Consider the following 53,341-nt stretch of genomic DNA (forward strand, 5'->3'; position numbering starts at 1 on the left):
GATCCGCGCGGCGCCCGCGGCCAGCACCACCGCGCCGTTGCCGCCGGCCGGCACGGTGAAGCTCAGCGAGCCGGCGTCGCGCGCCACGATCGCGGCGGCCTTGCCGCCGACGCTGACCGACTCGACCGCCGCCAGCCCTTCGCCGCTCACCGTCACCCGCGTGCCGACCGGTCCGCCGGTCGGGTCGAGCCGGCTCACCGTGACCGGCGCCACCAGCTCGAACGCCGTCGCGCTGGCGACTTCGCTGCCGTCGGCGGCGACCAGCACCAGCGGGCCCGAGCGCGCGCCGGCCGGCACCTGCACCGTCAGCCGGGTCGCACTGCGGCTGGCCGGGCTGGCGCTCGCGCCGCCGAAGCGCACGGCGGCGACCTGCTCCAGGCCGGCGCCGTCGATGGCGAGCGTGCTGCCGACCGCGCCGCGCGCCGGGCTGAAGCCGGCAAGGGTCAGCAGCGGCAGTATCGTCACCGGCTGCGGCCAGGTCAGGCTGCGGCCCTGGCCGTAATCGAGCGTGAGATAGCCGCTGGTCGCGTCGCCCGGCAGCAGCAGGCCGATCTCGCCCGTGCCGTGGCTGGCCGGCGACAGCAGGCGGCCGGCCAGGCGGACGCCGACCACGCGGTCGAGATTGCGGCCGCGCAGCGTCAGCAGCTGGCCCGGCCGCAGCTGCAGCGGCGCCAGCGATTCGATCGTCGGGGCGTCGAGCAGCCGCAGCGGCGTGGCGCTCTGCACCACCTGGCCGTCGCCGGTCGACAGCTCGATCGGCGCGCTGACCACCCCGGTCGGCACCACGAAGCTCAGCGCGCCGTCGGACAGGCGCTTGAAGTCCACCGCGATGCGGCCGAGCCGGACCGCGGTCACCGCCGCGAAGCCGCTGCCGTCCAGCGTGACCACGCTGCCGGGTTCGGCCTGGGCCGGGCTGAAACCGGCGATGCGCACGGTCGGCGCGGCCGGTGCGGCCAGGTCGGCCGGTGCGAGGGTGGAGGAAGAAGCGGCCGGCTTGGCGCCGTCTTCGCCGCCGCCGCAGGCGGCCAGGGCGAGGAGTGCCGCGAGCGCGAGCGGGCGCCGGAGGAAGGGGATGGGCATCGGGAAGATCCGCGGTGAAAACGAGGAGGCGCCGCGGACCCGGCAGGCACAGGCGGGGGAAGGTCGCCTTGCCCGCGCCGATCCGAACGGCGCCGGGGGCGGATTATGTTTATGTCATATGCCAATGTCAATTAAAGCGCAGCCCGTCGCGCCGGGCCGCAGTCCATGCCTCGGCGGCGAACTTTGCCCCGCGGCTCCGCACCAAGCCGGCACGCGCCATCCGCGCTATGCTCCAGCAGCCCCGATTCCAGGTTCTCCAGCAGCCCGGGATTCCGGCTCCATGCAACGCGGGCCCGATCCCGCCCTCCCCCGCCGACGACCGCCGACATGCCCGACACCGCTTCCCTCGATGGCGCCGCCATCCTCGCCGCCCGCAACCTGGCCAAGACGGTCGGGCTGGACCACGACACGCTGACCATCCTCGACGACGTCAGCTTCGAACTGCCGCCCGCCAGCACGCTGGCCATCGTCGGCGCCTCCGGCTCGGGCAAGTCGACGCTGCTGGGCCTCTTGGCTGGGCTCGACACGCCCTCGCGCGGCGAGGTGACGCTGGCCGGCCGCGCGCTGTCGACGCTCGACGAGGACGGCCGCGCCGGCCTGCGCGCCGAAGCGGTCGGCTTCGTGTTCCAGAGCTTCCAGCTGTTGCCGGCGCTGAGCGCGCTCGACAACGTGGCGCTGCCGCTCGAACTGGTCGGCCGCGGCGACGCGCGGCGCGAGGCGGCCGCCCTGCTCGAACGGGTCGGCCTCGGCCCGCGGCTGCGCCACCGGCCGCGCGAGCTGTCGGGCGGCGAGCAGCAGCGCGTGGCGCTGGCGCGCGCCTTCGTCACCCGGCCCAAGCTGCTGTTCGCCGACGAGCCGACCGGCAATCTCGACACCCAGACCGGCGAACGCATCATCGACCTCCTGTTCGCGCTCAACGCCGAATCCGGCACCACCCTGGTCCTGGTGACCCACGACGAGCGGCTGGCGGCGCGCTGCGGCCGCCGGCTGCGGCTCGGCGGCGGCCGGGTGATCGCGCGGGAGGGCGTATGAGCGGCCGCTTCAACGGCTGGCGCCTGGCCTGGCGCTGGCTCCGGCGCGACCTGGCCGCCGGCGAGCTGACCGTGATGGCGATCGCCCTGGTGGTCGCCATCGCCGCCATGACCAGCGTCGGCTTCTTCACCGACCGCGTGCGCCAGGTGCTGCAGACCGAGGCCGACCAGCTGCTGGCGGCCGACCTGGTGCTGAACGCCGACCAGCCGGTACCGGCCGCCTTCGTCGCCGAGGCCGACCGCCGCGGCCTGCTGCGCGGCGCCACCGCCACCTTCCCGAGCATGGCGCAGACCGCCGAGCGCGCCCAGCTGGTCACGGTCAAGGCGGTCTCGGCCAGCTACCCGCTGCGCGGCGAGGTGAAGCTGGCACGCGGCGGCCGCGAGGTGAAGGCCGCCGGCGCGCCCAGGCCGGGCACCGCCTGGGCCGACCAGCGGTTGTTCGACGCGCTCGGCCTCGCGCCCGGCGCCACGCTGCAGCTGGGCGAGCGGCAATTCGTGCTGGCCGACGTGCTGGCGCGCGAGCCCGACGGCGCGATGGACCTCTACAACTTCGTGCCGCGGCTGCTGTTCAACGACGCCGACCTGGCCTCGACCCAGCTGATCCAGCCGGGCAGCCGGGTGCGCTACCGCATGCTGCTGGCCGGCGAGCGGCGCCAGATCGACGCCATGCGCGACTGGCTCAAGCCGCAGCTCGCGCGCGGCCAGCGGCTCGAAGACGTGCGCGAGGCGCGGCCGGAGATCAACACCTCGCTCAACCGCGCCGAGCGCTTCCTGCGCCTGTCGGCGCTGATCAGCGTATTCATGGCCGCCGCCGCCATCGCGCTGGCGGCGCGCCGCTACGTCGAGCGCCATCTCGACGCGGTCGCGCTGCTGCGCACGCTGGGACTGACCCAGCGCGGCATCGTCGCGCTGTTCCTGCGCCAGTACGCGCTGATGGCGGCGATCGCCATCGGCGCCGGCGTGGCGTCCGGCTGGCTGGCGCAGTTCGCGCTGGCGCATGCGCTGGCCGGCCTGTTCGAGACCGCGCTGCCGCCGGCCGGCCCGCTGCCGGCGCTGGCCGGCGCGGCGGTCGGCCTCACCCTCCTGCTGGGTTTCTGCCTGCCGCCGCTGCTGCGGCTCAAGGGCGTCTCGCCGCTGCGGGTGATCCGCCGCGACGCCACCCCGCCCGGCAATGCGCCGCTGGTGTTCGCGCTCGGCGCAGGCGCCTTGGCCGGGCTGATCGCCTGGCAGGCCGGCGACGCCACGCTGGCCGCCATCGCGCTCGGCGGCCTCGGCGGCACCGTGGCGCTGGCCGCGCTGGCGGCCTGGGGGCTGGTCTGGATCACGCCGAAGCTGCCGCTGCCGGGCCAGCTCGGCTGGCGCTTCGGCCTGGCCAACGTGGCGCGCCGGCGCGGCCTCAGCGTGGCCCAGATCGTCTCGCTCAGCCTCGGGCTGATGGCACTGATGCTGCTGACCGTGGTGCGCAACGACCTGCTGGCCGCCTGGGACCGTTCGGTGCCGGCCGATGCGCCGAACCGCTTCGTCATCAATATCCAGCCCGAGCAGCGCGAGCCGATCGGCCGCGCCTTCACCGCCGCCGGCCTGCCGGCGCCGACCTTCGCGCCGATGGTGCGGGCGCGGCTGACCGGCCTGCGCGGCCAGCCGGTGAAGCGCGACCAGTTCGCCGACGAGCGCGCGCGCCGGCTGGCCGAGCGCGAATTCAACCTGTCGTGGGGCGAATCGCCGCGCGACGACAACCGGGTGGTCGCCGGCGTGGCGGCCAGCGACGCGACGCCGGGCTGGTCGATCGAGGAGGGACTGGCGCAGACGCTGGGCGTGCGGGTCGGCGACCGGATGACCTTCGAGATCGGCGGCACGCCGTTCGACGCGCCGGTGGTGAGCCTGCGCAAGGTCGACTGGGATTCGTTCCGGGTCAATTTCTTCGTGGTCGGCAACCGCGCGCTGCTCGAGGGCCAGCCGGCCAGCTACGTGACCAGCTTCCACCTGCCCGACGTGCGGGCGGGCTTCGCCAGCGCGCTGTCGCGCCAGTTCCCCAACCTCACGGTGATCGACGTCTCGGTGATCCTGCGCGAGGTGCGCGGCGTGCTCGACCGGGTGCTCGGCGCGGTCGAGGTGGTGTTCCTGTTCAGCCTGGTCGCCGGCGTGGCGGTGCTGTACGCGGCGACCCTGGCCACCCACGACGAGCGCAAGCGCGAGGCCGCCATCCTGCGCACGCTCGGCGCCACCGGACGGACGGTGCGCCAGGCCGCCAGCGCCGAACTACTCTTGGTGGGCGGGCTGGCCGGCCTCTTGGCCGCCGCGGCGGCGCTCGGGCTCGGCTACGCGGCGGCGCGGCAGCTGTTCGAACTGCCGGCCGAAGTCAGCTGGTGGCTGCTGCCGGCGGGCCTGGCGGCCGGCGCGCTGGCCGCGCGGCTGGCGGCGGCGCCGCTGCTGGCCCGGGTGCTGAAGACCCCGCCCTTGCGCGCGCTGCGCTGACATCCGATTCCAACCAGGGGGACGCGCCTGCCAGCGGGCCGGCCCCGAACCGGAGACGACCGATGCCGACCTTTCGCCACCGCCTGCCGCCGCTGCTGGCCGCCGCCTTGTTGGGCAGCGCCCTGGCCGCCGGTGGCGGCGCCGGCGGCAAGGAGACGAACTACGGCGGCGGCTCGCGCGGCGAAGGCCGGGCCGGCGCCGACTGGACCCGCTCGCTGGCCGACCGCGACTTCCGCGACGCGGTCCAGCTGTCCGACTTCGGCGAATACGCGCGCGCCGTTCCCTTGCTCGAGCGCTATGTGGCGCGCGTGCCCGGCGATCCCAACGGCGAGAGCCAGCTAGCCTACGCCTACCGCAAGAGCGGCCGGCTCGCCGACGCCTTCGCCCACTACGCGCGGGCGCTGGCGCTCGATCCGGCCCACCGCGGCGCCCGCGCCTATCTCGGCGAAGCCCATCTGCAGGTCGGCGATCTGACCGCGGCCGAGGCGCAGTTGGCCGAGCTGGGCCAGCTGTGCTGGCTGCCGTGCGAGCAGTACGACGAACTCCGGCAGGCGATCGCCGATTACCGGAACCAACAGGCCGCGCCGACGCCATGAAGCCGGCCGGCACCACCCCGACCGCCGGCCCGATCCGGCGGCACCACCCGAGGAGAGTCCCCATGCGCATTCCATTGGCCGCCCTGGTCGCGGCCCTGGCATTCGGCCAGGCCGGCGCCGTCACCACCATCCGCACCGCGGCGCAGACCGAATCGGAACCGAAATACCTGCCGGCCGAGGACGGCAAGGGCATCCGCGGCCTGTGCGTCGACCTCTACCGCGCGATCGAGCAGGCCGACCCGAACCTGCGCTTCGTCGGCGACCAGGCCGCGCTGCCGCTCAAGCGGCTCGAGACCATGGTCGAGCGCGGCGAGCTCGACGCCTTCTGCGGCCTGGTCCGCAATGCCGAGCGCGAGGCGCGCTTCGTCTACGCCGAGCCGGCGCTGTACAACGTCGCCTACCGGGTCGCGATCCGCGCCGACGACCGCGTCTCGGTCGCCGGCTGGGACGACGTGCGCAAGCTCGGCGCCGACGGCATCCTGCTGGTCAACCAGGGCAGCGGCGCGGTCAAGCGGCTGGAGGAATTCGGCGGGCTGAAGATCGACGCCGGCGGCCGCACCACCGGCGAGAACCTCAGCAAGCTGCTGGCCGGCCGCGGCCGCTTCTACTACTACCGCACGCCGGGCCTCAAGGGCGAAATCCGCCGCGCCGGCCTCGCCGACAAGATCCGCATCCTGCCGGCGACGCTCGACGTCACGCCGTTCTATCTGCTGTTCAACAAGGCGGTGCCGCGCGCCACCGTCGAGGCGGTCAACCGCGCGCTGGCGCAGTTGCAGGCGCGCGGAGAGCTGGCGCGGATACTCGATCGCTGGGACGACGAGTAGCCGGGCGGCACACGCCATCAGGTCAGACAAACCGGGGTCGCAGGAGCGGCTTCAGCCGCGAATCGCCGGCGAGGCCGCTGCGACCATTCGCGGCAGAAGCCGCTCATGCGGTGAGCTTTCGTAGGTCGGGCTTTACGCCCGACGCCGCCGCCGATAAAGATCGCGATCGGGCACAAAGCCCATACAGGCCGGCCCGATCTGTTCCACCCGATGAGCCGGCGGCTGCCGCCGCAACGGCCGCTGCCATCGCCCCGGCGGCACTACGGCCGCCGCGCCTCGTACCGCAACTCCGCCAGCCCATCCCGATCCACGCCCTCGCCGCAGAGGACGAAGCCGAGCCGCAGCAGCAGCGCGATCGACGCCGCATTGGCCGGATCGACGGTGGCCAGCACGCGCGCCAGCTCGCTCTCGCGCCAGGCCCAGTCCAGCATGCCGCGCACCAGCTCGGTCGCGTAGCCGCGGCCCCAGCGGTCGGGCGCCAGCGCATAGATGATCTCGGCCTCGTCCTCGCCCGGCGTGTCCTCGCTGCGGATCAGGCCGGCCCAGCCGATCGGCCGGCCGCCGGCGCGCTCGACCACCGCATGGGTGCCGAAACCCCAGCGCGCGATGTTCTGGTTGGCGCGCTCGATCCAGACCGCGGTGCGGGCGCGGTCGAGCACGCTACCGTCGCCGACCCAGCGCATCACCGCCGCATCGGCGGTCAACGCGGCGAAGTCGTCGAGGTCTTCCGCGCGCCAGGCGCGCAATTGCAACCGTTCAGTTCCCAGCCAGCTTGCCATTGTTAAGGTGGTCCGCGTGTTCCCGTAAGGCCGGGCGACCGGCCGATTTTCCGACAAGGAGTCGAACATGCCTACCTTCAGCAAAACGCTCGTTTCCAGCCTGGCCAGCGCCTCGCTGCTGGCCGGCCTGATGGCCCTGAGCCCGGCCGCGCTGGCCGACCGCGATCACGAGCGCGACCGCCACCACGAGCGCCACGACCGCCGCGACGATCGCCATGACCGCCACGACAACCGCTACGACCGCATGCACCGGCCGGATCGCGTGGTGGTGGTGAAGCGGCCGCCGCGCGGCCACCGGGTGGTCGAGTACCACGGCGACCGCTACTACTACGGCGGCGGCCGCTGGTACCGGCCGCAGGGTCCGGACTACGTGGTGGTGCGGCCGCCGATCGGCATCACCCTCTCCTTCCTGCCGACCGGCTACGTGCAGCGCAGCTGGCGCGGCACCCGCTACTACGTGCACGACAACGTCTACTACCGGCGTGCAGGCCGCAGCTACGTGGTGGTGGAGCGGCCCTGGTAAGCGGTCGCGCCGGAGCCCCTTCATGGCGGTAGGTCGGACTTCATTCCGACGGCGATCTCGCTCGGCGACGCCGTCGGCATGAAGTCCGACCTACGATCTACCGCAGCCGGTTGAGCAGCGCGGATGATCCCGTCCATGGATACTGGTGGTACGCGGCGGTTTACAGCCTTTTACATCTGCGCGGCAGCGGACAAAGCCGAGCAACGCCCCGGTGCTAGGCTGTGTCGGTAGCCAGCGCCGGGACCGACGGACGACTGGTGCCCCCTCCCCTTCCGGATCGACGTACACGACCATGCCTACCCTACCGCTTCGCCCCATCGGCCGGCTGCTGCTGGCCGTTTCGATCGCTACCGCGCTGGCCGCCTGCGCCACGCCGCGACGCCAGTACCGCATGACGCAGCCGCCGGCCGAACGGCCGGCGCCGGTGTCGAGCAAGGTCTACTTCTATCCGGAGCGCGGTCAGAGCGCCGAGCAGCAGGACCGCGACCGCTACGAATGCAATGCCTGGGCCGTGAAGGAAAGCGGTTTCGATCCGAGCCTGCCGCCGCGGCCGGGCATGCGCCGCCGCGTCGCGGTGGTACCGGCGCCGGAACCGGGCCGCGACACGGCGGTCGGTGCGGTGACCGGCGCCATGATCGGCGCGGTGGCGGCCGATCGCCACCATTCGGCCGAGGGTGCGGCGGTGGGCGCACTGGCCGGCGCGGTGCTCGGCGCGATCTCGGACCAGCAGCGGCAGGACGCCGCCGACGCGGCGCTCAGCGCGGCCGAGGCGCGGCAGCAGCGCAGCGAGGCGCTCGAACGGGGTAGCGTCGAATCATATCGGCGGGCGATGAGCGCCTGCCTCGGCGGCCGTGGCTACACGGTCCGCTAGCCGGGCGGCGATGCCGTCCTCCAAGGAGCAGTCATGAACACTGGATTACGCCGGGCCGTCCTGTTCGGCCTCGCATTGAGCACCTTCGGCCTCGCCGCTGCGCCTGCCCTGGCCGAGCCGACCGACGAGCATTTCCGCCGGAACCAGGACCGCTACGACCGCGCCAAGCCGGACCGGCCGCAGCCGACCCAGCCGGAGACGCGGCCGCCCGAACGGCCCAGCCAGCCGGAGCGGCCCGATCGTCCGACGCCGCCGGGCGGCAACACCCAACCGGTGCCGGGCCGGCCCCAGCCCTGGCGCGATCCGCCGGCGCAGCCGCGGCCGCCGCAGGTGATCAGCCCCGGCTACGATCCCGGCCGCCACTACTACCCCGGCCACCACTACCGTCCGCGCCCGCACTACGTGGTGCGGCCGAGCTTCGGCACGCGAATCACCATCCTGCCGCCCGGCTACCGCACGCTGTGGTACGGCGGCCTGACCTACTACGTGGTCGACGACATCTACTATCGGCGCGAGCCCAATGGCTACGTGGTGGTCGAGCGGCCCGACTACGACGACCGCGAAATGGCGGTGAGCGGCAGCCCGGACGAAGAAGAGCTGTTCGTCTACCCCAACCGCAACCAGGACGAGAAGCAGCAGGCACTGGACCGCTACGAATGCCATCGCTGGGCGGTGAAGCAGACCGGCTACGACCCGACCGAACCGATGGGCGGCGTCGAGGCATCCGAAGCCTGGCAGAAGCGCGCCGATTATCGGCGGGCGCAGGGGGCTTGCCTCGAGGGCGGGGGTATACGGTGCGCTGAGGCGCGGAGCCTGAATGTCCTCGATCGCCCCCTGCGAGATGACCGAGGAGGCGAGCTAGATCGCTCTCCGTAGAACCAGCCCTCACCCCCACCCCTCTCCCGCGCGCGGGAGAGGGGCTATTTACGCCAGCTCGATCGCCAATCCGCTGAGCAACGAATTAGCGGCGCTCCCTCACCCCAACCCCTCTCCCGGAGGGGAGGGGCTAAAACCGGTACCTTCACCAGCAGCATCGGCTCGTTGCTAGCTGACGCTCATCATCATGCGAACGAGCGTCAGCGAGGCTCCCTCGCGGCGGCGACTGCCGAAGTTCTTGGCGAGCTTGCGAGCCTAGAACTCGTGCGTGTCGGAACGACTGGCGGGGAGGCGGGGGAATCAGGGGTGAGCCGCTGCACGGGGCTCACCAAAGACCAACGCCCGGCTCCGCCGGGCGCTGCGCTACACATTCAGCCATCTCGGCAGCCCGCAAGCCGCACAAGGCTCACGATCACACGAACATCCCGCCCGAAGCCTCGATCCGCTGCGCATTGACCCAGCGATTGTCGTCCGACAGCAGCGCGGCCACCACGCCGCCGATGTCGTCCGGCAGGCCGACCCGGCCCAGCGCGGTCTGCGAGGCGATGAAGGCGTTGATCTCGGCGTTGTCGCGCACCGCGCCGCCGCCGAAGTCGGTCTCGATCGCGCCGGGCGCCACGGTGTTGACCGCGATGCCGCGCGGGCCGAGCTCCTTGGCCAGGTAGCGGGTCAGCACCTCGACCGCGCCCTTCATCGCCGCGTAGGCCGCATAGCCCGGCAGCGCGAAGCGGGTCAGCCCGGTCGAGACGTTGACGATGCGGCCGCCGTCGGCGATTAGCGGCAGCAGCGCCTGGGTCAGGAAGAACACGCCGCGGAAGTGGATGTTCACCAGTTGGTCGAACTGCGCCTCGCTGGTCTCGGCGAACGGCGCGTGCACGCCGACGCCGGCGTTGTTGACCAGGAAGTCGAAGCGCTCGCGCTGCCAGTGGGTATGCAGCGCCACCTTCACCGCCGCCGCGAACGGGCCGTGGCTGGTGGGATCGGAGAGGTCCAGCTGCAAGGCCAGCGCGCGGCCGCCGAGCTTTTCGATCTCGGCTACCACCGCGGCGGCCTCGTCCTTGCGGCTGCGGTAGCTGAGGATCACGTCGATGCCGCGGGCGGCGAGCTTGAGTGCGGCATTGCGGCCCAGGCCACGGCTGCCGCCGGTCACGATGGCGATCTGCTTGTTCATGTTCGGCTCCATTCAATCGGTCGGTTCGGAGGGATGCCCGAAACGTGAACGCAGCTTATTGCCGCCAGCAGAACCAATAAACCGGCCAAATCCGATTAGACTGTCTCAAGTTCGCGAACAGTCATCAGGGGAGACGAGGCATGGACCAGCTCGATGCGATGCAGATCTATGTGCGGGTGGCCGAGCTATCGAGCTTCACCCAGGCGGCCGAGAGCATGGGCCTGCCCAAGGCCAGCATCTCGTCGGCGGTGCAGCAGCTCGAAAGCCAGCTCGGCACCCGGCTCCTGCACCGCACCACCCGCAAGGTGCAGATGACGCAGGACGGCCAGGCCTTCTACGAGCGCAGCAAGGATCTGCTGGCCGACATGGACGAGCTGCAGACCATGTTCCTGGCCGGCCAGGCCGACCTGACCGGCCGGTTGCGCGTCGACATGCCCAACGGCATCGCCCAGCACATCGTGATGCCGCAGCTGCCGGCCTTCCTCGCCGCGCACCCCAAGCTCGAGGTCGAGCTCGGCAGCACCGACCGCCGGGTCGACCTGGTGCGCGAAGGCTTCGACTGCGTGCTGCGGGTCGGCACGCTGGCCGATTCGAGCCTGATCGCGCGGCCGCTCGGCCATTTCCGCCTGCTCAACTGCGCCAGCCGCGACTACCTGAGCCGACGCGGCACCCCCAGGCGGTTGGAGGACCTGGTGGCGCATTCGCTGATCCACTACGTCCCCGTCCTCGGCGCGCGCTCGGCCGGCTTCGAATACCTCGACCCGGCCAGCGGCGAGACGCGCTTCCTCGCCATGGCCGGCGCGGTCACCGTCAACAATTCCGACGCCTACATGGCCGGCTGCCTGGCCGGCCTGGGCCTGATCCAGGTGCCCGAGGTCGGCGTGGGCAAGCACCTGGCCAGCGGCCAACTGGTCGAGGTGCTGCCCGACTGGCGCGCCGCGCCGATGCCGGTCTCGCTGCTGTACGCCAACCGCCGCCAGCTGCCGCGCCGGGTCCAGGCCTTCATGGCCTGGATCGCCGAGGTGATGCAGCCGCACCTGGCCTGAGCGGACCGGCCCAAGCAAAACGGCCGGCATGCGCCGGCCGTTCCGTTCGTCGGTCGAAACCGGATCAGCTGCCGAGGTGCTTGGCGAAGAAGCGTTCCATCGCCTCGTAGGCGTCGAAGCGGTTCTCCTGGTTGGCGAAGCCGTGGCCCTCGTTCTCCTTGACGATGTACTCGACCTCGACGCCGCGCTTCTTCAGCGCATCGACGATCTGGTCGCTCTCGGCGATGTTCACGCGCGGATCCTTGGCACCCTGCAGCACCAACAGCGGCGCCTTGATCTTGTCGACGTGGAACACCGGCGAGGCCGCTTCCATCTGCGCCGTGTCCTTCTCCGGATTGCCGACCATCTCGTACATCATCTCGAGATAGGGCTTCCAGTACGGCGGGATGGTCTTCATGAAGGTGAACAGGTTGCTCACCCCGACGTAGTCGACGCCGCAGGCGTACAGCTCGGGCGAGAAGGTCAGGCCGGCCAGCGTGGCGTAGCCGCCGTAGCTGCCGCCGTAGATGCAGACGCGCTTGGCGTCGGCCACGCCATCCTTGACCAGTTGCTGCACGCCGTCGCTGACGTCGTCCTGCATGGTCTTGCCCCACTGCTTGAACGAAGCCTGCCAGAACTGCTTGCCGTAGCCGGTCGAGCCGCGGAAGTTCATCTGCAGCACCGCGTAGCCGCGGTTGGCGAGGAACTGCACCTCGGGGTTGAAGCCCCAGCTGTCGCGCGCCCACGGGCCGCCGTGCGGGTTGACGATCACCGGCAGGTTCTTGGCCTCCTTGCCGGCCGGCAGCGTCAGGTAGCCGTGGATGGTCAGACCGTCGCGGCTCTTGTATTCGATCGGCTTCATCGTCGCCATCTGCTGCTCGTTCAGCCAGGGCGAGACGTCGGCCAGCTTCTCCAGCTTGTCGGCCTTCGGGTCGTAGTAGTAGCGCGTGCCGCGGGTGCGGTCGTTCCAGGCCGCCACGATCCAGGCGTCCTCGTTGCGGTTGCCGGTCAGGTTCACCTCGTAGCCGGGCAGCTTGGCCTCGATCTTCTTCACCAGCGTTTCCATCTGCTTGTCGAAGAAGTGGCGCTCCGGCTTGCTGGTCTCGAAGGCGGCCAGCGTCAGCACCTTGCGCTTCTTCGAGTAGCGCAGGGTTTCGACGTCGACGTCGTCGCGCTGGTAGACCACCTTCAGTTCCTTGCCGCTGGCCGGGTCGAGCTCGACGATGGACTGCTTGTCGCGGCCGAGGTTGGAGGCCGCGTAGAGGCGCTTGTTGTCGAAGGTGAAGAACAGCGGCACCACCGAATCCTTGAAGCTGGTGGTCAGCACCGCCTTGAACGGCGAGGCCTCGTCCTTGCGGAACAGCAGCGAGGTGGTCACGCCGTCGGTGGCGGTCGCCACCCGGATGCGGCCGGCGTGGTCGGTCACCCAGCCGGTGATGTTGCCGGGGTTCTCGGCCACCAGCTTCATCTCGCCGGTCTTCACGTTGAGCCGGTAGGCATCGAAGATTTCGGGGTTGCGCTTGTTGAGGCCGACCAGCACGTCGGTCGGGTGGTCCTCGAGGTCGTCGATCAGCTCGACGCGCACCTTGTCGAACGGGGTCAGGTCGCGCGTGGCCTTGCCGTCGCGGTCGACCGCGAACAGGTGGAAGTTCTCGTCGCCGCCGTTGTCCTTGAGGAACAGCAGGTGGTCGTCGCCTTTCCAGAAGTACTGGCGGATGTCGCGGTCCTGCACCTCGGTCACCCGGCGGGCCTCGCCGCCGCGCGGCATCACGTGGATGTTGAGGCGGTTCTGGTAGCCCTGGGTGAAGGAGATGTACTTGCCGTTGGGCGAGAGCTGGAAATTGGTCTTGTCGGGATTCTTGAAGAAATCGCGCACCGGGATCTTGGGCACGGCGACGGCTTCGGCAAAGGCCGCGGCGGGAGCGGCGGCGAGCAGGCCGGCCATGCCGGCGACGAGGATACGTTTCATGGAGCCTCCAGAGATGGTCACCGGATGGGGTGATCGGGGGACTATAAACATACTAGTTGGTATGCTCAATTCCGGCGCGTAGCGCTGCGGCTTCGACGCGACAAAGATGTGAGGAGTAAGGCGTGAGGGGTGAGGTGTAACCCCATCCCCCTCCCAACCTCCCCCTTGAAGGGGAGGAGCAGGGTGCGCCAATTCGACTGGCAGTGATCGTCGAACGTGTCGCAATGCCGCTCCCTCCCCTTCAAGGGGAGGGCTGGGGTGGGGATGGGGTTACACCTCACGCCTAACCCCTCACCCCTCACACCTCACCCATCAGCTCTTCCCCAGGCATTCCGCCAGCGAAGCCTCGATCTCCGCCCGCAGCCACCCGCGCAGCGCCTCGATCGCCGGCTCGTGCCGGCGCGCGCGCGGGCAGGCGAACCAGTAGCGGTAGTCGGTCTTGATCAGGAGATCGGGAAACGGCGTGACCAGCCGGCCGTGGCGCAGGTCGTCGGCGATCAACAGCGGGTCGGCGATCGCTACGCCCAGGCCCTGCCCGGCCACGTTGGCCGCCATGTCGCTCAGTTCGAAGCTCGGCCCCGAGGCGAGCGCCGGGTGGCTCACCCCGGCCAGCGCCAGCCAGGCGCGCCAGTCGGCGTGGTCGGGGCTCAGGTGGATCAGCGCCTCGCCGGCAAGGTCGGCCGGCGTGCGCAGCCGCGCCGCCAGCGCCGGCGCGCAGGCCGGTGTCAGCTCCTCGTTGAACAGCAGCTCGGTATGGCAATCGGCCGGCTCCTGCGTGCCGGCCACGATGGCGGCGTCGAAATCCTCGCGCTCGAAATGGATCTGGCTGAACGAGGCAGTGCTCATGCGCACCTCGATCTCCGGATGGCGCGCCTGGAAATCGGGCAGCCGCGGCAGGAACCAGCGCAGGGCCAGCGTCGGCGGAAGCTTGAACTTGAGGTCGGTCGGCCGCTCGGCCAGCGCGTCGACCGCGCGGCGGATGCCGTCGAAGGCCTGCTCGACCGCCGGCAGCAGCCGCTGGCCGGCCACCGTCAGCTCGATGCCGCGTGCCTGCCGCACGAACAGCGCGGTGCCGAGGTGCTCCTCGAGCTGGCGCACCTGGCGGCTGACCGCGCTCTGGGTGACGAACAGCGTCTCGGCCGCGCGGCTCATATTGCGGGTGCGCGCCACCACGCTGAACACGTGCAGCGCATCGAGCGGGGGAAGGCGTTTCACGACGGCACTCCAGCCATGCTTTAAACGCATAGCTTACATGCCGAAAACTCGTTTGTGGCCACCTGGCCAGGCGCCTAGATTTGACGGCCGAAACCACTCGCCGCCGAGGACCCATGCCATGAACGCAATGCTGCTGCGCCTGCCGCCGAACGCCCGCGGCGTGCTGTGGGTCGTGCTCGGCATGTCGCTGTTCACGCTGGTCAACGCGCTGTTCAAGCAGCTCGGCGAGGGCCTGCCGCTGGCCAGCGTGATGTTCCTGCGCGCGCTGGCCATCCTGGCGCTGATCGCGCCGTTCGCGCTGCGCCGCCGCGGCGCCGCGATCCGCACCCGCAAGCCGGGCCTGCACCTGGGCCGCATGCTGTTCACCAGCATCTCGGCCGGCTGCGCGCTGTACGCGCTGACCCGGCTGTCGCTCGGCGAGGTCACCGTCTACGCGCTGACCACCTCGATCTGGATGATCCCGCTCGGCCTGCTCTTCCTCGGCGAGTCGGTAAGGCCCTTGCGCTGGCTCGGCGTGGCGATCGGCTTCGCCGGCGTCTGGCTGGTGGCGCGGCCCGAGCTCGGCGGCTGGAGCTGGGCGCTGGCGGCGGCGCTGGCCGGCGCGCTGGCCGACGGCGGCCTCGGCGTGCTGCTCAAGCGCGGCGCCGGCAGCGAGACGGCGCTGGCGATCCTGTGGTGGACCTACCTGGGCCAGCTGCTGGTGTTCGGCGGCCTGGCCGGCTTCGCACCGCCGGCGCTCGCCCTGGCGCAGGTCCTCGGCGTGCTGCTGATGGCCGCCGCCAGCATCGCCTGCATGCTGTGCTTCGTGCGCGGCTACCGCGTCGCCGAGGCTTCGCTGGCCGAGACCGGCTGCTTCAGCGGCCTGCTGGTCGGGCCGCTGCTGGGCTGGACGATGTTCGGCGAGACGCTGGACGCCCATTTCTGGCTCGGCGCGGCGCTGCTGACCGGCGGCATCCTGGTCGCCCTGTTCGAACCCGATCCGCGCAAGCTGTGGCGCCGCGCGCCCAGGCCGCTGGCCTGCGAGGGCTGACTTCCGCCCGGCCCGCGCAGCACGGATCGAATCGCCCCTTTACTCCTCGACGGATGCAGCAACACCCGTCGCATTCGGGCCGGCACTTGCCGGCCCTCTTCTTTGGCCGGCCGGAGCTTCCGTAGGTCGGGCTTTACGCCCGACCTACGGATGAACCGGGGCTGGGATCACCGCAGGAGCGGCTTCAGCCGCGAATGGCCGGGCAAGCGCGATGGCCATGCGCGGCCGAAGCCCAAGACGGGCCGGCCGCTCCTGCGCGATCCGGCCAAGGATCTCGCCTGACCGCGCCCTACCAGGTCACCCGCCCGCCGCTGTCGTGCACCAGCAGCCATACCGCGTTGGCCGCCACCTCGATCTGGTGCTGGTACAGCGCCTCGCCGGCATCGGGATCGGCGGTGTCGAGCACCCGCAGCCAGCGGCCCGGCCGCAGCGTGAACAGCACCGGGCCGGCCTCGGCGTTGATCAGCAGCAGGCAGCGCTTGCGCACGCCCTCGGGCCCGAGCTCGACCGACAGGCTGAAGGTGGCATGGCCGTCCCACTCGCCCGGCGTCATCGGCCGGCCCTCGGCATTGCGCCAGTCGACGTCGCGCCGCTCGTAGCCGCCGTGCGCCACCGCGCTGAACCAGTCGGCGTGGCGCAGCGCCGGGTAGTGGCGCCGCAGCGCGATCAGCCGGGCGACGAACTCGGCGTGGCGCATGTCGGCCGTGCTCCAGTCGATCCAGCTGATCCGGTTGTCCTGGCAATAGGCATTGTTGTTGCCGAACTGGCTGTGGCCGAGCTCGTCGCCGGCCAGCAGCATCGGCGTGCCCTGGCTGAACAGCAGCGTGGCCAGCAGCGCGCGCTGCATCGAGCCACGGATCGCATTCACGCCCGGGTCGTCGGTCGGCCCCTCGGCGCCGCAGTTCCAGCTGTGGTTGTTGCCGTGGCCGTCGCGGTTGTCCTCGCCGTTGGCCTCGTTGTGCTTGTGGCTGTAGCTGACCAGGTCGCGCAGCGTGAAGCCGTCGTGCGCGGTCAGGAAATTGATGCTGGTCGCCGGCCGCCGGCCGCGCCGCTCGAACAGGTCGCTCGAGGCGGTGAGCCGGCGCGCGTACTCGCCGCGGCTCGGGCCGTGGTGCAGCCAGAAGCTGCGCATGGTGTCGCGGTAACGGTCGTTCCACTCGGCCCAGCCGGGCGGGAAGCCGCCGACCCGGTAGCCGTCGAAGCCGACGTCCCACGGCTCGGCGATCAGCTTGAGCCGGCCCAGCAGCGGATCGGCCTGCACCGCGGCGAAGAAGGCCGACCAGGCCTCGAAGCTGCCGTCGGCGCCGCGCGCCAGGATGGTGGCGAGGTCGAAGCGGAAACCGTCGACATGGCATTCGCCGGCCCAGAAGCGCATCGCGTCGAGCACCAGTTGCAGGCAGCGCGGCTGCGCCAGGTTCAGCGTGTTGCCGGTGCCGGTCCAGTTCTCGCAATGGCCGTTCGGCGTCAGCCGGTAATAGGCGTGATTGTCGAGCCCCCGCAGATTGAGGGTGGGGCCGCCGATGCCGCCCTCGGCGGTGTGGTTGAACACGACGTCGAGCACCACCTCCAGGCCGGCGTGGTGCAACGTGCGCACCATCTCCTGGAATTCGTGGATCGGGTCGCCGCTGGCGGCGTAGCGCGGCTCGACCGCCATCAGCGCCAGCGGGTTGTAGCCCCAGTAGTTGCGCAGTCCGCGCGACAGCAGGTGGCCCTCGTCGCCGATCGCCGCCACCGGCAGCAGCTCGACGGTGGTCACGCCCAGCCACTTGAGCCAGTCGACGCTGGCCGGGTGGGCCAGGCCGGCATAGGTGCCGCGCAGCTCGGCCGGCACGTCCGGGTTGAGCTGGCTGAAGCCCTTGACGTGCAATTCATAGATCACCGTGTCGGCCCAGGGCACCGCCGGCCGGCGGTCGCCGCGCCAGTCGGTCTCGCCGTAGCCGCCGGTACCGGCCGCGTAGACCACCGACTTGACCGCCACCGGCCCGCTGTCGCGCGGGTCGGCCCGGCTCGGGTCGCCCGGCAGGTGGTCGCACAGCACCGCCTCGCCGCCGTAGTCGCCGTGCAGCATGCGCGCGTACGGGTCGCCCAGCAGCTTGGCCGGGTTGTAGCGGTAGCCGCGCTCGGGCGCCCACAGGCCGTGGGCGCGGAAGCCGTAGATCAGCCCCGGCTCGGCGCCCGGCAGGTAGCCGTGCCAGACGCCGGCGTGGTTGCCCGGCAGCGGCAGCCGCGCCAGCTCGCGCTGGCCGCTGGCGTCGAAGATGCACAGGTCGACGCGGTCGGCATTGAGCGCGGCGACCGCGAAATTGACGCCTTCGCCGTCCCAGTGGCTGCCGAGCCGGAACGGATCGCCAGGGACCAGGCCTAGCGCGAGCGCCATGGCGCACTCCCTTCGCATGAATTCATGAGCACCGCAGCCGCCATCAATCGCCCACCCAGACGAACCATTGCGTCGCCAGCGGCGCCAGCGTCAGCTGCAGCGAATGGGCCTGGCCGTGCCAGGGGATCGGCTGGCTGGCGGCGTCGCCGTTGCCGACGTTGCCGCCGCCGTAATGCAGCGAATCGGTGTTCAGCGCCTCGTGCCAGCAGCCGGCCCGCGGCACGCCGAGCCGGTAGCCATGGCGTGTCACCGGCGTGAAGTTGCTGACCGCCAGCAGGTGGCCGCCGCGGCCGTCGTGGCGCAGCCAGGCCAGTACCGACTGCTCGGCGTCGTCGCCGCAGACCCACTCGAAGCCGGCCGCCGCGCAATCGAGCGCATGCAGCGCCGTCTGCTCGCGGTAGAGCCGGTTGAGGTCGCGCACCAGCGCCTGCACGCCGGCATGGCGCGCCTCGCCGAGCAGATGCCAGTCGAGGCTGGCGTCGTGGTTCCACTCGCGCTGCTGGGCGAATTCGCCGCCCATGAACAGCAGTTTCTTGCCCGGATGGGCCCACATATAGCCGTAGTAGGCGCGCAGGTTGGCGAAACGCTGCCAGTCGTCGCCCGGCATGCGCGCCAGCAGCGAGCCCTTGCCGTGCACCACCTCGTCGTGCGACAGCGGCAGCACGTAGTTCTCGGAAAACGCGTAGGACAGCCCGAAGGTCAGCTCGCCGTGGTGATGGCCGCGGTGGATCGGATCGCGCCGCATGTATTGCAGCGTGTCGTGCATCCAGCCCATGTTCCACTTGTAGTGGAAGCCGAGGCCGCCGTGCTCGGGCGGGCGCGACACGCCGGGGAAGGCGGTCGATTCCTCGGCCAGCGTGATGCGGCCCGGCGCCTCGACGCCGACCCAGTGGTTGGTACGCTGCAGGAAGGAAATCGCCTCGAGGTTCTCGCGGCCGCCATGGACGTTCGGCACCCACTCGCCGGCCGGCCGGCTGTAGTCGCGGTAGAGCATCGAGGCCACCGCGTCGACGCGCAGGCCGTCGATGCCGTAGCGCTCGAGCCAGAACAGCGCGTTGGCGGCCAGGAAATTGGCCACCTCGCGCCGGCCCCAGTTATAGATCAGCGTGTTCCAGTCGCGGTGGAAGCCCTCGCGCGGATCGGCGTGCTCGTATAGGTGGGTGCCGTCGAAGCGGCCCAGGCCATGGGCATCCTCGGGGAAGTGGCCGGGCACCCAGTCGAGGATCACGCCGAGCCCGGCCGCGTGCGCGGCGTCGACGAAATCGCGGAAATCCTGCGGCGTGCCGAAGCGCGAGGTCGGCGCATACAGCCCGGTCGGCTGGTAGCCCCAGGAGCCGTCGAACGGATGCTCGCTGACCGGCAGCAGTTCGAGATGGGTGAAGCCGAGGTCGAGCGCATACGGGATCAGCGTCTCGGCCAGCTCGCGCCAGGATAGCCAGCCGTTGCCGTCCTCCGGCTTGCGCCGCCAGGAACCGGGATGCACCTCGTAGATGCTGACCGGCCGGTCGAGCCCGGCCGCCGGACCGGGCCGCGGCGGCGCCGGCAGCGCGGCGACGCGCGAGGCGGTGGCCGGCCGCAGCTCGGCGGCGAAAGCCAGCGGATCGGCCTTGTGCAGCGTGCGGCCGTCCCAGTCGAGCACCGCGTACTTGTAGCGCGCGCCGTCCTCCAGGCCGGGCAGGAACAGCTCCCACACGCCGCATTCGCGCCGCAGCCGCATCGGGTGGGCGGTCTCGTTCCAGTAATTGAAGTCGCCGACCACCGACACGCGCTTGGCGTTCGGCGCCCAGACGGCGAAACGGATGCCTTCGACGCCGTCATGGCTGACCGCCTGCGCGCCGAGCGACTGCCACAGCCGGCGGTGGCTGCCTTCGCCGATCAGCCACAGCTCGTCGGCCTGCAACAGCGGCGGAAAGCGGTAAGGATCGTCGAGATCGAGCTGAGCGGCCTGCCAGGCCACGCGCAGCCGGTAGCGGAACGGTTCGGGCTGCGGCGGCAGCAGGCCGCCGAACAGTCCACGCTCGTCGAGCGCATCGAGCACCCCGAGCGTCGCGCCGGCCAGGTCGATCACCTCGACCCGGCCCGCCTCCGGCAGCCAGGCCCGCACCACCAGGCCCGCCTCGACGCAATGCGGGCCGAGCACCGCGAAAGGATCGGCGTGTTCGCCGCGGCAGATCGCCTCCATCACCCAATGGTCGAGCGTTGCGCCCGTCATGCCTGCTCCCGCTTGTTTGTTCGTATCCGGGCCCATCGTCCCAACCCTAGCATCCTAGACGGTGCCGACCGTGTAGGCACGCCGGCGACGCTACACGCCGGCCAGCGCCGCCACCGACCCGATGCTCGCACGAAAGCGCTTTGGATGCGAACTGCAGCCATCCGGCCGCTGACGATGCCGGTGCGCGCGCCACGGCATGCGACCGAGCGCCGCCGCAAAGGACTGCGCCCCGAGGTCAGGCGGGGGCGCGCGATTGGTGCCCGGCAACCTTGGGCTCGTCCGGGCCTGAGCCACTGCCGGATCCACGTCCAGAGGACGGCAGGCAAGTGGCGCGCAGTCTGCCGGCCGCGTATTGCAGGCGTTTTGCAACGGGCTGACGACAACTTTACTCGGCCCCGCCCATCAACTTTCCGGGCTGGCGGCCGATAAGGTGGGTGGGGCACCCGCCCCGCAAGGAGCCCGCCATGCTGATCCAACTTTTCAGCCAGGCCGATCCCCGCACCGTCGCCGAAGTGGCCGCCCATTACCGGGCGCTCGGCTACGTGGCGGAGACCAAGTGCCGGCGGGGCGTGTGTTACCTCAGGCTGTGGCAGGACAAGCCCGACGACCGCAGCGCGCTGCCACGCGCGCAAGGCGGCGTATAGAACGGGCGGTAAGGGCGAGAAGGCCGGGCGAGTGCCCGGCCTTCCGCTTTCCGCAAGCATGCCGGACATGACATGCCGGGCGTCGAAAAAGAAAGGGGCTACGCCTGGGCGTAACCCCTTTTGAATCTCTGGTGCCGGCAACCGGAATCGAACTGGTGACCTGCTGATTACAAGGCAGCTGCTCTACCAACTGAGCTATACCGGCGAAGGACGCGGATTATAGCAAGGCTTCAACTCTTGCCGAGGTCCTTGGACATGAAAAATGCGTCCGAGAAGAACTCCTCGCTCGGCAGGCCGCGGCCGGTGAAGCTGCCGTGGGCGGCCTCGACCATCACCGGCGCGCCGCAGGCATAGACCTGGTAACCCGACAGATCGGCGAAGTCGTGCAGCACCGCCTCGTGCACGAAGCCGGTGCGGCCGTGCCAGGCATCCTCGGGCAGCGGTTCGCTGAGCACCGGGATGAAGGTGAAGTTCGGATGCTCGGCCTGCCACTGGCTCGGCAGCTCGGGCATGTAGAGGTCGGCCAGCGTGCGGGCGCCCCAGTACAGGATCATTTCGCGCTGGATGCCCTTCTGCCAGGCGTACTCGACGATGCTCTTGATCGGCGCGAAGCCGGTGCCGCTCGAGATGAAGATGATCGGCTTGTCCGATTCCTCGCGCAGGAAGAACGAGCCGAGCGGCCCGGTGAAGCGCAGGATCTCGCGCTCGCGCATTGAGTTGTGCACGTATTCGGAGAAGGCGCCGCCCGGCACCAGCCGCACGTGCAACTGCAGGTAGTCGTCGTTGTGCGGCGGATTGGCCAGCGAGAAGCTGCGCTTCTTGCCGTCCTTGGTGTGGATGTCGATGTACTGGCCGGCCAGGAACTGCAGCCGCTCATTGGTCGGCAGCTTCAGCGCCAGCACCGCCACGTCGTGCGAGACGCGGTCGATCTTCTCGACCCGGCACGGCAGCGTGCGGATCTGGATGTCCTTGGTGGCCAGGATCTCGCGGCATTCGATGGTCACGTCGCCGATCGGCTCGGCGCAGCAGAACAGCGCCATGCCCTGGTTCTGCTCGGTCAGGTTGAGCGCCGAGGTCGAATGCTCGCGCTGCCGCACTTCGCCGGCCAGCACGCGGCCCTTGCAGGCGCCGCAGGCGCCGTTGCGGCAGCCGTAGGGCATGTTGAAACCGGCGCGCAGCGCGGCGTCGAGGATGGTGTCCCCGGCTTCGACGGTGACCTGCTGCTTGCTCGGCTCGATGAAAAGCTGGGACATCGCGATTCCTGCTGGCAGGCACGACGCGGCTAGAATCGCGTCATGCACAAAAGAAGACTGTTGATCGTGGGTTGCGGCGACGTGGTACGCCGGGCCTTGCCCTGGCTGACGCGGCGCTTCCGCGTCCTGGCGCTGTGCCGCGGCGAGGAGCAGGCCGCGTCGCTGCGCGCGCTCGGCGTCGTGCCGATCATCGGCGACCTCGACCGGCCGGCCACGCTGCGGCGCCTGGCCGGGCTGGCCGACCATCTGCTGCACAGCGCGCCGCCGCCGGCCGAAGGCCACGGCGACCCGCGCAGCAGGCGGCTGGCCGCGGCGCTGGCACGGGGCGCGATTCTACCACGCAGGGTTGCCTACATCAGTACGACCGGGGTCTATGGCGATTGTGCCGGCGCACGCTTCGACGAGTCGCGCCCGCCGCGGCCGGAGTCGCCGCGCGCGCTGCGCCGGGTCGCCGCCGAGCAGCTGCTGCGCGACTTCGGCCGGCGCAACCGCTGCCGCGTGGCGATCGTGCGCGCGCCCGGCATCTATGCGCAGGACCGGCTGCCGCTCGAACGCCTGCACAAGGGCACGCCGGCGCTGGCGGCCGGCGACGACGGCTTCAGCAACCACATCCATGCCGACGACCTGGCCATGGCGGCCGCGCTGGCGCTGTGGCGCGGCCGGCCGGGCCGGGTCTACCACGCCTGCGACGACAGCGAATGGACCATGGGCGAGTGGTTCGACCGGGTTGCCGACGCCGCCGGCCTGCCGCGGCCGCCCAGGCTGCCGCGCGACGAGATCGTGCGGCAGGTGTCGCCGGCCTTGTGGTCCTTCATGCGGGAATCGCGCCGGCTGATCAACACGCGGCTCAAGCGGGAATTGCGACTGGGACTGCGTCATCCGACGCCGGAGGGACTGCTGGCGGCTCTGCGCGCGGATCAGTTGCGCAGCAGCTGATGGCGCTCGCGCTCCAGCTGCGCCATGTAGCGCTGGAGCAGATTCTCGGTCTGCCGCGGCAGGTCGACGAAGCGCGCGCCGAGCATCGACTGCACGGTGCCGTCGCGCTTGGTCACCTGGCGCTTGCTGCGGATCTCGAGCGAGACCTCGACCAGGCCGAAGGTGCCGAGGTCGATGCGGCAACCCTGGAACACGTCGAGCTGCTGGATGTCGACCGCGCCCTGCATCCACAGGCCGACGCCGCCGATCGAGATGTCGTGCAGCGGCAACTCGAGGATGCGGCCGTTCGGATGCGGCATGCGGCAGACCAGCGGCCGACCGATCGGCGTCTCGAGCCGGAAGTACTCGCGCCGCTGCAGCTTGATCAGGTCGTCCGGGAAGCGTGCCGAGAAGGCCGGGCGGCCGTCGTAGTCGTCCATGGCCACGCCGCCGGGCAGCACGAACTGGATCTTGACGCCCTCCTGCGCGGCGACGAAGACCACATGGTCGGCGCGCAGGAGGCCGCGGTTGATCGCCTCGGTGCCGCTGACGTCGAACCAGAAGCGCTTCTGCTTGGAATCCGCGTCGAGGATGGTCGACAGGAAGGAATTGCGGCCGTGATCGAAGTAGATCGAGATCAGGTCGTTCTTCTGCGCCAGCGCACGCAGCACGAAGCCGATCTCCATCGGCGTGTACAGCAGGAACTGGCTGACATCCACGCCTTCCGGGATCAGGGCGACCGGGCCCTTGCCTTCAGATGAATGAGTGTTTTCCTGATCCGCCACTGTCGTTCCGGACATTGTTATGAGGGTACCGCGCCCCGTCGCCGTGCGGGCGCATCATGACCCAGCTATCCATCCGCCGCCGCCGATCGCGGACGATCGGCCTCCCCGGCGTTATGCCGCTCAGCCGCGCAGCAACAGGTCGATGTCGTGGGCGAAGACCTTGGCCCCGGCACCGTAATTGACGAAGACGCGCAGTTTACCGGCCTTGTCGAGAATATAGCTCCCGGCACTGTGATCGACCGTGTAATTTTTGTCGTCGCTGCCGGACTTCTGGAACACGATCCGGTAGCGGTCGGCCACCGCCTTGACCTCGGCCGGCGTGCCGGTCAGGCCGAGGAAGGACGGGTCGAAGGCCGGCACGTACTGGGCCAGCAGCGCCTGCGTATCGCGCTCCGGATCGACCGTGACGAACACCACCTGCACCTCGGCGGCGCGCCCGCCGAGCGTCTTCATGGCGGCCGCCAGCTCGCTCATGGTGGTCGGGCAGACATCGGGGCAATGGGTGTAGCCGAAGAACAGCACCACCACCTTGCCCTTGAAATCGGCCAGCGCGTGCGGCTTGCCGTCGTGGCCGGTCAGGCGGAAATCGCCGCCGATGTCGGCGCCGGTGATGTCGGTCGCCTCGAAGGCGGTGGCCGGATCCTTGCTGCAGCCGGCAAGGCCGAGCGCCAGGGCCAGGGTGAACAGGGCGAGCAGTCGTCGCATGGCTTATCCGAGCGGGAAACGCAAGTAGTGGTCGAGCAGCAGCGCGGCGAACAGCAGCGAGAGGTAGAGGATCGAGTAGCGGAAGGTGCTGCGCGCCAGCGCGTCCGAATAGTTGCGCCAGATGCGCCAGGCATAGGCGATGAACACGCCGTCGAGCGCCAGCGCAGCGGCCAGGTAGATCAGGCCGGACATGCCGGTGGCCACCGGCAGCAGGGTCACCGCGGTCAGGATCAGCGTGTAGAGCAGCACGTGCAGGCGGGTGAAGACCTCGCCGTGGGTCACCGGCAGCATGGGCAGGCCGGCGCGCGCATAGTCGTCGCGCCGGTACAGCGCCAGCGCCCAGAAATGCGGCGGGGTCCAGGCGAAGATGATCAGGAACAGGATCATCGCGTCGTGGCTGACCTCGCCGGTCACCGCGGCCCAGCCGAGGATCGGCGGCATGGCGCCCGAGGCGCCGCCGATCACGATGTTCTGCGGCGTGTTGGGCTTGAGCACCACGGTATAGATGATGGCGTAGCCGACGAAGGTCGCCAGCGTCAGCCACATGGTGAGCGGGTTGACCCACTCGTGCAGCAGCGCCAGGCCGACGCCGCCGACCGCCAGCGCAAAGGCCAGCGTCTGGCTGCTGGTCACCTGGCCGCGCGGCAGCGGCCGGGCGCGGGTGCGCGCCATCAGCGCGTCGATGCGCTGCTCGACCAGGCAGTTGATCGCGGCCGCCGCGCCGGCGACCAGCGCGATGCCGACGGTGGCGGCCAGCACCGGCACCAGCGGCGGCAGGCCGGGCACCGCGAGGAACATGCCGATCACCGCGCAGAACACGATCAGCGAGACCACGCGCGGCTTGGCCAGGGCCAGGAATTCGCGCGCACGCGCCTTGAGACCCGGCGCGGGCCGGGTCAGGGTGGTAGCGGACATGGCGTCGTCTCCTACACGCTCGGGTTTCATCTCGTCGCCTCGCCGCGCCTAACGGCGCGACGCCAGCCGGAAATTCAGGATCACCGTCAGGGTCAGCAGCAGCGCCGCGCCGGCGTTGTGCAGCACCGCGATCGGCAGCGGCAGTTGGAGCAGCACGTTGGCGATGCCCAGGCCCACCTGCAGCAGCAGCACCGCCGCGATGGCGAGGGCAAGGCTACGCAAAACGCCTTGTGCATACAAGCGCCAAGCCAGCCAGCCGACATAGCAGAAGGTGACCAGCGCGCCGAGCCGGTGCAGCCAGTGGATCGCGGTCAGATTGGCCATCGTCAGCATCGCGCCGTCGGGTGTCTGGCCGAGCTCGCGCAGCACGTGGAAGGCGTCGCGGAAGTCCATCTGCGGCACCAGCGCCCCTGACAGGTGGGGAAATCGGCGCAGGCCAGCGCGGCGTAGTTGGTGCTGACCCAGCCGCCGAGCACGATCTGGCAGGCCACCACCGCGAGGCCGACGGCGGCGAGCCGGCGCAGGCCGCCGCCGTCGCGGGTCGCCACCGGCCATTCGCGCTGGCGCAGTGCCAGCCAGGTCAGCAACGCCAGCAGCGTCATGCCGCCGATCAGGTGGCCGGTGACGATGGCCGGCTTGAGCAGCATGGTCACGGTCCAGGCGCCGAGCGCGCCCTGGAAGCAGACCACGAAGAAGGTGACGACCGCCAATGCCGGCGACTGGCGCAGCCGCTCGCGCTGCCGCACCGCCAGCACCGACAGGACCAGGACCAGCAGGCCCAGGCCGCTGGCGAAGTAGCGGTGGATCATCTCCTTCCAGGCCTTGGTCAGGCTGACCGGCCCGTGCGGCATGTCGGCATGGGCGGCGCTGATCTCCTCGATCGCGTGGATCGGCGTCGGCTTGCCGTAGCAGCCGGGCCAGTCGGGGCAGCCGAGGCCGGCGTCGGATAGGCGCACGTAGGCGCCGAGCACGATCAGGCAGAAGGTCCAGACGACGGCCAGCAGGGTGAGTTTCTTGAACATGGGATCAGCCGAGGTTCTGGTTGTTCTTCAGGATCTTGCCGAGTTCCTTGATGACCTGGCCCGGCTGGGCGTCGCGCGGGTAGCGCAGCACCTGGTTGCCGAGCGGGTCGATCAGGTAGAAGCCGGTGGCCAGCTCGCCCGGCAGCGGCACCGGCGCCAGCGCGCGGCGCAGCTGGGCGCCGTCGGCGGCGGCCAGCGCGGCGGCGCTCGGCTGGCCGGCGTCGGTCAGCAGCCACAGCCGCTCGATGCGGGGCATCTCCTTGCCCTGGGCGATCCGGTACTGGCGCAGCGCATGCAGCGTGTCCTGGCAAGCGGCCGCGCAACCGGCGCCGTCAGCCATCGCCAACACCCACTTGCCCTTGAATTCGGCCAGGCTGGCCGGCTTGCCGTCGAGCGTCTGCATCGCGAAGGCCGGCACCGGGCCGACCTTCAGCAATTCGCCGTAGGTCATGCCGCCCTGCGGCTTCCAGACGTAGTAGGCCAGGTAGGACGCCAGCACCGGCGCGATGGTGATGGCGATCAGCAGGAACAGCGTGCGGCGGCCGGATTTCTTGTCGGTAGTGCTCATTCGCTTCGACGTTTCCAGTGCAGGAAGATGAATAGGAAGGCTGCCAGCGCCGCGAACAGGAACCATTGGCCGGCGTAGGCGTAGTGCTTCTCGATGCCGAGGCCGGGCGCCGGCCAGTCGCGCGCGAGCGGATCCGCGCCGTCGAGCTGCCAGGCCAGCGCGGCCACCAACGGCGCCTGCGTCCTGGCGCGGTAGCGCGTCCAGTCGAGGTTCTGCCAGACCGCGCCGGCGGCGGTGTCGCCGGCCAGCTCGACGTAGTGCTGCGCCGGCGGCTCGAACCGCACGGTCAGCACCTGCTCGCCGGCCGGCAGCGGCGCCTGGGGCACGACGCCGGGCCGCTTGAGCAGCCAGCCGCGGTTGACCAGCAGCCAGCGGCCATCCGCCAGTTGCAGCGGCGCCAGTACGTGAAAACCGGCCTGGCCGGCGCGCACGCGGTTGTCGAGGAAGATCTGCCCCTCGGGCCGCCATACGCCGCGCACGCTGAAGCGGCGCTGCCAGGCCGTCTCGCCGAGCTCGCCCTGCCACGGCGCCACGGGCTTGAGCGCCTGCGCCGCGCGCAGTTCGGCCAGCTCGGCCTTGTGCAGGCCGCGGCCGAGCTGCCAGAAACCGAGGCGCACGGTCAGCGCCACGAACAGCACGGTGGCGATCAGGACGATCAGGCGGGGACGGCGGAAGGACATGAAGCGATTTGGCGGGAGGCGGGGACGGCGACTACACTCGGCCATCGCCTTCGTGTGACATCGCCATGAAAATCGTCGTCGTATTGCTGATCGTCTGCATCCTGCTTGCCATGGGCAGCGCGCTGTTCACGCTGATCCGCCACAAGGGCGCCTCGGAGCGCACGGTGCGCGCGCTGACCCTGCGCGTCGCGCTGTCGATCGGGCTGTTCCTGCTGCTGATGCTGGCCTGGAAGCTCGGCTGGACCCAGCCGCATCCGGTCGGCTGACCGGCCCGTTGCGGCAACAAAAAGGGTGCGGCATCCGCCGCACCCTTTTTTCATACGGGCTTACAGCCAGTAGACGAAGACGAACAGGATCAGCCAGACCACGTCGACGAAGTGCCAGTACCAGGCCGCGGCTTCGAAGGCGAAGTGATGCTCGGCGGTGAAATGGCCCTTGAGCGAGCGGAAATACATGACCGCCAGCATCAGCGCGCCGATGAACACGTGCATGCCGTGGAAGCCGGTCATCATGTAGAAGGTCGCGCCGTAGACGCCGGAAGCGAGCGTCAGGCCCATATGGCCCCAGGCATGCGCATATTCGTAGCCCTGCAGGCAGAGGAACAGCGCGCCGAGCAGCACGGTGACCAGGAGGCCGAGCTTGAGCTGGCCGCGGTTGTTCTTCATCAGGCCCCAGTGCGCCCAGGTCAGCGTCACGCCCGAGGTCAGCAGGATCAGGGTGTTCCAGGCCGGCAAGCCGAAGGCGGCCATCACTTCGTAGGGTGCGGTGCCGTTGGGCGCCACCGAAGTCGGCCACATCGCCTTGAAGTCGGGCCACAGGAGCTTGTGCTGCATGTCGCCGAGCTCGGGGACCGAGATGGTGCGCAGGTAGAACAGCGTGCCGAAGAAGGCGGCGAAGAACATCACCTCGGAGAAGATGAACCAGCCCATGCCCCAGCGGAACGACAGGTCGACGCGCTTGGAGTAGACGCCCTTCTCCGATTCGCCGATCACGTCGCCAAACCAGCCGAACAGCATGTAGAGCAGGATGGCGAAGCCGACCGCCAGCGAAGCCCAGCCGATGTCGACCGAATTCACCGACAGCGCAGCGCCGAGGCCGATGAAGAACAGCGCGAAGGAACCGACCAGCGGCCACTTCGATGGCGCCGGTACGTAGTAGTCGGGTTGATGCGTTGCCATATTGTCTACTCCCTTGATGGGGTCCTCGTTTATATGGAACGGCCTCGCGGCCGGTATTTCCTGTTTCTTGCCGCGGCCTTGCCGCCGCGGGCGTGCCTCAATGCGGCACGATATTCCTGACCAGCAGCACCAGGATGGCGATGAACACCGCCACGCAGATCAGCGCGGCCAGGATGATCTGCACCGGATGCAGCTTCTGCATGTCGCTCTTCGAATCCTTGCCTCGCCGGATGCCGATGAAGGCCGACAGCACCGTCGCGACGGCGCGGAACGGGTTCAGGCTGGGCTTGTCGGATTGCGGTTCGCTCATGATTGTCCCGGCGCCGGCTTGGCCGTGCCCTCCACTTCGAAGAAGCTGTACGACAGCGTGATGGTGTGGACGTCGGCCGGCAGCTTCGGGTCGATCACGAACACCACGGGCATGCGCCGCTTCTCGCCGGGCTGGAAGGTCTGCTGCTTGAAGCAGAAGCATTCGAGCTTGTTGAAGTAGTCCGCCGCGCGGCTCGGGCCGTAGCTGGGCACCGCCTGGCCGACGATGGCGCGGTCCGAACGGCTTTCGACGTCGTAGACCACCTGCACCAGCTGGCCCGGATGCACCGCGAGCTGGGTCTTCTCCGGCGTGAAGCTCCACGGCAGTTCGCTGCGGATGTTCGCATCGAACTGCACCGTCACCGTGCGCGCCTGGTCGACCTGGGTGTTCTTCACCTCGGCCGGTTTGATCAGGTCGTTGATGCCGCTGACCTGGCAGAACTTCTGATAGAAGGGCACCAGCGCGAAGCCGAAGCCGAACATGCCGACCGCGATGACCAGCAGCTTGCCCAGCAGCCGGCGGTTGTCCGCTTGCGCGACCGCCATCTCAGTGCCCGAACAGCCAGAAGCGCGCGATGAAGCCCGCGCACAGCACGGCGGCGACGCTGGCCAGGATCAGCGCGGTACGCAGGTTCTTGTCACGCATGGCTCAATGCAGCTTCTGTTCGGCGGTGAGCTTCTCGACCAGCTCGCGGCTCGGCGGGTTTCCCAGGTGTGGAACGGCGCCGGCGACGGCACTTCCCACTCGAGCGTGTTGCCGCCCTCCCAGGGCTTCTGCGGAGCCGGGCCGGCGCCGCCCTTGATGGTCGGCAGCAGCACGCCGAACAGGAAGTAGACCTGGGCCAGGCCGAAGGCCAGCGCGCCGACCGATGCCATCGAGTTGAACTCGGTGAACTGGGTCGCGTAGTCCGGGATCCGGCGCGGCATGCCGGCCAGGCCGAGGAAGTGCATCGGGAAGAAGGTCACGTTGAAGGCGATCATCGACCACCAGAAGTGAATCTTGCCGCGGCTCTCGTGGTACATGTTGCCGGTCCACTTCGGCAGCCAGTAGTAGACGGCGGCGAACAGCGAGAACAGCGCGCCGGCCACCAGCACGTAGTGGAAGTGGGCCACCACGTAGTAGGTATCCTGCAGCTGGATGTCGACCGCGGCGACCGACAGCACCACGCCGGAGAAGCCGCCCATGGTGAACAGGCAGACGAAGCCGATCGCGAACAGCATCGGGGTCTCGAAGGTCATCGAGCCCTTCCACATGGTGGCGATCCAGTTGAACACCTTCACGCCGGTCGGCACCGCGATCAGCATGGTGGCGTACATGAAGAACAGCTGGCCGGTCACCGGCATGCCGGTGGTGTACATGTGGTGGGCCCACACCATGAAGCTCAGGATCGCGATCGACGAGGTGGCGTAGACCATCGAGTGGTAGCCGAACAGCACCTTGCGGGCGAAGGTCGGGATCACCTGGCTGACCACGCCGAAGGCCGGCAGCGCCATGATGTAGACCTCGGGATGGCCGAAGAACCAGAAGATGTGCTGGTACAGCACCGGGTCGCCGCCGCCGGCGGCGTTGAAGAAGTTGGTGCCGAAATGGCGGTCGGTCAGCACCATGGTCACCGCGCCGGCCAGCACCGGCATCACCGCGATCAGCAGGTAGGCGGTGATCAGCGAGGTCCAGACGAACATCGGCATGCGCATCAGGGTCATGCCCGGCGCACGCATGTTCAGGATGGTGGTGATGATGTTGATCGCGCCCATGATGGACGAGATGCCCATGATGTGGACCGCGAAGATGGTCAGGTCCATGCCCATGCCCATCTGCGTCGCCAGCGGCGCGTACAGCGTCCAGCCGGCCGCGGCGGCGCCGCCGGGCACGGCGAAGCTGATCAGCAGCAGCGCCGCGGCGGGCGGCAGCAGCCAGAACGACCAGTTGTTCATCCGGGCGAAGGCCATGTCGGGCGCGCCGATCATCAGCGGGATCATCCAGTTCGCCAGGCCGGTGAAGGCCGGCATGATCGCGCCGAACACCATGATCAGGCCGTGCAGCGTGGTGAACTGGTTGAACAGTTCGGGCTTGAAGAACTGCAGGCCCGGGTGGAACAGCTCGAGCCGGATGCACAAGGCCATCACGCCCCCGAGAGGAACATGATGAAGGCGAACCACAGGTAGAGCGTGCCGATGTCCTTGTGGTTGGTGGCGGTCACCCAGCGGCCGAGGCCGGTCGGGTGATCGTGGGCGTGGTCATGGTCGTCGTGACCGTGCACGTGATCGGGATGAATGGTGGTCATGTTCTGTCTCCTCGCTGTCCGTGCATCACTTGCGGGCGGCCTTGATGTCGGCGGGCTGCAGCAGATCGCCGGTCTTGTTGCCCCAGGCGTTGCGCTCGTAAGTGATCACCGCGGCGATCTCGGTATCGGACAGGGTCTTGCCCCAGGCCGGCATGGCGTTCTTGCCTTCCAGCACGATATGGATGTGATCGGCCTTATGCGCCGGGTCGCCGGCCATCTTCGAGCCGTCCAGCGCCGGGAAGGCGCCCTGGCCCTTGCCGTCCGACTTGTGGCAGACCGCGCAGTTCGCCTCGTAGACCTTCTGGCCGCGGGCGACCAGGTCGGGCATGGTCCAGACCTTGTTCGGATCGTCCTGGTTGGCCGCCATTTTCTTCTTCTGCTCGTCGACCCAGGCCTTGTACTTCTCTTCCGAGACGACGTTGACGACGATGGGCATGAAGCCGTGGTCCTTGCCGCACAGCTCGACGCACTGGCCGCGGTAGACGCCTTCCTTCTCGGCCTTGAACCAGGTGTCGCGGATGAAGCCCGGGATGGCATCCTGCTTGACGCCGAAGGCCGGGATCCACCACGAGTGGATCACGTCGTTGGCGGTGGTCAGGATGCGCACGCGCTTGCCGACCGGCACCACGACCGGGTTGTCGACCTCGAGCAGATAGTCGGCGTTGCGCACCGGCTTCTGCCCTTCGTAGTTCTCGTACTGCTCTTGCGGGGTGGCGAGGCGGCTATGGAAGCTGATGCCGTCCTCGAGGTAGTCGTAGCCCCACTTCCACTGGTAGCCGGTGACCTTGATGGTCATGTCGGCGCCGCGGGTGTCCTTCTGGGCGATGATGACCTTGGTCGCGGGCCAGGCCATGGCCACCAGGATCAGGACCGGGATGATGGTCCACACCAGTTCGATGGTGGTGCTTTCGTGGAAATTGGCGGCTTTGTGGCCGGCGTCCTTGCGGTGCTTGAAGATCGAATAGAACATCAAGCCGAACACCACCACGAAGATCACCGTGCAGATGATCAGCAGCAAGGTGTGCAGGTCGTAGACCTTGCCGGCCAGATCGGTGACGGGCGTTTGCAGGTTGTACTTGTACTCGGCCAAGGCAGGTGCGCCGGCAAGAAGCGCCAGCGCTGCGATCGACCACGATGCGCGTTTCTTCATGTTGTCCCCAGTAACGACGCGCCCGCGGATGCGGGCGAGTTTCGCTTCTGCGCCGGTGTTCCGGCGTCGTGTCGTTTCTTGCCTTGTCTTGACCGGCGTCAAGGCCGCGGCAAAAAGTCGCACGAATCCTAACAGAGGACTTAGGGTGGCTCAACGGCCAGAACTGGCAGAAATCCTTATCCAACAAGCCTTTCGAGCTCGAATCCGAGCATTTGCTCTTGATTCGATTCGGCTTTTTCCGCATTGACACGGTGAGGCAGGACAGCCAGCAGAGGCGCGCCGAGGTGTCGCGCCAGGTAGTCGAGGTTCTGCGCGCGCGCGCGCATGGACGGGTCGATGCAGTTGGCGACCCAGCCGGCCAGCGTCGCGCCGCGCGCGCGGATCGCCTCGGCGGTCAGCATCGCGTGGTTGAGGCAGCCCAGCCGCAGGCCGACCACCAGGATCACCGGCAGGCCGAGCGCGGCGGCCAGGTCGGCCATGCTGCGCGTCTCGTCGATCGGCGCCAGCCAGCCGCCGGCGGCCTCGACCAGCACCAGGTCGGCCATGCCGGCCAGCTCGCGGTAGCGCGCGGCGATCAGCTCGAAATCGATGCTCACGCCGGCCTCGCATGCCGCCAGGTGCGGCGAGATCGGCGGCAGGAAGGCGTAGGGATTGACCAGCTCGCGCGCGGCGGCGACGTTGCCGGCGGCGGCATGCGCCAGCACGTCCTCGCTGTCGAGCGTGCCGGCGGCGTTGACGGTGCAGCCCGAGGCGATCGGCTTCATGCCGACCGCGCGGTGGCCGGCTGCCGCGGCGGCGCGCAGCAGCGCGGCGGTGACGTAGGTCTTGCCGACTTCGGTGTCGGTACCGGTGACGAAATACCCTCTCATGGACCCTCTTTATTGGCGCCCCTGCGGTCGCGGCCGGAATTCGATCACCTGGCGGCCATCGGCGAAGCCGGGCTTGGGCGCCGGCTTCCAGGCATGGCCGTAGACCACCTCGTAGGTGGCCGGCAGGCGGCCGTCGCGGCGCAGCTTCTCGTAGGCGGCCTCGGCACGGGCGAAGGCTTGCTTGCCCATCAGCCCCCTGCCCCGGCCGACGGCGACGTTGTGGGCGCCGATCGCCTTGAGGTCGCGCATCACGTCGCGCACGTCGGCATAGGTGAGCACGATCTTCTCCATGTCCATCACCGGCGCGCTGAAGCCGGCGTGGCTCAGCGCGTCGCCGAGGTCGTGCATGTCGATGAATCGGTTGACGTGCGGCTTGTCGTCGGCGGCGGCGAAAGCGCCGCGCAGCTCCATCAGCGTATCGGGGCCGAAGGTGCTGAACATCAGCAGGCCTTCGGGCCGCAGTACGCGGTGGAATTCACGGAAGGCCCGGTCGGGCTCGTTGAGCCACTGGATCGCCAAACTCGACCACAAGAGGCCGAGCGAACCGTCGGCCAGCGGCAGCGATTCGAGATCGGCGCAAACCTGCCAGTTGCCGCGGCCGAGGACCCGGCCGAGCAGGCCGACCTTGCCGGCCGCCAGCTTCAGCATCGACAGGGCGAGATCGAGCTCGACCAGGCGGGCATCGGGAAAACGCGTGCGCAATTTCGGGCCGGCGTAGCCGGTGCCGCAGCCGGCGTCGAGCATGCGGCCCGGTTCCAGCTTGACCAGCTCGAGCCGCTCCAGCATGCGGTCGGCCACTTCGCGCTGCAGCACGGCGGCGCCGTCGTAGCTGGCAGCCGCGCGATCGAAGGCGCGGCGGACCTGGCGCTTGTCGGTATAGAACGCTTCGCTCATTCGGACGCCCGCGCCGCGCGGCCAGCCGCCAGGCGCATCTGCACGACGCGCAGCAGCACCGGCAGCACCGCCGCGCCGACGCCGATCAGCACGATCAGCGACAGGTTGCGCTTGATGAACTCGACGTTGCCGAACAGGTAGCCCAGCGGCACCAGGATGCCGACCCAGGCCAGCGTGCCGAGCACGCTGAAGCCGAGGAAGCGCAGGTAGGGCATCTGGGCCATGCCGGCCACGAAGGGCGCGAAGGTGCGCACCACCGGCACGAAGCGCGCCATCGCCACCGTCTTGCCGCCGTGGCGCTCGTAGAACGCATGGGTGCGGTCGAGGTGTTCGCGGCGGAACAGCTTGGAATCGGGATTGGCGAACAGCCGGTGGCCGGCGGCACGGCCGATCAGGTAGTTGGTGGAATCGCCGAGCACCGCGGCCGAGAACAGGCAGGCCGACAGCAGCCACGGGTCCATGCCGCCGGTGGCGGCCACCGCGCCGGCGACGAACAGCAGGGTGTCGCCGGGCAGGAAGGGGAAGATCACCAGGCCGGTCTCGCAGAAGATCACCGCGAACAGGAACAGGTAGATCCACGGCCCGTACAGCGTCACCGCGGTGGCGATGTACTGGTCGAGATGGAGGAAGAGGTCGATCAGGCTGAAGTCCACGGGCGGCTCGATATAGGGGCGGCCGGCCCGCGCGGGCCGGCCCGGTGAATCAGACGACGGCCTCGTCCTTGACCTTGACCGGCTTGACCATGTTCTCGCGCGTCAGGCCGAACAGCAGCAGCAGCGGCGAGGCCACCAGCACCGAGGAATAGATGCCGAACACGATGCCGATGGTCAGCGCCATGGCGAAGCCGTGCAGCGCCGGGCCGCCGAAGATCAGCATGGCCAGCACCATGGTCTCGGTCGAGCCGTGGGTGATGAGGGTGCGGCTCATGGTGGCGGTGATCGCGTTGTCGATCACCTCGGTCACGCTGCGACCGCGCATGCCGGCCTTGCGGAAGTTCTCGCGGATCCGGTCGAACACCACCACCGATTCGTTGACCGAGTAGCCCAGCACCGCCAGCACCGCGGCCAGCACGGTGAGCGAGAACTCCCACTGGAAGAAGGCGAACACGCCGAGGATGATCACCACGTCGTGCAGGTTGGCCAGGATGGCCGACACGGCGAAGCGCCATTCGAAGCGGATGGCGAGGTAGATGATGATGCCGACGCAGACCAGCAGCAGCGCGGTGAGGCCGTGGGTGACCAGCTCGTCGCCGACCGAGGGGCCGACGAACTCGACCTTGCGGCGCTCGACCTGGGCGTCGGTCTTGCGCAGTTCGGCCATCACGGTCTCGGACAGCTGCGCGCTGGTGGCGCCGGCCACGGTGGGCAGGCGGATCATCACGTCGCGCGTGGTGCCGAGCGCCTGCACCTGGATTTCCTTGCTCTGGCCGCCGAGCTTGAGTCCTTCGACCTGGTGCCGCACCTGGTTCAGGTCGGCCGGCTGGCTGTAGCGCACTTCTAGCACCGTGCCGCCGGTGAACTCGACCGACAGGTTGAGGCCGCGCGCGACCAGGAAGAACACGGCAAGCAGGAAGGTGACGAGCGAGATGGTCGTCGTCAGCTTCCCGTAGCTCATGAACGGGATGTCTTTCTTGAAATGGAACAGTTCGATCATGGTTTGGCCTGGCGACTGTTTGCAGTGGACCGGCATTCCGCTCGGAGCGCCGATCGCATGATTCCGGTTTCGTCGGCCGGAATTCGTTCCGGCAGCGGCGCTGAACCAGTGCACCGCCGGAACGGATTCCGACCTACGGGATGTATTGGGCGATCTCTAGACCGCCAGCGACTTCACCTTGCGGCGATAGCCGTAGATCAGGTTCACGAGGCCGCGCGACACCACCACCGACGAGAACATCGAGGTGACGATGCCGAGGCAGTGCACCACCGCGAAGCCGCGCACCGCGCCCGAGCCGAAGATCAGGAGCGCGACGCCGGCGATCAGGGTAGTGATGTTGGAGTCGAGGATGGTCGCCCAGGCGTGCTCGTAGCCGGCCTTGATCGCCGTCTGCGGCGGCATGCCGGCGCGCACCTCCTCGCGGATGCGCTCGTTGATCAGCACGTTGGAGTCGATCGCCATGCCGAGCGTCAGCGCGATGGCGGCGATGCCCGGCAGCGTCAGCGTGGTCCGCAGCACCGACAGCAGCGCGATCAGGAACAGCACGTTGACGGCCAGCGAGAACGAGGCGGTCAGGCCGAACACGCGGTAGTAGATCACCATGAAGACCACGATCGCGGCGAAGCCGTACAGCGTCGAGCTGAAGCCCTTCTGGATGTTTTCCTTGCCGAGGCTCGGACCGATGGTGCGTTCCTCGACGAAGTTCATCGGCGCGGCCAGGGAGCCTGCGCGCAGCAGCAGCGCGGTGTCGTTGGCGTCGGCGGTGGTCATCGAGCCGGAAATCTGCACCCGGCCGCCGCCGATCTCGGAACGGATCACCGGCGCGGTCACCACCTGGCCCTTGCCCTTCTCGATCAGCACCATCGCCATGCGCTTGCCGATGTTCTCGGCGGTGACCTGGCGGAAGATATTGGCGCCGGCCGAATCGAGGTTGATATGGACCGCCGGCTGGCCGTGGTCGTCGAAGCCGGCCTGGGCGTCGTTGATGTTCTCGCCGGTCAGCTCGACTTCCTTGCGCACCAGGATCGGCCGGTTGCCGCGCGCGTCGAGTTCTTCCATCAGCTCGAAGCCGGCCGGCACGCTGCCGCGCAGCGCGTCGCCGAGCGCGGCCTGGTCTTCGTTGACCATGCGCACTTCGAGCGTGGCGGTGCGGCCGATGATGTCCTTGGCGCGCGCGGTGTCCTGCACGCCCGGCAGTTGCACCACGATGCGCTCGGCGCCCTGCTGCTGGATCACCGGTTCGGTGGTGCCGAGCTCGTTGACGCGGTTGTGCAGCGTGGCGATGTTCTGCTTCACCGCATCGGTCTTGATGCGGAACAGCTCCTGCTGACCCAGCGTCAGCTTGAGCCGGTAATTGTTCTCGCCGCTCTGCTGGGCGATCTGCGCCACCGGCAGCGCGCGCTCGATGGCGCTGCGGGCACGACCCAGCGTGTCGGCGTCGCGCAACTGCACCTCGACGCCGTCCGGCAGGCGCTTGATCGCGCCGGCACGGATCTTCTTGTCCTTCAGCTCGCGCCGCACGTCGCCGGCCAGCCGTTCGTAGGCCTTGTCCTCGGCCGCCTTCATGTCGACTTCGAGCAGGAAGTGCACGCCACCGCTGAGATCCAGGCCGAGCGACATCGGGTGCGCGCCGAGCGCGGTCAGCCACTTCGGCGTGTTCGGCATCAGGTTCAGCGCGACGGTGTAGTCGTCGCCGAGCGTCTCCTGCACCAGGGTCTTGGCCTTGAGCTGGGTGTCGCTGTCCTTGAAGCGGGCCTTGAGGCTGCCGGCTTCGAGCGCGATGCTGAGCGGGGCGAGCTTGTTGTCGACCAGCACCTTCTCGATGCGGCCCATCGCCGCCTCGTCGACCTTGACCGCCGAGCGTGCGCCCGACACCTGCACGGCCGGGCTTTCGCCGTAGAAGTTCGGCGTGGTGTAGATCAGCCCGAGCGCGATGGCGGCCAGGATGAGCAGGTATTTCCAGATCGAGTATCGGTTCATGGCGGGACAGGAAGACGGCGCGGCGGCCGGATGGGGAAGGGGCGGCCGAACGGCCGCCCGCGACGGTTAACTCAGCGCTGGGCCTTGATGGTGCCCTTGTCGACCTTGGCCGCGATCGCGCCGCGCTGGACCACGATCTCGACGCCGTCGGACACTTCGAGCGTCAGGTAGGCCTCGCCGGCCTTGACCACGCGGGCCAGCACGCCGCCGTTGGTGATCACCTCGTCGCCCTTCTGCACCGCATCCAGCATCGCGCGGTGTTCCTTCATCTTCTTCTGCTGCGGGCGGATCATCAGGAAATAGAACAGCACGAAGATGACGATCATCGGCGCGATGGACGTCAGCATCTCCAGGCCGCCGGCCTGGGCAGGCGCAGCAGCGTAGGCGGGGGTGATCAGCATTGGATAAATCCCGGTAAACATTGAAAAACAAGCCGCGCATTCTAGCCCGGAACGGCGGCAGCGGAAAACCGCCGCGAATGGAGCGAAGGAAAGGCAGCCGGATGCACGGCGCGAATGCGCCGTCGGCGGGCCATGGAGTGCCGGCGATGCAAAAAGTTCGCGGAAATGCCGCCGACGTGCGGCGCCCCAAAAAGCACAAAAGCCCGCGAAGCACGACGAGCCCGTCGTTCCTTCGCAGGCTTTTGCCCGGCGTGATTACGCTCTTATCTAAAGATGGGGTCAGGCCGCGCCGCGTGCCCGATCGGCATGGAATTGCGTCACGAATGAGGCGAACGCATCGGCCTCGATCGCCGCGCGCATCTGCGCCATCAGCCACTGATAGTAATAAAGGTTGTGGATGGTATTGAGCCGCGCGCCGAGAATCTCGCCGGTACGGAACAGATGGTGCAGATAGGCGCGGCTGAAATTGCGGCAGGAATAGCAGGCGCAATCCTCGTCGAGCGGCGCCGCGTCGTCCTTGTAGCGCGCGTTCTTGATCTTGACGTCGCCCCAGCGGGTGAACAGCCAGCCGTTGCGCGCGTTGCGGGTCGGCATCACGCAATCGAACATGTCGACGCCTTGCGACACGCCGTAGACCAGATCCTCGGGCGTGCCGACGCCCATCAGGTAGCGCGGCTTGTCGGCCGGCAGCCGCGGCGCGGTATAGGCCAGCACGCGGGTGAACTCGTCCTTCGGCTCGCCCACGCTGAGGCCGCCGATCGCATAGCCGTGGAAGCCGATGTCCATGAGGCCGGCCAGGCTCTCGTCGCGCAGCCGCTCGTGCATGCCGCCCTGGACGATGCCGAACAGCGCATTGGGATTCTCGAGCCGCTCGAACTCGTCCTTGGACCGCCGCGCCCAGCGCGCCGACAGCCGCATCGAGGTCGCCGCGGTCTTCTCGTCGGCCGGATACGGGGTGCACTCGTCGAAGATCATCACCACGTCGGAGTTCAGCACCTTCTGGATCTGCATCGAGATCTCGGGCGTGAGGAACAGCTTGTCGCCGTTCACCGGCGACTGGAATTTCACGCCTTCTTCGCTGATCTTGCGCAGCGCGCCGAGGCTGAACACCTGGAAGCCGCCCGAATCGGTCAGGATCGGCTTGTTCCAGGCCATGAAGCGGTGCAGGCCGTCGTGCTTGCCGATGACGTCGAGACCGGGCCGCAGCCACAGGTGGAAGGTGTTGCCCAGCACGATCTGGGCGCCGATCTCGTCGAGCTCGTTGGGCGCCATCGCCTTGACCGAGCCGTAGGTGCCGACCGGCATGAACACCGGCGTCTCGACGGTGCCGTGATTGAGTTCGACGCTGCCGCGGCGCGCGCCGCCGCTGGTGGATTTGAGGGTGAAGAGCAAGCCGTTGGCCGGCATGGTGGGACTCCTCGCGCCACCGGAAGACAGTCCGGCGCGCCATGGTTGCGAACGCCCGCCGCATGGCGGGCAGGAAAAAGCCGGCGGGCGCAGCCGCCGGCCGGATCGGTTGAGAACGTTAACGCGTGTAGAAAACCGGATTGCCGCCGCGATGCTCGGCCAGCGTCAGCCGCATCGGCGCACCGCTGTCGACGCGATTGACGTCGACATTGCCCTCGTAGCCGGCGCCGGTATCGATATGGCAGTGCGATTCGTGGATCACCGGGTAAGGCACCGGATTGTGGCCGCAATAGGTGATCGACAGGCCCTCGCGCCAGCTCGGCCCGCGCCGTTCGAGCGAGGCCTGCGCCGCCTGGTCGGCCAGCGTGCGGCTCCAGATCAGCCGCTCGACGGCCTTGTCGTCGGCATGCACCAACCGCGCGTCGAGATCGGCATCGCGGTACAGCGCCAGGCCGCTCGGCGACTCGAGCAGCGCGGCATGGACCAGATTGAAGCGGTCCGGCGTGCCCGGCCCGACCACCAGCACGTGCGGCAGGCGGTTGATCACCTGGCCGGCCGCCATCAGGTTGGCGTCGTGCTTGAGGATGCCGCCGAGCGCCCAGCCACCGCCGTTGGCCACCGACATCGCGATCGCCGCGTCGTCGCCGGTCATGGCATTGAGCAGCATCTGCTCGTGATTGCCCAGCACGCTGTAGAACCACGGCTGGCGCAGCAGGTTGAGGCAGCCCATCGCATCGGGGCCGCGGTCAATCAGGTCGCCGGTGGCGAACAGCCGGTCGCCCTTGGCCGGATTGAAGCCCGACGCCACCAGCAGCACCTCGAGATCGCGCCGGCAGCCGTGCAGATCGCCCACGACGAAATCGCGGCCCTGCTCGTTGCGCGGCAGGAAGGCCACGCGCGGCGGCGCGACCGTTTCGGCGGATGTGACGGCAGTCGACATGACGGGATTATGGCAGTTCAGCGGCGAATTTCGCCTTTTCCTAATTTCTTACTATTACCGTGGCCGACCGGTACGCGGCTCAGCGCCGCTCGAGCAGCATCGCGTCGCCGTAACTGAAGAACCGGTATTGCCGTTCGACCGCATGGCGATAGGCCGCCATGATGCGATCATAGCCGGCGAAGGCCGACACCAGCATCAGCAAGGTCGAGCGCGGCAGGTGGAAGTTGGTGATCAGCGCGTCGACCAGGCGGAAGTCGTAGCCCGGCGTGATGAAGATGTCGGTATCGCCCTCGGGCTCGGCCAGCAGCCCGCGCTGGCAGGCTGCCTCGAGCGCGCGCAGGCTGGTGGTGCCGACCGCCACCACGCGGCCGCCGCGCGCGCGCGTTTCACGGATCGCCGCCAACGCCTCGGCCGGGATGCGGTAGCGCTCGTGATGCATGCGGTGCTCGGCCAGGTTCTCGACCCGCACCGGCTGGAAGGTGCCGGCGCCGACGTGCAGCGTCAGCCGCGCATGGCGCACGCCGCGCTCGTCCAGCGCCGCGAACATCGCCTCGGTGAAGTGCAGGCCGGCGGTCGGCGCCGCCACCGCACCCGGCTCGCGCGCGAACACCGTCTGATAGCGCTCGGCGTCGGCCGCGTCGGGCGTGTGTTCTATATAGGGCGGCAGCGGCAAGCGGCCGGCCGCCTCGAGCACGTCGAGCACCGGCGCGTCGAACTTCAGGCGGAAGAACTCGCCCTGCCGCGCCAGCATCGCGGCGCCCCAGGCCTCGCCGAGCAGCAGCCGGCTGCCCGGCCTGGGCGGCTTGCTGGCGCGGATCTGCGCCAGCGCCTCGAATTCGTCCAGCACGCGCTCGACCAGCACTTCGACCTGGCCGCCGCTGTCCTTGCGGCCGAACAGCCGGGCCTTGATCACGCGCGTGTCGTTGAGCACCAGCAGGTCGCCCTCGCGCAGCAGCGCCGGCAGATCGGCGAAACGGCCGTCATGCAGCCCACCGGCCACCGGCAGGTGCAGCAGGCGGCTGCCGCCGCGCTCGGCGGGCGGAAACTGGGCGATCAGGGATTCGGGCAGGAAGTAGTCGAAATCGGAAAGCAGCATATGTCGGCATCTGCCGGGAAAACGCCAGATTATACCAGCGCCCGGTTTTGGCCCCGATGAACGGCAAAATCGGCGCGGGCCTTGCGACACATGCAATAACGCAACAGGAAACTCAGAAAGTTCAAGCGGTTGCTTGACCGAATTTTCGGCGAACTGTAGACAATGCGCGCGCATCTGCGGCAAACTCGCCGCCATGACTCAGCCGCACTCGCACAATTTGGCTGGACAGCACCGCAGTATCCTGGTAGTGCACGGACCGAACCTCAACATGCTCGGCCGGCGCGAGCCACAATACTACGGCAGCGACACGCTCGCCAGCATCGACGCTCGCCTGGTCGAGCGCGCGCGCGCGGCCGGCTTCGCCTGCGAGACCTTCCAAAGCAACAGCGAAGCCGCGCTGATCGAGCGTATCCACGCCGCCTTCGACGACGGCACCGGCTTCGTGGTCATCAATCCGGCGGCCTTCACCCATACCAGCGTCGCCCTGCGCGATGCGCTGGCGGCGGTGAAGCTGCCCTTCGTCGAAGTCCACCTCTCCAACGTCCACGCCCGCGAACCGTTCCGGCATCACAGCCATTTCTCGGACATCGCGGTGGGCGTGATCTGCGGTTTGGGGCCGGCCGGCTACGGCTACGCGCTCGAACACGCCATCGACCACCTGAGTCGCCAAGCGTCGGCCTGAGCCGGCAAACCCGGCCAAGCGCCACACCCTGACTACATATAAGAAGGAACGGGCATGGATTTACGCAAGCTCAAGAAGCTGATCGACCTCGTTGAAGAATCCGGCATCGCCGAGATCGAAGTCACCGAGGGCGAAGAAAAAGTCCGCATCACGCGCGTCTCGCAGAATGCGCAGATGATCTACGCGCAGGCCCCGATGCAGCAGGTGGCCCTGCCGACCGCCGCGCCCGCCGCCGCCAGCGCCCCGGCCGCCGAAGCCGCGCCTGCCGCCTCCGGCCTGCCCGCCGGCAACGTGGTCAAGTCGCCGATGGTCGGCACCTTCTACCGCTCGGCCAGCCCGGGCGCCAAGCCGTTCGCCGAGGTCGGCCAGGCCGTCAACGTCGGCGACACGCTGTGCATCATCGAGGCGATGAAGCTGCTCAACGAGATCGAGGCCGAAGTCAGCGGCACGATCAAGGCCATCCTGGTCGAGAACGGCTCGCCGGTCGAATACGGCGAGCCCTTGTTCGTGATCGGCTGAATTTCGCCGTGAAACGTGAAATGTGAAAGGTGGAACGTGGGCGGCCGAGCCGCCTGCGTTTTGCTTTTCACGTTTCACTTTTCACCTTTCACATTTCACGGGGTTCCAAGAAATGTTCGAAAAAGTCCTCATCGCCAATCGCGGCGAGATCGCGCTGCGTATCCAGCGCGCCTGCCGCGAGCTTGGCATCAAGACCGTGGTGGTGCATTCCGAGGTCGACCGCGAGGCCAAGTACGTCAAGCTGGCCGACGAATCGGTCTGCATCGGCCCGGCACCGTCGCCGCTGTCCTATCTGAATATCCCGGCCATCATCTCGGCGGCCGAAGTCACCGACGCCCAGGCCATCCATCCGGGCTACGGCTTCCTCAGCGAGAACGCCGACTTCGCCGAACGCGTCGAGCAGTCGGGCTTCGTCTTCATCGGCCCGCGGCCCGAGTCGATCCGGCTGATGGGCGACAAGGTCAGCGCCAAGGATGCCATGAAGGCTTCGGGCGTGCCCTGCGTGCCCGGCTCGGACGGCGCGCTGCCGGACGACCCGGAAGAGATGCTGAAGATCGGCCGCCGCGTCGGCTACCCGGTCATCATCAAGGCCGCCGGCGGCGGCGGCGGCCGCGGCATGCGCGTGGTGCGCAGCGAGGAAGACCTGATCAAGTCGGTCGAGATGACGCGCACCGAAGCCGGTGCCGCCTTCGGCAACCCGACCGTCTACATGGAGAAGTTCCTCGAGAACCCGCGCCACATCGAGATCCAGGTGCTGGCCGACGAATACGGCAACGCGGTCTACCTCGGCGAGCGCGACTGCTCGATGCAGCGCCGCCACCAGAAGGTGATCGAGGAAGCGCCCGCGCCCGGCATCACCGACAAGCTGCGCAAGAAGGTCGGCGAGGCCTGTGCCGAAGCCTGCCGCCGCATCGGCTACCGCGGCGCCGGCACCTTCGAGTTCCTGTTCGAGAACGGCGAGTTCTACTTCATCGAGATGAACACCCGCGTGCAGGTCGAGCACCCGGTCACCGAGCAGATCACCGGCATCGACATCGTGCAGGAGCAGATCCGCATCGCCTCGGGCGAGAAGCTGCGCATCGCGCAGAAGGACGTGCACATCAAGGGCCATGCGATGGAGTGCCGCATCAACGCCGAGGATCCGTTCAAGTTCACCCCGAGCCCCGGCCGCATCACCACCTACCATCCGCCCGGCGGCCCCGGCATCCGCGTCGATTCGCACATCTACCAGGGTTACACCGTGCCGCCGAACTACGACTCGATGGTCGGCAAGGTGATCGCCTACGGCGACACCCGCGAGCAGGCGATGGCGCGCATGCGCATCGCGCTGTCGGAGATGGCGGTCGAGGGCATCAAGACCAATATCCCGCTGCACCAGATGCTGTTCAACGACCCGGGCTTCGTCAAGGGCAGCACCAGCATCCACTATCTCGAGCACCTGCTCGCGGAGACCCGGTCCTAAGTCCGAGCCCTGCGAGCGCTCGATCCGTCGTTCAGGATCCGTCGTACAGGCGCCCGGCAAAGCCGGGCGCTTGCGCTTGGTGCTTGCGGAACCACCGGTCTCCTCCTTGATTGGCTCCAACTCCCGCCGCCCTCGCCGCCGCGAGGTCGCCTCGCTGCGCTCGCACCGGGCTTTCTGCACCTGCAGCGCAAGGACCGGGCCACGGGCTCCCTCTACCTTGAAGTGATAAACTCCGACACGGCCGGCAAGCATGCCGGCCGTTGTCATTCCCACTCCTGGAGTAGCGCCATGCCCTGGCAAGAAGTCCGCATCCATACCGATTCCATCCACGCCGAACAGTTGTCGGACGCCCTGTTCGAGCTCGGCGCGCTGTCGGTCGGCATCGAGGACGCGGCGGCCGGCACGGCGGAGGAGAAGCCGATCTTCGGCGAACCGGGCGAGCCGGTCGACCAGATGTGGGAGCAGAGCATCGTGGTCGCCCTGCTCGAGGAAGACGCCGACGCGGCGCTGATGGTGACGGCCGCCGCCAACGCCGCCGGCATCGCCCAGCCGCGCTATACGCAAAGCCGCGTCGAGGAACAGGACTGGGTGCGGCTGACCCAGTCGCAGTTCGATCCGATCCAGGTGTCCGAACGGCTGTGGATCACCCCGACCTGGCATGCGCCGACGCCGCAGGCGATCAACCTGGCGCTCGATCCGGGCCTCGCCTTCGGCACCGGCAGCCATCCGACCACCTGGCTGTGCCTGCAATGGCTGGACCGCGAGCTGATCGCCGGCGAAAGCGTGCTCGACTACGGCTGCGGCTCCGGCATCCTGGCCATCGCGGCGCGGCTCCTCGGCGCCGGCGAAACCCACGGCGTCGACATCGACGCCCAGGCCATGCTGGCCAGCCGCCAGAACGCCGAGCAGAACCAGGTCGAGGCCGAGTTCTTCCTGCCCGACGCCGCGCCCGAACGCACCTACGACCTGGTGGTCGCCAACATCCTGACCAATCCGCTGAAGATGCTGGCGCCGCTCTTGGCCGGCCGCTGCCGCAGCGGCGGCCGGCTGGTGCTGTCCGGCATCCTGGCCGAGCAGGCCGACGAGGTGATCGCGATCTATGCCGACGCCTTCGAACTGGCCGTCTCGGCCGAGCGCGAAGGCTGGGTACGGCTTGCCGGCCGGCGTCGCTGAGCCCTCGCCGGCATCGCCCGGCGTTGCGGTGCGCCGACCGATGCCGCTAAGCTGCACCCGCTACGGCTTTCGCCTTCGCCGCCCCGCCGCTCACTGAACCCCAGACCCCGGCCATGTACCACGTCACGCGTTGCCCCAACTGCCGCACCAGCTTCCGCGTCACCGACGCCCACCTGAGCGCCTTCGAGGGCAAGGTGCGCTGCGGCCGCTGTGCCTTCGTGTTCGACGCCACCGCCCACTTCGTCGGCGACGCGCGGCCATCGAACTCGGCGCCGCCAGCCGCACCGGTGGCGGCACCGGTGGCGGCACCGGCTCCGACACCGACACCGACTCCAGCGTCGGTTCCTGCACCGGTTCCGGCGCCGAGCCTGGCATCCAAGGCCGCGGCGCCGATCGTCCCGCCGCCCGCCCCGATCCCCGCGCCGGCCCCGCCAGCCGAAGACGCGGCCTACGGCCTCGACAGCATCGCCAGCCAGCTCGAAGCCGCCGCCGAGGCCGAGCGCGACGAGGCCGACGACACCTTCGCCAGCCAGAGCCTGCAACAGCTGGCCGCGGCGCTGGCGCTGGAAGAGAAGCAATCCGCACGCAGCGACGCCATGCTCGATCTCGACCTCGATACCGAGGGCGCGCGCGGTATCGAGCATTTCGACACGCCGGCCGACGATACCGCCCACCTCGGCGGCATCGAGGTGGTCGAGCTAGCACCGGCCGCGCCGGCCCCGGCCCCGGTCGCGGCAGCCGACGGCGAGCACCACGATTTCCGCCCGATCATGAGCGCCCAGGACGAGAAATTCCTGCGCGTACCGGCCGGCCCCTCGCCCTGGCGCTGGCTGTGGAGCATCCCGGCGCTGCTGGCCCTGCTGGCGCTGGCTGGCCAGCTGGTCTTCCACTACCGCGGCGAGATCCTGGTGCAGCTGCCCGGCATCGAGCCCAAGCTGCGCCGCTTCTGCGCGCTGACCGGCTGCGAGCTGGCCCAGCCGGCGCGCTCCGAATGGCTGCGCACCGAGTGGAACGAGCTGGTCACGCTGCCCGAGCACCCGGGCCTCGTGCAATTGAGCGCCACGCTGCGCAACCAGGCCGAGTTCGCCCAGGCGCTGCCGCTGCTCGAGCTGACGCTGACCGACGACGCCGACCGGGTGGTGGCGCGCAAGGTATTCCAGCCGCGCGACTACCTGGCCCCGCTGGCCGACGGCAGCCGCGCACCGCTGCCGCCGAGCCTGCCCGCCAACGGCGAACTGCACGCCTTCCTGCAACTGGACCTCGGCGAGATGAAATCGAGCAGCTACGCGCTGCAGTGGTTCTACCCGCAGCGCAACTGAAGGCCCGGCGCGATCGCCCGAAACGGCCAGGCGGCTTGCTTTCGACCCGACCAGCATCAATACTGGACCGGATGACAACCCGGAGGACACAAGACATGGCCACCGTGCTACTCAACGGCGAACCGATCGGCGTCGGCGGCCGATTCCCCCGCGTGGGCGATACCGCGCACAGCTTCATGCTGGTCGACACCAATCTCGGCGACGTGCCTTTGTCCAAGTTCATGGGCCGCCGCAAGATCATCGCGGTGGTGCCTAGCGTCGACGCCGAGATCGGGCTCAAGATCACCCGCCGGCTCGAATCGATCGCCGACGGCTTCCCCAACACCAAGAGCTTCGTCGTGTCGGTCGACACGCCCTACGCGCTGTCGCGCATCATCGCGGTCGAGAACATCCGCAAGGTGCAATTGCTGTCCACGCTGCGCGGCCGCGACTTCCACAAGGACTACGGCGTGATGATCACCGACATCCCGCTGTCGGGCATGATGTCGACCGCGCTGTTCGGCATCGACGAGAACGACACCGTGCTGTACGCCGAACTGGTGCAGGACGTGAACGCGGAACCGAATTACCAGAAGCTGGCCGAAGCGATGCTGTCGCAGCCGTAACTGCCGCCCCTCTCCGATCACCCGGCCATTCCCGCGCGAACGGGGCCAGGCGCAGCAGTCGCTGCCCTGCCCCGGCCACGCGGGAATGCGCTTTTCCACCCTTCCGAACCCCACCTCCAGGAGCTTCTCCATGTCCACCGTGACCCTCCGCGGCAACCCGATCCCCGTCGAAGGCGACTTTCCCGCCGCCGGCAGCCAGGCCCCGGCCTTCAAGCTGGTCGGCGCCGACCTGGCCGACGTCACGCTCGAGAACTATGCCGGCCGCCGCAAGGTGCTGAACATCTTCCCGAGCATCGACACCCCGACCTGCGCCACCTCGACCCGCAAGTTCAACGCCGAGGCCGACAAGCTGGCCAATACCGTGGTGCTGTGCATCTCGGCCGACCTGCCGTTCGCGCAGAAGCGCTTCTGCGGCGCCGAGGGCCTGGCCAACGTGGTGACGCTGTCGACCATGCGCGGCCGCGAGTTCATCCGCGACTACGGCGTCGAGATCGCCGGCGGCCCGCTGGCCGGCGTGACCGCGCGCGCGGTGGTGGTGCTCGACGAGCAGAACAAGGTGCTGCACAGCGAGCTGGTCGGCGAGATCGCCGACGAGCCGAACTACGAAGCTGCACTGGCGGTGCTGAAGTAAGCCGCCCGACGATTCGTCCGAAGCCGCCGCAAGGCGGCTTTTTCATTGCGGCCGGCCGCGAGTGGATCAGAGATCTCGAGTCGGTAGGTCGGATTTATTCCGACAGCGCGCTTCACCAAGGTGGCTGCCGGAATAAATCCCGACCTACATGCGGCTTTCTTACGGCCAGGCAGGGCCGCCGTACCATGCGCCGCCGCTCAAGCCAGCCGCGCCGCCAGGTCCCATTCCTCGACGAAGTCGAGCAGCGCCAGCAGCGCCGCCGGCAGGTGACTGCGGCTCGGGTAGACCGCGTAGTAGTCGTTCGGCACCGGCGGGCAGCCGTCGAGCAGCGTGCGCAGCCGGCCGTTCGCCAGTTCGTCGCGGCACAGGAAGGCCGGCAGCATGGCGATGCCGGCGCCGGCGGCCGCGGCCTCGAGCAGGTGGCACAGGCTGTTGGCCGAATAGCCGGCGGCCGGCGTGACCGCCACCGTGCCCTGCTCGCCGCGCAGCAGCCATTGCGGCGCCGAGGCGTGCAGGAGGCAGGCGTGGCGCGCCAGCTCCTCGGGCCGGCCCGGCTCGCCCTCGCGCGCCAGGTAGCCGGGCGAGGCCACCAGCACCCGCCGCACCGTGCCGACGCGGCGCGAGACATGGCTGGAGTCGTGCAGCCGGCCGGTACGGAAGGCCAGGTCGATGCGGTCGGCCACCAGGTCGAGGTGGGCGTCGGTCACCAGGCAATCGAGTTCGATCTGCGGATGGCGCGCACGGAACGCCGCCAGGAGTTCGGGCAGCAGGCGCACGCCGGACGCCTCCGGCACGGTGATGCGCAGCCGGCCGGCCGGCGCATCGCGCAGCCGCGACACCGCCGCGTCGGCCGCGCGGGCGGCTTCGAGCATGGCCTGGCAATGCACCAGGTAGGCCTGGCCGGCGCCGGTCAGGCTCAGCTTGCGGGTGGTCCGCTGCAACAGCCGCACGCCGAGCGCGGCCTCGAGCTCGGCCAGGCGCTGGCTCACGGTCGACTTGGGCAGGCCGAGCCGCGCCGCCGCGGCGGTGAAGCTGCCGCTTTCCACCACCTGGGCGAAGACCGCCATCTGGTCGAGCTTCAGCATGTCATCGTTCGCCAATGCGGATAGTCATTCCAGATTATAGGGACTAATCATCCCAATCGCGCTTGCCTACACTGCGTCCCATCGAATCGCCACCACACAGGCCAAGCCATGAATACCCTCACCGTCGTCGCCACCATCGCCGCCCGCCCGGGCAGCGAAGCCCTCGTCGAAGCCGCGCTGCAGGCGCTGATCGAGCCGACCCGGCGGGAAGCCGGCTGCATCGAGTATGTCCTGCACCGCGACCAGGCCGAGCCGCGCACCTTCGTGTTCGTCGAACGCTGGTCCGATGCCGCCGCGCTCGACGCCCATCTGCAATCGCCCCACCTGGCCGACTACCTGCGCCGGGTCGACGGCCAGGTCGAGCACTGGCAGGTCCGCCGCCTCGACCGCATCGGCCGGTAATCCCCCTTTCCCAGACCTCATCCCGGAGCCCGAACATGAAAGCCGTCGCCCTGACCCGCTACCTGCCGATCGACCATCCCGAAGCCCTGCTCGACCTCGAGCTGCCCAAGCCGCCGGCGCCGGCCGGCCACGACCTGCTGGTGCGTATCGAAGCCGTCTCGGTCAACCCGGTCGACTACAAGGTGCGCGCCCCGAAGGACAAGATCGAGTCCACGCCGCGCGTGCTCGGCTGGGACGCCGCCGGCGTCGTGGAGGCGGTCGGCGAGGCGGTCAGCCTGTTCAAGCCGGGCGATCGCGTCTACTACGCCGGCGACATCACCCGGCCCGGCAGCAACGCCGAATTCCAGCTGGTCGACGAACGCATCGTCGGCCACCGCCCGGCCACGCTGGACGCGGCCCAGGCCGCCGCGCTGCCGCTGACCGCGATCACCGCCTGGGAAGCGCTGTTCGACCGGCTCGGCATCGACCTCGACGGCCGCCACGCCGGCAAGAGCCTGCTGATCGTCGGCGGCGCCGGCGGCGTCGGCTCGATCGCGATCCAGCTGGCCAAGCTGGCCGGCCTGACGGTGATCGCCACCGCCAGCCGCGCCGAATCGCGCGCCTGGTGCCTCGAACTCGGTGCCGACAAGGTGGTGGCGCACGGCGACGGCCTGGTCGCCGCGGTGCGCGAGGCCGGGCTGCAGCAGGTCGACTACATCCTGTGCACCAGCGATACCGACGGCTATTTCGCCGCGCTGGCCGAGCTGGTCGCACCGCAGGGCGGCATCGTCACCATCGTCGAGACCGGCAAGGCGCACGACCTCGACCCGCTCAAGGCCAAGAGCGCCTACTTCGCCTGGGAATTCATGTTCACGCGCTCGATGTTCCAGACCGCCGACATGATCGAGCAGCATCGCCTGCTGGAAGAAGTCGCCAGGCTGATCGACGCCGGCCGGCTGCGCACCACGCTGGCCGGCACGCTCGGGCCGATCGACGCGGCCCACCTCAAGCGCGCCCATGCGCTGCTCGAAGGCGGACGCACCATCGGCAAGCTGGTGCTGGCGGGCTTCGGCGGCTGACGGTATCGGCGTCCCTGCAGGAGCGGCTTCAGCCGCGAATGACTGCCAATTCATCCGGCACCATTCGCGGCTGAAGCCGCTCCTGCCGCCCCAATCCGGCGCGATCGCCCCGGCGCAGGCCGGATTTCGGCCCGACGGCGCCGCCGGGCCAGGCCGCCGTCGGACTGAAGTCCGCCCTGCCCATCGCCCCAGCGGCGCGACGATCGGCCACGGCCGCATCCGCCGCGCCCTGGATTACCATGGCGGCCCCGTCCAAACCTCGCCCGCCATGCCCGACTGGCCGCAAGACCTTCTCGACGCTTCGCCCTGGTTCGCCGTCCTGCGGCCGCTGTGGCCCCGGCTGGGCTGGCAGCGCTTCCCGGCCGAGGCCGACTGGGCAACGCTCGATCCCGCGCTGCGGCCGCACACCGACGGCGGCCGGCCGGTCCATTTCGTCGCCGCCGACGGCCTGCCCGGCGAGGGCTACGAGGCGCGCATCGGCCGCTGCGGCGAGGTCGCCACCCGGCCCGGCAATTGGCACGACGCGTTCAACGCGCTGTGCTGGCTGGCCTGGCCGCGAAGCAAGGCAGCGCTCAACGCGCTGCATCTGCGCGAGCTGGCGGCCCAGGCCGGCCCGCAACGCAGCCGCGTACGCGATTGCGCCACGCTGTTCGACGAATCGGGCCTGGTGCTCGCCTATTGCGGCGACTCGCCGCTGGCGGCGCTGCGCGGGCACGACTGGGACGAGCTGTTCCTGGCCCGGCGCGGCGACTGGGGCCGGCGGCTGGCGCCGCTCGCCTTCGGCCATGCGCTGCTGGAAAAGGGCCTGGCGCCCTTCGTCGGCATCGTGGCGCGGACCATGCTGGTCGAGGTCGAACCCGGCTGGTTCGACGCGGCGCCGGGCGAAAGGCTGGACCGGCTCGACCGGGCGGTCGCCGCCGCCATCGCCGACGGCCTGCTGGCCGCGCCCGGGGCGCTGTCGCCGCTGCCGGTGCTCGGCATCCCGGGCTGGTGGCCGCGGCAGGACGCCGCCTTCTACGCCGACCGGCAGCATTTCAGGCCGCGCCGCGTCGTCGTTCATCAAGACTGAACGCGTTTCGCCCCGCCGATCCGCATTTCGTCGCAAGCCACTCTCTTGCGCAATCCGAAGCGACTACCTTTCGTTCCGCGGACCGGGAACAAGCCGGCCGCATCGATCAGAGGGGAGTGTCCAGATGTTCAGTCCATTCACGCTCGGCCGCCGCGCGCCGAGCTCGCAGGCCGAGTCGCAGCGCAAGGTGGTGCCGCTGCGGACCCCGCAACCCGTCGCCCCGCCGCGCGACCAGCCCAGCAGCCGGACCGCCTGAGCGCATGCTCCGCCCGCGTCGACGCGCATCGAACTGCAATCCAGGCGCCCGGCCAGGCCGGGCGAGCGCGTCCGCGGCCGGCCGCACGGCCCCGGCCGATCCGTATTTCCCCCTCCCCGCTGCCGCGAGCGCGCGCATGCCGGCCACCCGAGCCCATGGCAGGCTTTAAACTCGTGGGCATGCCTACTCCAACCACCGCCTGGCGCGCCCCCTGGCGCAATCTGCTGGTCACGCTGGTCGTCAACACCCTGGCCGGGGTGTTCTTCTCGCTGACCAGCGATTCGCCGGCCTGGCGCGTGATGCTGACCATCCATGTGGTGGGCCTGTCGGTGTTCGCGGTGGTCACGGTCACCTTCACCGTCATCAAGCCGCCGCCGCGGCGCGAACCGTTCTACTTCGTCGGCGCCATCGTGGTCGGCGCGCTGCTCGGCCTGGTGTTCAACTGGCTGATGCGCTGGGACGAGCTCAGCGACGTGGTGCGCCAGTACCCCGCCTACCTGCTGGCCAGCCTGATGGTGTTCATGCTGGCCGCCGCCGTGATCGCCAGCATCCTGTGGGGGCGCGAGAAATCCGGCCGGCTCGAGGCCGCCTACCATGCCGAGCAGGCCCGCCGCGGCGACCAGGAGAAGCAGCTGATGGCGGCCCAGATGCGCATGCTGCAGGCGCAGATCGAGCCGCATTTCCTGTTCAACACCCTGGCCAACGTACAGAGCCTGATCGACGTCTCGCCGGTGACGGCCAAGAAGATGCTCGGCCTGTTCAACGACTACCTGCGCGCCTCGCTGGCGCGCACGCGCGATGCGCAGGGCACGGTGCGGCAGGAGCTCGACCTGTTGCGCGCCTACCTCGGCATCCTGCAGATCCGCATGGCCGAGCGGCTCGAATTCGAGCTCGACTGCCCGCCCGGGCTGCTCGACGCGCCGCTGCCGCCGATGCTGCTGCAGCCGCTGGTCGAGAACGCGGTGCGCCACGGCCTCGAGCCCAAGGTCGAAGGCGGCACGGTGCGCATCACGATCAGCGTGCGCGGCGATACGCTGCTGGCCGAGGTCAGCGACGACGGCCTGGGCCTGCAGGAAGGGCTCGGCAGCTTCGGCATGGGGTTGGCCAACGTGCGGGCGCGGCTCAGCACGCTGTACGACGGCCAGGCCCGGCTCGAGCTGGCCGCCAATGCCGCGGGCGGCGTCAGCGCCCGCATCGAACTCCCGCTGCGCGGCTGATCCGGCCGCCCCGACCGCCATGACCCAGACCCAACCGCTCGCCCTGATCGCCGACGACGAACCCCACCTGGCCGACTACCTGCAGGCGCGGCTGGCCGAGCTGTGGCCCGAGCTGCGCATCGCCGCGGTGGCGCGCAACGGGCTGGAGGCGGTGGCGGCG

At 69.2% G+C, this 53,341-nt stretch carries 58 protein-coding genes and 1 tRNA gene (2 of these 59 only partly in view); 25 read left to right on the plus strand and 34 right to left on the minus strand.

Features of this window, described 5'->3' with window-relative positions; genetic code table 11:
• Nucleotides 1-1,080, minus strand: partial view of an IPT/TIG domain-containing protein gene (locus H9L41_RS19975; protein ID WP_028444923.1) — the 5' portion only. It extends 1,602 nt beyond the left edge of the window; 1,080 of the gene's 2,682 nt are visible here — the first part of the coding sequence; its start codon is at nt 1,078-1,080; its stop codon lies beyond the left edge, outside the window.
• A gap of 327 nt (nt 1,081-1,407) precedes the next feature.
• On the opposite strand from H9L41_RS19975, the gene H9L41_RS19980 reads away from it, so the two are divergent.
• From H9L41_RS19980 to H9L41_RS19995, 4 genes are all read left to right on the plus strand, one after another.
• Nucleotides 1,408-2,112, plus strand: a complete 705-nt coding sequence (locus H9L41_RS19980) for an ABC transporter ATP-binding protein (protein ID WP_028444922.1) — start codon at nt 1,408-1,410, stop codon at nt 2,110-2,112.
• Nucleotides 2,109-4,586, plus strand: a complete 2,478-nt coding sequence (locus H9L41_RS19985; RefSeq protein WP_028444921.1) for an ABC transporter permease — start codon at nt 2,109-2,111, stop codon at nt 4,584-4,586. Before H9L41_RS19980 ends, H9L41_RS19985 begins: the two co-directional genes overlap by 4 nt.
• A 62-nt stretch (nt 4,587-4,648) precedes the next feature.
• Nucleotides 4,649-5,182 (plus strand): tetratricopeptide repeat protein, encoded by a 534-nt coding sequence (locus H9L41_RS19990; protein ID WP_051318735.1) that lies wholly within the window; start codon nt 4,649-4,651, stop codon nt 5,180-5,182.
• A 62-nt stretch (nt 5,183-5,244) separates the two neighbouring features.
• The gene (locus H9L41_RS19995; RefSeq protein ID WP_034606081.1) at nt 5,245-6,006 is read left to right on the plus strand and encodes a substrate-binding periplasmic protein; all 762 of its coding nucleotides are present in this window, start codon (nt 5,245-5,247) and stop codon (nt 6,004-6,006) included.
• 260 nt (nt 6,007-6,266) lie between these two features.
• Here the strand turns inward: H9L41_RS19995 and H9L41_RS20000 are convergent, their stop codons facing one another.
• A complete protein-coding gene (locus H9L41_RS20000; protein ID WP_169730143.1) occupies nt 6,267-6,785 on the minus strand; it encodes a GNAT family N-acetyltransferase in 519 nt (172 codons plus the stop codon).
• Nucleotides 6,786-6,852: 67 nt separating this feature from the next.
• On the opposite strand from H9L41_RS20000, the gene H9L41_RS20005 reads away from it, so the two are divergent.
• From H9L41_RS20005 to H9L41_RS20015, 3 genes are all read left to right on the plus strand, one after another.
• The gene (locus H9L41_RS20005; protein ID WP_028444919.1) at nt 6,853-7,308 is read left to right on the plus strand and encodes a DUF6515 family protein; all 456 of its coding nucleotides are present in this window, start codon (nt 6,853-6,855) and stop codon (nt 7,306-7,308) included.
• A gap of 292 nt (nt 7,309-7,600) precedes the next feature.
• Nucleotides 7,601-8,179: a YMGG-like glycine zipper-containing protein gene (locus tag H9L41_RS20010; RefSeq protein ID WP_028444918.1), complete on the plus strand. Its 579-nt coding sequence runs from the start codon at nt 7,601-7,603 to the stop codon at nt 8,177-8,179.
• A 33-nt stretch (nt 8,180-8,212) separates the two neighbouring features.
• Nucleotides 8,213-9,055: a hypothetical protein gene (locus tag H9L41_RS20015; protein WP_187523549.1), complete on the plus strand. Its 843-nt coding sequence runs from the start codon at nt 8,213-8,215 to the stop codon at nt 9,053-9,055.
• Between the two features lie 412 nt (nt 9,056-9,467).
• Here the strand turns inward: H9L41_RS20015 and H9L41_RS20020 are convergent, their stop codons facing one another.
• A complete protein-coding gene (locus H9L41_RS20020; protein ID WP_028444917.1) occupies nt 9,468-10,226 on the minus strand; it encodes an SDR family oxidoreductase in 759 nt (252 codons plus the stop codon).
• 140 nt (nt 10,227-10,366) lie between these two features.
• Here H9L41_RS20020 and H9L41_RS20025 point away from each other — a divergent pair, with 140 nt between their 5' ends.
• Nucleotides 10,367-11,272: a LysR family transcriptional regulator gene (locus H9L41_RS20025; RefSeq protein WP_028444916.1), complete on the plus strand. Its 906-nt coding sequence runs from the start codon at nt 10,367-10,369 to the stop codon at nt 11,270-11,272.
• A gap of 64 nt (nt 11,273-11,336) precedes the next feature.
• Here H9L41_RS20025 and H9L41_RS20030 read toward each other — a convergent pair whose 3' ends face one another.
• A complete protein-coding gene (locus H9L41_RS20030; protein ID WP_034606080.1) occupies nt 11,337-13,220 on the minus strand; it encodes a S9 family peptidase in 1,884 nt (627 codons plus the stop codon).
• 312 nt (nt 13,221-13,532) lie between these two features.
• Nucleotides 13,533-14,435 carry a LysR substrate-binding domain-containing protein gene (locus tag H9L41_RS20035; RefSeq protein ID WP_028444914.1) on the minus strand — a complete coding sequence of 301 codons (903 nt, stop codon included), beginning with the start codon at nt 14,433-14,435 and terminating at the stop codon, nt 13,533-13,535.
• A gap of 118 nt (nt 14,436-14,553) precedes the next feature.
• Here H9L41_RS20035 and H9L41_RS20040 point away from each other — a divergent pair, with 118 nt between their 5' ends.
• On the plus strand, nt 14,554-15,465 hold the full coding sequence (locus H9L41_RS20040) for a DMT family transporter (protein ID WP_169730142.1): 912 nt from the start codon (nt 14,554-14,556) through the stop codon (nt 15,463-15,465).
• 289 nt (nt 15,466-15,754) lie between these two features.
• Here the strand turns inward: H9L41_RS20040 and glgX are convergent, their stop codons facing one another.
• Complete coding sequence (gene glgX / locus H9L41_RS20045; RefSeq protein ID WP_034606079.1) at nt 15,755-17,842, minus strand: glycogen debranching protein GlgX; 2,088 nt, start codon at nt 17,840-17,842, stop codon at nt 15,755-15,757.
• A 43-nt stretch (nt 17,843-17,885) separates the two neighbouring features.
• Entirely contained in the window at nt 17,886-20,054 is a 2,169-nt protein-coding gene (gene glgB / locus H9L41_RS20050; protein ID WP_028444912.1) for a 1,4-alpha-glucan branching protein GlgB, read from the minus strand.
• Nucleotides 20,055-20,518: 464 nt separating this feature from the next.
• Here glgB and H9L41_RS20055 point away from each other — a divergent pair, with 464 nt between their 5' ends.
• Nucleotides 20,519-20,698: a hypothetical protein gene (locus H9L41_RS20055; protein ID WP_028444911.1), complete on the plus strand. Its 180-nt coding sequence runs from the start codon at nt 20,519-20,521 to the stop codon at nt 20,696-20,698.
• A 129-nt stretch (nt 20,699-20,827) separates the two neighbouring features.
• Here H9L41_RS20055 and H9L41_RS20060 read toward each other — a convergent pair.
• Nucleotides 20,828-20,903: transfer RNA gene (locus tag H9L41_RS20060), tRNA-Thr, on the minus strand.
• 25 nt (nt 20,904-20,928) lie between these two features.
• Nucleotides 20,929-21,951 (minus strand): CDP-6-deoxy-delta-3,4-glucoseen reductase, encoded by a 1,023-nt coding sequence (locus H9L41_RS20065; RefSeq protein ID WP_028444910.1) that lies wholly within the window; start codon nt 21,949-21,951, stop codon nt 20,929-20,931.
• A 42-nt stretch (nt 21,952-21,993) separates the two neighbouring features.
• Between H9L41_RS20065 and H9L41_RS20070 the strand changes: the two genes are divergently transcribed.
• Complete coding sequence (locus H9L41_RS20070; protein ID WP_028444909.1) at nt 21,994-22,887, plus strand: NAD-dependent epimerase/dehydratase family protein; 894 nt, start codon at nt 21,994-21,996, stop codon at nt 22,885-22,887.
• Here the strand turns inward: H9L41_RS20070 and H9L41_RS20075 are convergent.
• The 7 genes from H9L41_RS20075 to H9L41_RS20100 form a co-directional block, all read right to left on the minus strand.
• Nucleotides 22,869-23,585 (minus strand): flagellar brake protein, encoded by a 717-nt coding sequence (locus tag H9L41_RS20075; protein ID WP_051318731.1) that lies wholly within the window; start codon nt 23,583-23,585, stop codon nt 22,869-22,871. The genes H9L41_RS20070 and H9L41_RS20075 overlap by 19 nt on opposite strands.
• 186 nt (nt 23,586-23,771) lie before the next feature.
• Entirely contained in the window at nt 23,772-24,356 is a 585-nt protein-coding gene (locus H9L41_RS20080) for an SCO family protein (RefSeq protein WP_028444908.1), read from the minus strand.
• Nucleotides 24,357-24,359: 3 nt separating this feature from the next.
• Entirely contained in the window at nt 24,360-25,271 is a 912-nt protein-coding gene (cyoE, locus tag H9L41_RS20085; RefSeq protein WP_034606077.1) for a heme o synthase, read from the minus strand.
• Between the two features lie 48 nt (nt 25,272-25,319).
• Entirely contained in the window at nt 25,320-25,664 is a 345-nt protein-coding gene (locus H9L41_RS25185) for a COX15/CtaA family protein (RefSeq protein WP_265583854.1), read from the minus strand.
• Nucleotides 25,598-26,293 carry a COX15/CtaA family protein gene (locus H9L41_RS20090; protein WP_265583855.1) on the minus strand — a complete coding sequence of 232 codons (696 nt, stop codon included), beginning with the start codon at nt 26,291-26,293 and terminating at the stop codon, nt 25,598-25,600. Before H9L41_RS20090 ends, H9L41_RS25185 begins: the two co-directional genes overlap by 67 nt.
• A 4-nt stretch (nt 26,294-26,297) precedes the next feature.
• The gene (locus H9L41_RS20095; RefSeq protein ID WP_028444905.1) at nt 26,298-26,861 is read right to left on the minus strand and encodes a redox-active disulfide-containing membrane protein; all 564 of its coding nucleotides are present in this window, start codon (nt 26,859-26,861) and stop codon (nt 26,298-26,300) included.
• The gene (locus H9L41_RS20100) at nt 26,858-27,541 is read right to left on the minus strand and encodes an SURF1 family protein (RefSeq protein WP_028444904.1); all 684 of its coding nucleotides are present in this window, start codon (nt 27,539-27,541) and stop codon (nt 26,858-26,860) included. The genes H9L41_RS20095 and H9L41_RS20100 overlap by 4 nt, the downstream gene beginning before the upstream one ends.
• Before the next feature lie 65 nt (nt 27,542-27,606).
• Here H9L41_RS20100 and H9L41_RS20105 point away from each other — a divergent pair, with 65 nt between their 5' ends.
• The gene (locus H9L41_RS20105) at nt 27,607-27,807 is read left to right on the plus strand and encodes a twin transmembrane helix small protein (RefSeq protein WP_028444903.1); all 201 of its coding nucleotides are present in this window, start codon (nt 27,607-27,609) and stop codon (nt 27,805-27,807) included.
• A gap of 60 nt (nt 27,808-27,867) precedes the next feature.
• Here the strand turns inward: H9L41_RS20105 and H9L41_RS20110 are convergent, their stop codons facing one another.
• From H9L41_RS20110 to queA, 16 genes are all read right to left on the minus strand, one after another.
• The gene (locus tag H9L41_RS20110) at nt 27,868-28,719 is read right to left on the minus strand and encodes a cytochrome c oxidase subunit 3 (RefSeq protein WP_028444902.1); all 852 of its coding nucleotides are present in this window, start codon (nt 28,717-28,719) and stop codon (nt 27,868-27,870) included.
• A gap of 97 nt (nt 28,720-28,816) precedes the next feature.
• Nucleotides 28,817-29,029, minus strand: coding sequence for a DUF2970 domain-containing protein (locus H9L41_RS20115; RefSeq protein ID WP_028444901.1), 213 nt, complete (start codon nt 29,027-29,029; stop codon nt 28,817-28,819).
• The gene (locus H9L41_RS20120; RefSeq protein ID WP_028444900.1) at nt 29,026-29,574 is read right to left on the minus strand and encodes a cytochrome c oxidase assembly protein; all 549 of its coding nucleotides are present in this window, start codon (nt 29,572-29,574) and stop codon (nt 29,026-29,028) included. Before H9L41_RS20120 ends, H9L41_RS20115 begins: the two co-directional genes overlap by 4 nt.
• 1 nt (nt 29,575) lies before the next feature.
• Nucleotides 29,576-29,674: a cytochrome oxidase small assembly protein gene (locus tag H9L41_RS25190; RefSeq protein ID WP_211236811.1), complete on the minus strand. Its 99-nt coding sequence runs from the start codon at nt 29,672-29,674 to the stop codon at nt 29,576-29,578.
• Nucleotides 29,644-31,152 (minus strand): cytochrome c oxidase subunit I, encoded by a 1,509-nt coding sequence (locus H9L41_RS20125; protein WP_308419540.1) that lies wholly within the window; start codon nt 31,150-31,152, stop codon nt 29,644-29,646. Before H9L41_RS20125 ends, H9L41_RS25190 begins: the two co-directional genes overlap by 31 nt.
• Nucleotides 31,152-31,313: a hypothetical protein gene (locus tag H9L41_RS25875; protein WP_308419541.1), complete on the minus strand. Its 162-nt coding sequence runs from the start codon at nt 31,311-31,313 to the stop codon at nt 31,152-31,154. The genes H9L41_RS20125 and H9L41_RS25875 overlap by 1 nt, the downstream gene beginning before the upstream one ends.
• A 25-nt stretch (nt 31,314-31,338) precedes the next feature.
• On the minus strand, nt 31,339-32,463 hold the full coding sequence (coxB, locus tag H9L41_RS20130) for a cytochrome c oxidase subunit II (RefSeq protein ID WP_051318730.1): 1,125 nt from the start codon (nt 32,461-32,463) through the stop codon (nt 31,339-31,341).
• 176 nt (nt 32,464-32,639) lie between these two features.
• The gene (gene bioD, locus H9L41_RS20135; RefSeq protein ID WP_051318729.1) at nt 32,640-33,332 is read right to left on the minus strand and encodes a dethiobiotin synthase; all 693 of its coding nucleotides are present in this window, start codon (nt 33,330-33,332) and stop codon (nt 32,640-32,642) included.
• Nucleotides 33,333-33,341: 9 nt separating this feature from the next.
• The gene (gene bioC, locus H9L41_RS20140; protein ID WP_028444897.1) at nt 33,342-34,226 is read right to left on the minus strand and encodes a malonyl-ACP O-methyltransferase BioC; all 885 of its coding nucleotides are present in this window, start codon (nt 34,224-34,226) and stop codon (nt 33,342-33,344) included.
• A complete protein-coding gene (locus tag H9L41_RS20145) occupies nt 34,223-34,879 on the minus strand; it encodes a DedA family protein (RefSeq protein WP_028444896.1) in 657 nt (218 codons plus the stop codon). Before H9L41_RS20145 ends, bioC begins: the two co-directional genes overlap by 4 nt.
• 49 nt (nt 34,880-34,928) lie before the next feature.
• A complete protein-coding gene (gene secF, locus H9L41_RS20150; RefSeq protein WP_028444895.1) occupies nt 34,929-35,876 on the minus strand; it encodes a protein translocase subunit SecF in 948 nt (315 codons plus the stop codon).
• 159 nt (nt 35,877-36,035) lie between these two features.
• Nucleotides 36,036-37,859: a protein translocase subunit SecD gene (gene secD, locus H9L41_RS20155; protein WP_028444894.1), complete on the minus strand. Its 1,824-nt coding sequence runs from the start codon at nt 37,857-37,859 to the stop codon at nt 36,036-36,038.
• Nucleotides 37,860-37,930: 71 nt separating this feature from the next.
• On the minus strand, nt 37,931-38,260 hold the full coding sequence (gene yajC / locus H9L41_RS20160; protein WP_028444893.1) for a preprotein translocase subunit YajC: 330 nt from the start codon (nt 38,258-38,260) through the stop codon (nt 37,931-37,933).
• Between the two features lie 279 nt (nt 38,261-38,539).
• On the minus strand, nt 38,540-39,667 hold the full coding sequence (gene tgt, locus H9L41_RS20165) for a tRNA guanosine(34) transglycosylase Tgt (protein ID WP_034606076.1): 1,128 nt from the start codon (nt 39,665-39,667) through the stop codon (nt 38,540-38,542).
• Nucleotides 39,668-39,785: 118 nt separating this feature from the next.
• Nucleotides 39,786-40,607, minus strand: coding sequence for a metallophosphoesterase (locus tag H9L41_RS20170; protein ID WP_051318728.1), 822 nt, complete (start codon nt 40,605-40,607; stop codon nt 39,786-39,788).
• A 79-nt stretch (nt 40,608-40,686) separates the two neighbouring features.
• Nucleotides 40,687-41,703 (minus strand): tRNA preQ1(34) S-adenosylmethionine ribosyltransferase-isomerase QueA, encoded by a 1,017-nt coding sequence (gene queA / locus H9L41_RS20175; protein WP_028444891.1) that lies wholly within the window; start codon nt 41,701-41,703, stop codon nt 40,687-40,689.
• Between the two features lie 193 nt (nt 41,704-41,896).
• On the opposite strand from queA, the gene aroQ reads away from it, so the two are divergent.
• The 7 genes from aroQ (at nt 41,897) to tpx (H9L41_RS20210) (ending at nt 48,094) form a co-directional block, all read left to right on the plus strand.
• Complete coding sequence (aroQ, locus tag H9L41_RS20180; protein WP_051318727.1) at nt 41,897-42,385, plus strand: type II 3-dehydroquinate dehydratase; 489 nt, start codon at nt 41,897-41,899, stop codon at nt 42,383-42,385.
• A 54-nt stretch (nt 42,386-42,439) separates the two neighbouring features.
• Nucleotides 42,440-42,904, plus strand: a complete 465-nt coding sequence (gene accB, locus H9L41_RS20185) for an acetyl-CoA carboxylase biotin carboxyl carrier protein (protein ID WP_028444889.1) — start codon at nt 42,440-42,442, stop codon at nt 42,902-42,904.
• A gap of 112 nt (nt 42,905-43,016) precedes the next feature.
• The gene (accC, locus tag H9L41_RS20190; protein ID WP_028444888.1) at nt 43,017-44,366 is read left to right on the plus strand and encodes an acetyl-CoA carboxylase biotin carboxylase subunit; all 1,350 of its coding nucleotides are present in this window, start codon (nt 43,017-43,019) and stop codon (nt 44,364-44,366) included.
• Between the two features lie 288 nt (nt 44,367-44,654).
• A complete protein-coding gene (gene prmA, locus H9L41_RS20195) occupies nt 44,655-45,539 on the plus strand; it encodes a 50S ribosomal protein L11 methyltransferase (protein ID WP_028444887.1) in 885 nt (294 codons plus the stop codon).
• A 113-nt stretch (nt 45,540-45,652) separates the two neighbouring features.
• Nucleotides 45,653-46,858, plus strand: coding sequence for a DUF3426 domain-containing protein (locus H9L41_RS20200; protein ID WP_028444886.1), 1,206 nt, complete (start codon nt 45,653-45,655; stop codon nt 46,856-46,858).
• 95 nt (nt 46,859-46,953) lie between these two features.
• Nucleotides 46,954-47,463 carry a thiol peroxidase gene (tpx, locus tag H9L41_RS20205; RefSeq protein WP_028444885.1) on the plus strand — a complete coding sequence of 170 codons (510 nt, stop codon included), beginning with the start codon at nt 46,954-46,956 and terminating at the stop codon, nt 47,461-47,463.
• A gap of 130 nt (nt 47,464-47,593) precedes the next feature.
• Nucleotides 47,594-48,094 (plus strand): thiol peroxidase, encoded by a 501-nt coding sequence (tpx, locus tag H9L41_RS20210; RefSeq protein WP_028444884.1) that lies wholly within the window; start codon nt 47,594-47,596, stop codon nt 48,092-48,094.
• 197 nt (nt 48,095-48,291) lie between these two features.
• Here the strand turns inward: tpx (H9L41_RS20210) and H9L41_RS20215 are convergent, their stop codons facing one another.
• Nucleotides 48,292-49,179, minus strand: coding sequence for a LysR family transcriptional regulator (locus H9L41_RS20215; RefSeq protein WP_028444883.1), 888 nt, complete (start codon nt 49,177-49,179; stop codon nt 48,292-48,294).
• Between the two features lie 108 nt (nt 49,180-49,287).
• On the opposite strand from H9L41_RS20215, the gene H9L41_RS20220 reads away from it, so the two are divergent.
• Together H9L41_RS20220 and H9L41_RS20225 are read left to right on the plus strand one after the other, a co-directional pair.
• Nucleotides 49,288-49,581 (plus strand): putative quinol monooxygenase, encoded by a 294-nt coding sequence (locus H9L41_RS20220; protein ID WP_028444882.1) that lies wholly within the window; start codon nt 49,288-49,290, stop codon nt 49,579-49,581.
• A 35-nt stretch (nt 49,582-49,616) separates the two neighbouring features.
• Nucleotides 49,617-50,639, plus strand: coding sequence for a zinc-binding alcohol dehydrogenase family protein (locus H9L41_RS20225; protein WP_028444881.1), 1,023 nt, complete (start codon nt 49,617-49,619; stop codon nt 50,637-50,639).
• Nucleotides 50,640-50,667: 28 nt separating this feature from the next.
• Here the strand turns inward: H9L41_RS20225 and H9L41_RS20230 are convergent, their stop codons facing one another.
• Nucleotides 50,668-50,880, minus strand: coding sequence for a hypothetical protein (locus H9L41_RS20230; protein WP_169730141.1), 213 nt, complete (start codon nt 50,878-50,880; stop codon nt 50,668-50,670).
• Between the two features lie 27 nt (nt 50,881-50,907).
• Between H9L41_RS20230 and H9L41_RS20235 the strand changes: the two genes are divergently transcribed.
• The 4 genes from H9L41_RS20235 to H9L41_RS20245 all read left to right on the plus strand — a co-directional run.
• Complete coding sequence (locus tag H9L41_RS20235) at nt 50,908-51,708, plus strand: DUF3025 domain-containing protein (RefSeq protein WP_051318726.1); 801 nt, start codon at nt 50,908-50,910, stop codon at nt 51,706-51,708.
• A 124-nt stretch (nt 51,709-51,832) separates the two neighbouring features.
• Entirely contained in the window at nt 51,833-51,964 is a 132-nt protein-coding gene (locus tag H9L41_RS25195; protein ID WP_265583856.1) for a hypothetical protein, read from the plus strand.
• 179 nt (nt 51,965-52,143) lie between these two features.
• Nucleotides 52,144-53,181, plus strand: a complete 1,038-nt coding sequence (locus H9L41_RS20240) for a sensor histidine kinase (RefSeq protein ID WP_051318725.1) — start codon at nt 52,144-52,146, stop codon at nt 53,179-53,181.
• Nucleotides 53,182-53,200: 19 nt separating this feature from the next.
• Nucleotides 53,201-53,341, plus strand: partial view of a LytR/AlgR family response regulator transcription factor gene (locus tag H9L41_RS20245; RefSeq protein WP_028444879.1) — the 5' end (the start) only. It continues 633 nt past the right edge of the window; only the first 141 of its 774 coding nucleotides appear in the window; the start codon lies at nt 53,201-53,203; the stop codon falls past the right edge of the window.

The sequence above is a fragment of the Chitinimonas koreensis genome, from assembly GCF_014353015.1.
GTDB lineage: Bacteria > Pseudomonadota > Gammaproteobacteria > Burkholderiales > Chitinimonadaceae > Chitinimonas > Chitinimonas koreensis.

What these genes read in the sequence shown, in the direction of transcription:
- H9L41_RS19995 (WP_034606081.1), top strand. Translation starts at nt 5,245, where the DNA reads ATGCGCATTCCATTGGCCGCCCTGGTCGCGGCCCTGGCATTCGGCCAG.
- coxB (WP_051318730.1), bottom strand. Translation starts at nt 32,463, where the DNA reads ATGAAGAAACGCGCATCGTGGTCGATCGCAGCGCTGGCGCTTCTTGCC.
- H9L41_RS20055 (WP_028444911.1), top strand. Translation starts at nt 20,519, where the DNA reads ATGCTGATCCAACTTTTCAGCCAGGCCGATCCCCGCACCGTCGCCGAA.
- H9L41_RS19980 (WP_028444922.1), top strand. Translation starts at nt 1,408, where the DNA reads ATGCCCGACACCGCTTCCCTCGATGGCGCCGCCATCCTCGCCGCCCGC.
- tpx (WP_028444885.1), top strand. Translation starts at nt 46,954, where the DNA reads ATGGCCACCGTGCTACTCAACGGCGAACCGATCGGCGTCGGCGGCCGA.
- H9L41_RS20230 (WP_169730141.1), bottom strand. Translation starts at nt 50,880, where the DNA reads ATGGTAATCCAGGGCGCGGCGGATGCGGCCGTGGCCGATCGTCGCGCC.
- H9L41_RS19990 (WP_051318735.1), top strand. Translation starts at nt 4,649, where the DNA reads ATGCCGACCTTTCGCCACCGCCTGCCGCCGCTGCTGGCCGCCGCCTTG.
- H9L41_RS20240 (WP_051318725.1), top strand. Translation starts at nt 52,144, where the DNA reads ATGCCTACTCCAACCACCGCCTGGCGCGCCCCCTGGCGCAATCTGCTG.
- H9L41_RS20200 (WP_028444886.1), top strand. Translation starts at nt 45,653, where the DNA reads ATGTACCACGTCACGCGTTGCCCCAACTGCCGCACCAGCTTCCGCGTC.
- H9L41_RS19985 (WP_028444921.1), top strand. Translation starts at nt 2,109, where the DNA reads ATGAGCGGCCGCTTCAACGGCTGGCGCCTGGCCTGGCGCTGGCTCCGG.
- H9L41_RS20065 (WP_028444910.1), bottom strand. Translation starts at nt 21,951, where the DNA reads ATGTCCCAGCTTTTCATCGAGCCGAGCAAGCAGCAGGTCACCGTCGAA.
- H9L41_RS20225 (WP_028444881.1), top strand. Translation starts at nt 49,617, where the DNA reads ATGAAAGCCGTCGCCCTGACCCGCTACCTGCCGATCGACCATCCCGAA.
- accC (WP_028444888.1), top strand. Translation starts at nt 43,017, where the DNA reads ATGTTCGAAAAAGTCCTCATCGCCAATCGCGGCGAGATCGCGCTGCGT.
- glgX (WP_034606079.1), bottom strand. Translation starts at nt 17,842, where the DNA reads ATGGCGCTCGCGCTAGGCCTGGTCCCTGGCGATCCGTTCCGGCTCGGC.
- H9L41_RS20015 (WP_187523549.1), top strand. Translation starts at nt 8,213, where the DNA reads ATGAACACTGGATTACGCCGGGCCGTCCTGTTCGGCCTCGCATTGAGC.
- H9L41_RS25190 (WP_211236811.1), bottom strand. Translation starts at nt 29,674, where the DNA reads ATGCGTGACAAGAACCTGCGTACCGCGCTGATCCTGGCCAGCGTCGCC.
- queA (WP_028444891.1), bottom strand. Translation starts at nt 41,703, where the DNA reads ATGCTGCTTTCCGATTTCGACTACTTCCTGCCCGAATCCCTGATCGCC.
- H9L41_RS20110 (WP_028444902.1), bottom strand. Translation starts at nt 28,719, where the DNA reads ATGGCAACGCATCAACCCGACTACTACGTACCGGCGCCATCGAAGTGG.
- yajC (WP_028444893.1), bottom strand. Translation starts at nt 38,260, where the DNA reads ATGCTGATCACCCCCGCCTACGCTGCTGCGCCTGCCCAGGCCGGCGGC.
- H9L41_RS20005 (WP_028444919.1), top strand. Translation starts at nt 6,853, where the DNA reads ATGCCTACCTTCAGCAAAACGCTCGTTTCCAGCCTGGCCAGCGCCTCG.
- tpx (WP_028444884.1), top strand. Translation starts at nt 47,594, where the DNA reads ATGTCCACCGTGACCCTCCGCGGCAACCCGATCCCCGTCGAAGGCGAC.
- secD (WP_028444894.1), bottom strand. Translation starts at nt 37,859, where the DNA reads ATGAACCGATACTCGATCTGGAAATACCTGCTCATCCTGGCCGCCATC.
- H9L41_RS20235 (WP_051318726.1), top strand. Translation starts at nt 50,908, where the DNA reads ATGCCCGACTGGCCGCAAGACCTTCTCGACGCTTCGCCCTGGTTCGCC.
- H9L41_RS20105 (WP_028444903.1), top strand. Translation starts at nt 27,607, where the DNA reads ATGAAAATCGTCGTCGTATTGCTGATCGTCTGCATCCTGCTTGCCATG.
- H9L41_RS20040 (WP_169730142.1), top strand. Translation starts at nt 14,554, where the DNA reads ATGAACGCAATGCTGCTGCGCCTGCCGCCGAACGCCCGCGGCGTGCTG.
- prmA (WP_028444887.1), top strand. Translation starts at nt 44,655, where the DNA reads ATGCCCTGGCAAGAAGTCCGCATCCATACCGATTCCATCCACGCCGAA.
- H9L41_RS25185 (WP_265583854.1), bottom strand. Translation starts at nt 25,664, where the DNA reads ATGGACTTCCGCGACGCCTTCCACGTGCTGCGCGAGCTCGGCCAGACA.
- H9L41_RS20120 (WP_028444900.1), bottom strand. Translation starts at nt 29,574, where the DNA reads ATGGCGGTCGCGCAAGCGGACAACCGCCGGCTGCTGGGCAAGCTGCTG.
- H9L41_RS20220 (WP_028444882.1), top strand. Translation starts at nt 49,288, where the DNA reads ATGAATACCCTCACCGTCGTCGCCACCATCGCCGCCCGCCCGGGCAGC.
- H9L41_RS20100 (WP_028444904.1), bottom strand. Translation starts at nt 27,541, where the DNA reads ATGTCCTTCCGCCGTCCCCGCCTGATCGTCCTGATCGCCACCGTGCTG.
- tgt (WP_034606076.1), bottom strand. Translation starts at nt 39,667, where the DNA reads ATGCCGGCCAACGGCTTGCTCTTCACCCTCAAATCCACCAGCGGCGGC.
- H9L41_RS20215 (WP_028444883.1), bottom strand. Translation starts at nt 49,179, where the DNA reads ATGCTGAAGCTCGACCAGATGGCGGTCTTCGCCCAGGTGGTGGAAAGC.
- bioC (WP_028444897.1), bottom strand. Translation starts at nt 34,226, where the DNA reads ATGAGCGAAGCGTTCTATACCGACAAGCGCCAGGTCCGCCGCGCCTTC.
- H9L41_RS25195 (WP_265583856.1), top strand. Translation starts at nt 51,833, where the DNA reads ATGTTCAGTCCATTCACGCTCGGCCGCCGCGCGCCGAGCTCGCAGGCC.
- cyoE (WP_034606077.1), bottom strand. Translation starts at nt 25,271, where the DNA reads ATGTCCGCTACCACCCTGACCCGGCCCGCGCCGGGTCTCAAGGCGCGT.
- H9L41_RS20125 (WP_308419540.1), bottom strand. Translation starts at nt 31,152, where the DNA reads ATGGCCTTGTGCATCCGGCTCGAGCTGTTCCACCCGGGCCTGCAGTTC.
- H9L41_RS20070 (WP_028444909.1), top strand. Translation starts at nt 21,994, where the DNA reads ATGCACAAAAGAAGACTGTTGATCGTGGGTTGCGGCGACGTGGTACGC.
- H9L41_RS20030 (WP_034606080.1), bottom strand. Translation starts at nt 13,220, where the DNA reads ATGAAACGTATCCTCGTCGCCGGCATGGCCGGCCTGCTCGCCGCCGCT.
- H9L41_RS20090 (WP_265583855.1), bottom strand. Translation starts at nt 26,293, where the DNA reads ATGTTCAAGAAACTCACCCTGCTGGCCGTCGTCTGGACCTTCTGCCTG.
- glgB (WP_028444912.1), bottom strand. Translation starts at nt 20,054, where the DNA reads ATGACGGGCGCAACGCTCGACCATTGGGTGATGGAGGCGATCTGCCGC.
- H9L41_RS20025 (WP_028444916.1), top strand. Translation starts at nt 10,367, where the DNA reads ATGGACCAGCTCGATGCGATGCAGATCTATGTGCGGGTGGCCGAGCTA.
- H9L41_RS20170 (WP_051318728.1), bottom strand. Translation starts at nt 40,607, where the DNA reads ATGTCGACTGCCGTCACATCCGCCGAAACGGTCGCGCCGCCGCGCGTG.
- H9L41_RS20095 (WP_028444905.1), bottom strand. Translation starts at nt 26,861, where the DNA reads ATGAGCACTACCGACAAGAAATCCGGCCGCCGCACGCTGTTCCTGCTG.
- H9L41_RS20010 (WP_028444918.1), top strand. Translation starts at nt 7,601, where the DNA reads ATGCCTACCCTACCGCTTCGCCCCATCGGCCGGCTGCTGCTGGCCGTT.
- accB (WP_028444889.1), top strand. Translation starts at nt 42,440, where the DNA reads ATGGATTTACGCAAGCTCAAGAAGCTGATCGACCTCGTTGAAGAATCC.
- H9L41_RS20080 (WP_028444908.1), bottom strand. Translation starts at nt 24,356, where the DNA reads ATGCGACGACTGCTCGCCCTGTTCACCCTGGCCCTGGCGCTCGGCCTT.
- aroQ (WP_051318727.1), top strand. Translation starts at nt 41,897, where the DNA reads ATGACTCAGCCGCACTCGCACAATTTGGCTGGACAGCACCGCAGTATC.
- H9L41_RS20020 (WP_028444917.1), bottom strand. Translation starts at nt 10,226, where the DNA reads ATGAACAAGCAGATCGCCATCGTGACCGGCGGCAGCCGTGGCCTGGGC.
- H9L41_RS20000 (WP_169730143.1), bottom strand. Translation starts at nt 6,785, where the DNA reads ATGGCAAGCTGGCTGGGAACTGAACGGTTGCAATTGCGCGCCTGGCGC.
- H9L41_RS25875 (WP_308419541.1), bottom strand. Translation starts at nt 31,313, where the DNA reads ATGACCACCATTCATCCCGATCACGTGCACGGTCACGACGACCATGAC.
- bioD (WP_051318729.1), bottom strand. Translation starts at nt 33,332, where the DNA reads ATGAGAGGGTATTTCGTCACCGGTACCGACACCGAAGTCGGCAAGACC.
- H9L41_RS20115 (WP_028444901.1), bottom strand. Translation starts at nt 29,029, where the DNA reads ATGAGCGAACCGCAATCCGACAAGCCCAGCCTGAACCCGTTCCGCGCC.